This window comes from Geodermatophilus sp. SYSU D01105 (assembly GCF_054050095.1).
In genome coordinates this window covers 56763-112267 of record NZ_JBJGYR010000004.1, presented here as the reverse complement: position 1 = coordinate 112267, position 55505 = coordinate 56763, and the positions used below count along the sequence as shown (strand labels likewise).

Genomic DNA, 55505 nt, shown 5'->3' with positions numbered 1-55505 from the left:
GCCGCCGGACGACGCGACCGGCATCGTGCTCGCCTGGCTGAACTCGCCGGGGAACCCGCACGGGCGGGTGCTCCCCGACGAGCGGCTGCGCGCCTGGGTGGAGTGGGGCCGGGCGCACGGCATCCCGGTGGTCGCCGACGAGTGCTACGTCACGCTGGGCTGGGACGTCACGCCGCGGTCGATCCTGCACCCCGAGGTCGCCGGGCCCGACCACACCGGCCTGCTGGCCGTGCACTCGCTGTCCAAGCAGTCCACGGCGGCGGGGTACCGGGCCGGGCTCCTGTCGGGCGACCCGGCGCTGGTGCGCACGGTGTGGGAGGTCCGCCGCCACCTCGGGCTGCTCGTGCCCACCCCCGTCCAGGCCGCCATGACCGCCGGGCTGGCCGACGACGCGCACGTCGACGAGCAGCGGGAGCGCTACCGCGCCCGTCGCGAGCAGCTGGCCGCAGCGGTCCGCGAGGCCGGTGCCCGCATCGACCACTCCGAGGCCGGGCTCTACCTCTGGGTCAGCCGGGACGAGGACTGCTGGACGACGATCGACTGGCTGGCCGGGCTGGGGATCGTCGCCGCCCCGGGCGTCTTCTACGGCCCGGCGGGGGCGCGGCACGTGCGGATGGCGCTGACCGCCACCGACGACCGGATCGCCGCCGCGGTGGAGCGCCTGGCGGGCTGAGCGCCGGGGGCGCCCGGTGGCGGGAGCCTCAGCCGCAGGTCAGGTCGTCGACGCCCAGCGCGCCCGCGAGCTCGACGGCCATGCCCTCGTGCTTCTGGTACGCCTCGGGGAAGCCGCTGCGCTGGACCAGCTGCGCCGCGTCGGTCAGTCGGCGGGTCTCCCACCCGGGCACCTGTACCAGGCCGTCGTAGAACTTGCCGGCCGCGTAGACCGGGTCCTGCACCTGCGCCGGTGTGCCCCAGCCCTGCGACGGGCGCTGCTGGAACAGGCCGAGGGAGTCGCGGTCGCCGTAGTCGAGGTTGCGCAGGGCCGACTCCTGCATGGCCGTGGCCAGGGCGATGACCACGGCCCGCTGGGGCAGGCCGCGGTCGTACCCGACCTGCGCGATCGTCCGGGCGTTGGCGACCTGCTCGCCGGTGAGCGTGAGGCCGGTCGCGGGCAGCCGGCACTCGGCGGTCGCCATGGGGGCGTCCTCGTCGCCGGCGGTCGCCGACAGGGCGACGAGCACGATCACGGCGAGCAGCGCCGCGAGCCAGGCCCAGGAGGCCGCCGTCCGGCCGCGTCCGCCACGGGCCGGGGCGCGCCCCGCCGACGCCGGACGCCGTTCCCGGGAGGGCCGCCGTCCCGACGAGGGGCGCCGGGTCGGCCGCCGGGCCGCGGCCGGGCGGCGGGCCGCCGGCGACCGCTGCACCGTCCCGCTCCGCCCGCTGGTCATCTGGTCGACTGTAGGTGCCGATCCTGGACACGCGGTGGTGTCGCGGCGAGGTGTCCGTCGCTAGCGTGTCGGCGCGCCGACGCCCCGTGAGGAGACCCGATGAGTGACGCCCTGCTGCCCGGCACCACCGCCACGCGCGTGCCGACCCCGCGGCTGACCCAGAACGTGCTGCACCCCGACGGCGTGGACCTGGCCGGCCCGGGCGAGACGGTGCTGTTCGTGCACGGCAACGTGAGCTCGTCGCTGTTCTGGCAGCAGCCGCTGCTCGCGCTGGCCGAGACGGGCCGCGTCAAGCCGATCGCGGTCGACCTGCGGGGCTACGGCGACACCGACCCGCTCCCGATCGACGCCCGCCGCGGGGTGCGCGACTGGGCCGACGACCTCGCTGCGCTGGTCGAGACGCTGGGGCTCGACCGGGTGCACCTGGTCGGCTGGAGCATGGGGGCCGGCGTCGTCCTGCAGTACCTGCTGGACGCCCCCGAGCGGGTCGCCTCGGTGGCGCTGGTCGCGCCGGTCTCCCCGTACGGGTTCGGCGGCACGGCGGGCCCGGAGGGACGGCGGCTGTCCGAGGACGGGGCGGGCGCCGGCGCCGGGGCGGCCAACCCGGCGTTCGTCGCCGCCCTCGCCGCCGGGGACACCACGGCCGACGAGCCGACCAGCCCGCGGTCGATCCTGCGCGGGTTCTACGTCGCGCCGGGGTCCCTGCCGCTGGACCCCCAGCTCGAGGACGTCTTCGTCACGGCCATGAACAGCACCCGCACCGGTGAGGACCACTACCCGGGCGACGCCGCCACCAGCCCGACCTGGCCCGGGGTGGCGCCGGGCTCGCGCGGCGTGCTGAACACGATGGCGCCGACGGTGTTCGACCTCTCGGGGATCGTGGACCTGCCCGACAAGCCCCCGGTGCTGTGGATCCGCGGGGACGCCGACGCGATCGTCTCCGACGCCTCGCTGTTCGACCTGGCGCAGCTCGGCGCCCTGGGCGCGGTGCCGGGCTGGCCGGGCGAGGAGGTCTGCCCGCCGCAGCCGATGGTCACCCAGACCCGCGCCGTCCTCGACCGCTACGCGGCCGACGGCGGCGCCTACCGCGAGGTGGTGTTCCCCGGCGTGGGCCACTCGCCGCACGTCGAGCGCCCGCAGGAGTTCGTGGTGGCGCTGCTGGAGCACCTGAGCTCCCCGGCGGCCGCGCCGTCCAACACGCCGGAGACCCCCGGCCCCGGCGACATCGGCTGAGCGCGGCCGGTCTGCCGGTGGCGGGGTCCGCTCAGTTCTTGTGGAGCTCGGCGTTGAGGGCGCCCCAGTCGCCGTCCCGGGGGAGCGCCTCCAGCGCGCCGGAGACCGAGTTGCGGCGGAACAGCAACCCGTCGCGCCCGGAGAGCTCCGCGGCCTTCACCACGGAACCGTCGGGCAGGGTCACCCGCGAGCCGGCGGTCACGTAGCAACCGGCCTCGATGACGCACCTGTCGCCGAGGGAGATCCCGATGCCGGCGTTGGCACCGAGCAGGCACCCCGACCCGATCGAGATGACCTGCTTCCCGCCGCCGGAGAGGGTGCCCATGATCGAGGCGCCGCCGCCGATGTCGCTGTCGGCCCCGACGACGACGCCGGCGCTGATCCGGCCCTCGACCATCGACGGGCCGAGCGTCCCGGCGTTGAAGTTGACGAAGCCCTCGTGCATGACCGTCGTCCCCTCGGCGAGGTGGGCGCCCAGCCGCACCCGGTCGCCGTCGGCGATCCGCACGCCGGAGGGGATGACGTAGTCGACCATCCGCGGGAACTTGTCGACGCCGTACACGGTCACCTGGCCGTGGGCCGCGCGCAGCCGGTGCGCGTTGAACGAGGCCGCCTCGACCGGGCCGGCACTGGTCCACGCGACGTTGGTGAGCAGCCCGAAGACGCCGGTCATGTCGGCGCCGTGCGGGCGGATCAGCCGGTGCGACAGCAGGTGCAGGCGCAGCCAGACGTCGTGGGTGTCGACCGGCGGGGCGGACAGGTCCGGGATCACGGTGCGGACGGCGATCACCTCCACCCCGCGGGCCTCGTCGCTGCGCACCAGGCCGCCGTAGTCGGGGCCCAGCTCGCCGGAGAGCTCCAGCGCGCCCAGGCGGGTGGTACCGGCGACCGAGCCCTCGGGGGCGCCCAGGCGGGGCTCGGGGTACCACGTGTCGAGCACCGTGCCGGAGGGGGTCACGGTGGCCAGGCCGGCAGCGACGGCGGAGAGCGGGGCGGCGTTCGTCACGGGGACGACGCTACCCAGCACGCAGCCGCACCCGGTCGGCGGCGGGGACGCACCTGGGGGTGAACGGTGCGGAACCATCCGGCTACGTGGCGCGCTGCGGCGGCCCGCCCACCACGCCGCCCGTAGGCTCGGTGGCCGTGAGTGACCTGCCCGCGCTCGACCTGTCCGCCGACGTCCTCTCCCTCACCCGCGCGCTCGTGGACACGCCGTCGGTGTCGGGGGACGAGGCGGCGCTGGCCGACGCGGTCGAGGCCGCGCTGCGCGCGCTCGGCGGCCTGGAGGTCGAGCGGGTCGGGGACGCCGTCCTGGCCCGGACCAGCCTGGACCGGCCCAGCCGGGTGGTCCTCGCCGGCCACCTGGACACCGTGCCGATCGCCGACAACCTCCCCAGCCGGGTCGAGGACGGGCGGCTGTACGGCTGCGGCACCAGCGACATGAAGGCCGGCGACGCGGTCATGCTGCGGCTGGCCGGCCGGTTCGGCGTCCCCGGCGCCGCGCCGGCGCACGACCTCACCTTCGTCTTCTACGACAACGAGGAGGTCGAGGCGGTCAAGAACGGCCTCGGCCGGGTCGCCCGGGAGCGCCGGGGCTGGCTCTACGGCGACCTCGCGATCCTGCTCGAGCCGACCGACGGCGAGATCGAGGCCGGCTGCCAGGGCACGCTGCGGGCGGTGCTCGAGGTGCCGGGCCGGCGGGCGCACAGCGCGCGGAGCTGGCTGGGTGTCAACGCGATCCACGGCGCCGCGGGCATCCTCGCCACCCTCGCCGACTACCGGCCCCGCGAGGTCGAGATCGACGGCTGCACCTACCGGGAGGGGCTCAACGCCGTCCGGGTCGAGGGCGGTGTGGCGGGCAACGTCATCCCCGACGCCTGCGCGGTGACGGTGAACTTCCGCTACGCCCCCGACCGCGACGAGGACGCCGCCGAGGCGCACGTCCGCGAGGTCTTCGCCGACGCGGTCGCGGCCGGGGCCACCCTCACCGTCGTCGACAACGCCGGCGGTGCGCTGCCGGGCCTGTCCGAGCCCGCCGCGGCGGCCTTCGTCGCGGCCGTCGGCCGGCCGGCGCGGGCCAAGCTCGGCTGGACCGACGTCGCCCGGTTCGCCGCCTTCGGCATCCCCGCCGTCAACTACGGCCCGGGGGACCCGCAGCTGGCCCACACCCGCGAGGAACACGTCGTCGTCGACCGCCTGCAGCCGGCCGAGGACGCGCTGGTCGCCTACCTCTCGACTCCCTGAGGAGCTCCCACCATGACCGTCGAGTCCAACGGGGGACGCCGTCCCCGCCCGACCCGCCACCGCGGGCCGATCATGCTGCGGGGCGGGGAGCCCGACCCGCGGACCCAGGGGACGACGACCGACCAGCGGCTGCTGGACCGGCGTGGCCCGACCGACTGGGTGCACACCGACCCGTGGCGGGTGCTGCGGATCCAGAGCGAGTTCGTCGAGGGCTTCGGCCTGTTGTCGGAGCTGCCGCGCGCGGTGAGCGTCTTCGGCAGCGCCCGCACGCCGCGCGACTCGCCGCACTACGCCGCCGGGGTCGAGATCGGGGCCGCGCTGGCCCGGGCCGGCTACGCGGTGATCACCGGCGGCGGCCCCGGCGCGATGGAGGCGGCCAACCGGGGGGCGTCGGAGTCCGGCGGGCTGTCGGTGGGGCTGGGCATCGAGCTGCCGTTCGAGCAGGAGCTCAACGAGTGGGTCGACGTCGGCATCGCGTTCCGCTACTTCTTCGTCCGCAAGACGATGTTCGTGAAGTACGCGCAGGCCTTCGTCATCCTGCCCGGCGGGTTCGGCACCCTCGACGAGCTGTTCGAGGCGCTCACCCTCGTGCAGACGCGCAAGGTGACCCGCTTCCCCGTGGTCCTCTACGGCAGCGAGTACTGGTCGGGCCTGGTCGGCTGGATCCGCGACACGATGGTCCCGGCCGCGACCATCAAGGAGACCGACCTGGACCTGTTCACGGTCACCGACGACGTCGACGAGGTCGTGCGGGTCATCCAGGAGGCCGAGGCGGCCCGCCGGGCCGGCGAGGAGCTCGGCGGCATGCGCGCCGCACCGGTCGACAACGCCCCCAGCGACGCCTGAGGTCACCGCCCCGTGGTCTCCGCCGCCGTCTTCGTCCTCACCGTCCTGGTGGTCGGTGCGCTGGTGTTCCTCGCCGGCGCGCTGCTGCTCGGCCGGGGTGAGACGCAGCCACCCGCAGACCTCGACCGCTCACCGGTCGAGCTGCCCGACGACCGGCCGGTGACCGCGGAGGACGTGCGCGGACTGCGGATCTCGGTGACCGCGCGCGGCTACCGGATGACCGAGGTGGACTGGCTGCTCGAACAGCTCGCGCAGACCCTCGAGGAGCGCGACGCGGAGCTGGCCGCGCTGCGGTCCCGGCTGGAGTCGGTCTCCGCGCAGGGGGACGACGCGCCACCGCCCTCCACTGCAGCGAACGGAGCGCACGCCGATGCCTGAGCTGACCGAGACCGTCGACGTCGACGCCCCGCCCGAGCGGGTGTGGGCCGCGCTCACGGACTGGACCCGGCAGGGCGAGTGGATGCTGCTCACCGACGTCGCCACCGTGGACGGCGAGGCCACCGGGGTCGGCGGCCGGCTCGTGGCGCGGACCGGCATCCCCTGGCGGCGCGGCCGGCACCTGGGCGTGGTGGACACCATGGTGATCACCGAGTGGGACCCGCCCCGGCGCGCCGTGGTGCAGCACACCGGGCGGATCGTCCGCGGGCCGGGCATCTTCGAGGTGGCCCCGCGCGGGCAGCACGCCACCCTCACCTGGACCGAGCGGCTGTGGCTCCCGTTCGGCCTGCTGGGGCGGCTCGGCTGGCCGCTGGTGCGGCCGTTCGCGGTCGTCGGCGTGCGCCGGTCGCTGCGCCGGTTCGCCGCCTTCGCTGCCCACCACCCGGGATGACCGGGGCGGCGATCCGCGGCGAGCTGGCCGCGGCGGCCGACCCGGGACGCGCCGAGGGGATGGCCCGCTACTTCCAGGCGCGGCCGGGCGGGTCGGCGAGGGGGACCGCTTCCTCGGCATCGCCGTCCCGGTGCAGCGGCGGGTCGCCCGCCGGCACGCGGCGACGACGTCCCTGGCCGACGTCGAGGCCCTGCTCCGCAGCCCGCTGCACGAGGAGCGGCTGACCGCGCTGTTCGTGCTGGTCGAGCGGTTCGGCCGGGCCGACGCCGCCGGGCGCCGGGAGGTCGTCGACCTCTACCTGCGGTGCCGGGCGCACGTGGACAACTGGGACCTGGTCGACGCCTCGGCGCCGTACCTGCTGGGCGAGGTCGAGCCCGCCGTCCTGGACGAGCTGGCGGCGTCGGCGTCGGTGTGGGACCGCCGGATCGCCGTGATGGCCACGTTCGCCGCCGTCCGTGCCGGGCGGTTCGGGCCGACGCTGCACCTGGCCGACCGGTTGCTGGACGATCCGCACGACCTGGTGCACAAGGCCGTCGGGTGGATGCTGCGCGAGGTCGGCAACCGCGACCGGGCGGTGGCCGAGCAGTTCCTGGCACCGCGCTACCGCCGCATGCCGCGCACCATGCTGCGCTACGCGATCGAGCGGTACCCGCCCGACCGGCGCCGCGCCTACCTCGCCGGAGACGTCTGAGCGCCCGGCTTGACCCCGCCCCAGGGGCCGGCCGCAGGCTGCCGGTGTGGACGAGCACCTGCTGCGGGCCGGGGAGTTCCTCTCCCGCACCCGCCTGTCGCCCAAGGCCCTGCGGTTGTACGGCGCGCAGGGCCTGCTCGCGCCGGACCGGACCGACGCCCGGACCGGCTACCGCTGGTACGCCCCGGCACAGGTGGAGCGGGCCCGGCTGATCGGGCTGCTGCGGCAGGCCGGCATGCCGCTGGCGCACGTGCGGGCGGTGCTCGACCTGCCCCCGGCCGACCGCCTCGCCGCCGTCGACCGCTGGTGGGACGGCGTCGAGGCCGACCTCGCCCGGCGGCGGGAGCTCGTGACCCACCTGCACCGCCGGCTGGCCGGCGGGCCCGACACCCTGGAGGACACCGTGCACGACGTCGCGCTGCGCACCACCGACGAGCTCACCCTGCTGAGCACCCGGCGGACCACCACCGTCGACGGGCTCGACGCCGTCATCACCACCGCCCGGGAGGCGATCGAGGCGCACCTCGACGCCTCGGGAGCCGCCCGTGCCGGCGCGTTGCGGGTCGTCTACCACGGCATGGTCACCGAGGACAGCGACGGCCCGGTCGAGGTCGCCGTCCCTTTCACCGGAGTGGTCGAGCCGGTGGCCGACCTGCGCGTGCGCCGGCAGCCCGCCGGCCGGGAAGCGGTCACCGTGCTCGCGCGCGGCGAGGCGGAGTTCCCGCGCCTCCTCGACGCCTACGACGCCGTGGCCCGCTGGTGCGACGCCGCCGGCCTGCGCCGGGCGGGCAGCCCCGCCGAGGTCCACCTGACCGGCCGGGACGTCGACCCGGGGGAGCCGCACCTCGAGGTGGCCTGGCCGGTCGCCTGACCCGGCGTGGTCATCCCCGCTGCGAGCGGGCGAACTCCAGGGCCTCCCGTGCCAGCGGCAGGTCGGTGGCCGGCTCCCCGTCGGGGAGGGCGACCCACTCGCGGTAGGGCCGGCCGCGGCCGGTGCCGAACGGGCCGCCCCGGCCGTCGGCCAGCAGCCCGGACACCCGCGCCTCCGGCAGCTTGAGCACCACCGCGTCCCGGACGACCATCGCGAACGCCGCCCCGTCGACCTTCAGCGCTGCGGAGCCGAAGCGGCGCGGGCCGGCGGTGTCGGGCGGGGTCACGTCGGGCTCGCCGGCGAGGGCGTCGACGAGGGCGGCGAAGCGGTCGGCGGTCTGCACGCCCTCATGCTGGCGCGGGAGCCGCTCCCGCGGGGCGCCCGGCCGCGCGGGCGGCGGCACGCCTGACGTACCAGCGCCGCCACAGCACCGCGGCGACGGCGAGGGTCACGACCGTGCCGCCGTCGTTCATGAGCTGCGCACCCTCCGCGCCGTGCAGCACCCCGGCCGGCGGGTACGCGTAGAGCCACCTCGCCAGGACGTCGTGGGCGGCGGTGCCGGCAGCCAGCGCGCCCGCGCGGACCCCCACCCCCCGCGGGTGCGGCGCGGGGTCGACGGCGAGCACGGACGCGGTCGCCAGGTAGCCGCTGACCAGCAGGTGCAGCGACACCGCCGCCGCCAGTCCGGGCCGGTGCGCGGCGGCGGTGTGCAGGCCGGTGCCGTACAGCACCCACAGCCCCGCGGCGTGCAGGGGGACGGCGACCAGCGGGTCGGTCGCCCAGCGCGGCACCGGCGTGCGCAGTGCCCGCGTCAGCCGCCGGGCCCCGGTCACCGGCAGCGCCCGCAGGGCCAGGGTGACCGGCGCGGCCAGCACCAGGAGCAGCGGGGCGAGCATCCCGAGCAGCAGGTGCCCGGCCATGTGGGTGCGCAGGTCGCCGTGGGCACCGGCCAGTGCCGCGCCGACGACGGCCGCGGCTCCGCCGAGCAGCCAGGACGCCGTCCGGGCCAGCGGCCACGGCGACCGGCACCGCCAGCCGGCCGCCACGTACACCGCGCCGGCGGCCAGCGCGACGGCGAGCGCGGTCACCGGGCCGGCCGGCGACGGGCGCGCAGCAGCAGGACCGCCCCGGCGAGCAGCAGGAGCACCGCCCCGGCGTTCCACGCGAGGTCGTAGCCGGTGAGGTCCACGCCGTAGCGGACCTGGTGCAGCCGCAGCAGCTTGTGGTCGACCACGCCGTCCCACAGCTGGAAGCCACCGGCGCCGAGCAGGACCAGCGCCCACCAGCGCCCCCGGTCGAACGCGCCGCGGCGGCGCAGGTCGGCGGTCAGCGCGAGCCCCGCGACCACCGCCGAGAGGGTCAGCGCGTGCAGGACCCCGTCGGAGACCAGCCCGACCGCACCGCCGGCCCGGTCGTAGAGGTGGTGCCAGTGCAGCAGCTGGTGGAAGACGATCTCGTCGACCGCACCCATCAGGCCGGCGCCGACCAGCAGCCCCGAGGCCGTCAGCCGCCGGCCGGGCACGGGGGGTGCACCGGTCACCGTCGACCCGTGCCCGCTCGCCGGGTGCGGAAACCCGCGCTCAGGCGCGCTCGGTGGCCAGCCGGGCGCCGAAGCCCAGCAGGGCGACGCCGGTCAGCGCGTCCAGCCCGCGGCGGACCGGCCGGCGGGCGAGCAGCGCCCGGGCGCGGTCCAGCCCCGCCACGAGCAGCAGCAGCCAGGCCAGCCCCAGGACGGCGTGGGTGAGCGCGTAGGCCGCCAGCACCGGCACCGGGGTGCCCGGGCCGAGGAACTGCGGCAGCACCGCGAGGTAGAAGGCCAGCACCTTCGGGTTGGTGATGTTGGAGAGGAAGCCCTGCCGCCAGCCGGCCAGCGCCTGACCGGGGAGCCGCTCGCCGGCGGGCAGCTCCGGGTAGCGGCCACGGACGGCGGAGCGCAGTGCCTGCACGCCGAGCCACGCGAGGTAGGCGATGCCGAGCCAGCGGATGGTCTGGAACAGCGGTTCGACCCGCACGACCAGCGCGCCCAGACCGGTCGCGGCGGCGGCGCCCTGCACGACGTTGGACGCGGTGACGCCTCCGGCCGCCCACGCGCCGCGCCGCCGTCCACCTGCGAGGGTGTTCTTGACGACCACGGCGAAGTCCGCGCCCGGCACGAGGACGAGCACGGTCGCGAACACGACGAACGTCCCGTACTGCGACACGCACCCACCGTAGGACGTCAGGGGGGTCGGGCAGGATGTCCGCCGTGAGGTCGTGCAGCGTGGCACGCGGACAGCGATGAGCCGACGGGGCTGGGCGCTGTTCCTCGCCATGTCGGTCATCTGGGGGATCCCGTACCTGCTCATCAAGGTGGCGGTCGAGGAGGTGTCGCCGGTCGTCGTCGTCGCCGTCCGCTGCGTCCTCGGCGCCGCCCTGCTGCTGCCGTGGACGGTCGCCCGGGGCCAGCTGCGCCCCGCGCTGCGGCACTGGAGGGCGCTGCTCCTGTTCACGGTCCTGGAGATGACCGGGCCCTGGCTGCTGCTGTCCTACGCCGAGCAGACGCTGTCCAGCTCGCTCACCGGGCTGCTGGTGGCCGGCGTGCCGTTCGTCGCGGCCCTGGCCGGGCGCCTGTCGGGCGAGGAGGAGCGGCTCGGCCGGGTGCGCCTGGCCGGCATGGGGCTGGGCGTCGTGGGCATCGCCGTCCTGCTGGGGCTCGACGTCGAGGGGATCGCCCTGCTGCCGGTGCTGGCCGTGGCCCTGGTCGTCGTCGGTTACGCCACCGCGCCCCTCATCGTGAGCCGGGCGCTGCCCGACGTCCCCGGTGTCGCGGCGAGCGCGATCGCGCTGACCGTGACCGCGGTCGTCTACCTGCCCTTCGCCGTGCCGCAGCTGGACGAGGTGGCGCGCGCGCCGGGGCGGGCGCTGGGGGCACTGGTCACCCTCGGCGTGCTGTGCACCGCCGTCGCGCTGGCGCTGTTCTTCGCGCTGATCCGGGAGGTCGGCCCGCAGCGGGCGCTGGTCATCACCTTCCTCAACCCGGCGGTGGCGGTGCTGCTCGGCGTCCTGCTGCTCGACGAGCCGTTCACCCTCGGCCTGGCGGCCGGCCTGCCGCTGGTGGTCGCCGGCTGCGTGCTGGCCACCCGGCGCTCCCCGGTACGCCGGCAGCGATCCGAGCTCCCCGACGTCGACGCCGCCGTCCCCTGACCCGCGCGGGGGTCAGCCCAGCCGGCGCAGCTGCGGCCAGATCTGCGACCACGGCACCCGTCGGTCGGTGGCGAGGCGGATGGGCACGCCCTGCTCGTCGTTGTCCAGCCCGACGCCGTTGTCGACCCGCCCGGCCGGCTCCACCCGGCCGAACCAGCGCGCGAGCTCGTCCTCCGGGAACCCGACGGCGACCACCGAGGTCACCGTCTCCGGCGGCGGCCCCCAGTCCCAGTAGGCGTTGTGTCCGCTGTGGGCGGGGCCGAGCCGTGGCGCGTAGCGGTCCACCGCGCCGGCCTCGCCGTAGTTGCGGGTGAGGACGGCGACCTGCTCGCCGGCCGGGAGCCGGTCGCGGGCCCGCTGCACCGCCGCGGCGAACGCCGGCCAGCCGACGGTCTCCCCGGCGTCGTAGTTGACGTCCACCACGGGGGTGTCGGCCAGCCGGTCGACCGGGACCACCGGCAGCATCAGCACGCCGTCGACGAGCAGGCTCAGCGCCAGCGCGGCGCCCACGGCGGCGGCGCGCAGCCGGCCGGTGCCGGCGCGCACCCACGCCACCACCGGGCCCGCGCCGGCGGCCAGCAGCAACGGGTAGAGCCCGGCCAGGTAGTAGGGCTTGCCGCCGGTCGCCACGAACACCACCGCGAGGACGACGTAGGCGACGGCGAAGGCCCGCCACGGCCGCAGCGCCGGGTCCCGGACCAGCCGCACCCAGCCGGCGACCCACACCGGCACGAGCAGCGGGCTGACCAGGACCAGCTGGAAGGGCAGGAACAGGTACCAGGGCTCGCTGGTCCCCGAGCTGCCGGCGGCGATCGCCTCGGCCAGCTCCAGCTGGGGCCAGCCGTTGACCGCCTGCCAGGCCAGGTTCGGCGACCAGACGGCCAGCGCCAGCGCGCCACCCAGCCAGGGCCAGGGGGACCGCAGGGCCGACCGCGGTCCCACGACCAGCACGCCGACCAGCACCGCGGCCAGCAGGAAGGCCGGCTGCACCTTGTTGAGCAGCGCCAGGCCGGCGACCGCCCCGGTGACCAGCCAGACCCGCCCGCCGTCGCGCAGTGCCCGCACCAGCAGCCAGGACAGCCCCGTCCAGGCCAGCAGGTCCAGCGTCGACGTCGAGAGCATGTGCCCCACGACCAGCAGGAAGGCCGACACCGCCATGGCCGCCGCGGCGAGCAGCTGCGCCGCTCGGCCGCCGCCGAACTCCCGGGCGAGCAGACCGGTGAGGACGACGACGCCCCCGGCCGCCAGCGCCGCCGGCACCCGGAGGGCGACCAACGAGCCGGGGGCGAGCGCGTCCACCGCCGCGGCCAGCAGCGGGGTCAGCGGCGGCTGGTCGACGTACCCGAACGCCGCCTCCCGGCCGGCCCGCAGGAAGTACAGCTCGTCGCGGTGGGGGCCGTACCGGCCGGCGACGGCGACCAGGAGCAGCACCACGGCAGCGGCCAGCGCGGCCAGCGGACGCAGGGCCGCGCGGGGGCGCGCCGCGACCGGGGCCGGGGAGGTCGCGGTCGCCGTCACGCCGACGACCGTAGGGCTGTCGGTGCGCCGGGCTAGCGTTCCGCGCCGTGGACCGGATCCGGTGTGCATGGGCCGACAGCACCCCCGAGTACGTCACCTACCACGACGAGGAGTGGGGCACCCCGCTGCACGGGGACGACGCGCTGTTCGAGCGGCTCTGCCTCGAGGCGTTCCAGTCGGGCCTGTCCTGGATCACCATCCTGCGCAAGCGCCCGGCGTTCCGGGCGGCCTTCGCCGGGTTCGCCATCGACGCTGTGGCCGAGTTCACCGACGAGGACGAGGCGCGGCTGATGGCCGACGCGGGCATCGTGCGCAACCGGGCCAAGGTCCGGGCGGCGATCGCCAACGCGCGGGCCGCGCAACGGGTGCCCGAGGGGCTCTCCGAGCTGCTCTGGTCGTTCGCCCCCACCGCGCCGCGGCCCCGGCCGGCCACGCTCGCCGACGTCCCGGCGACGAGCCCGGAGTCGGCGGCGATGGCCAAGGAGCTCAAGCGCCGCGGCTTCGTCTTCGTGGGTCCGACGACGGCCTACGCCCTCATGCAGGCCACCGGGATGGTCGACGACCACGTGGCCGACTGCTTCCGGGCCGGCGTGGCGTAGCTCCTCTTCGGCGGGCCCCGTCCCGGGTCCCGCGCCGAGCCCACGAGGGGTGGGGAGTGCGACGTCCTTCACCTGAAGGGGGCTCGTGTTGGACCTGAGCGCCGGATACGGGATCATGGGGAGCGGAGCTCACGGCATCGACGAGACGCCACACCGCAGCTAGCCGAGGTTGCGGGTGGCCGATGAAGGAGGCACGCATGGCGGCCATGAAGCCGCGCACGGGTGAAGGTCCCCTGGAGGTCACCAAGGAGGGGCGCGGCCTGGTCATGCGCGTACCGCTCGAAGGCGGCGGCCGCCTGGTCGTCGAGCTGTCGCCCGACGAGGCCGCGGCTCTCTCCGAGGCACTGAAGGGCGCGACCAGCTGAACACCGCAGCGCAGCTGCCCCCGGGCAGCCCCGCGCAGGGCGACGCGGCCCCGGTCGCCGGCAGCACGCCGGCGGCCGGGGCCGCGCCGTTGCCGCGGGTCGAGGTCCTGGCATCCCTCCCTGTGCTGGGGGAGGACGACGTCCTGGCCGTGCCGGTCGGGACCGGCGGCGCGCTGCCCGGCTGGCTCTCCGTGCCCGGCGCGCCGGTCGACACCGAGCTGCTCGCCGGCGCCCTCCGCGACACCGGCACCACCGGCCGGCCGGGGACGCACACCGTCCTTCCGGTGCCCGGCCGGCGCCCGCGCAGCGTGGTCGCGGTCGGGGTCGGGGACGCGACGCTGCCCGACCTGCGCAGCTACGTGGGGGCCGCCGTCCGCCGGGCGCAGGCCCTCGCCGAGCACGGCGCCACCCGCCTGGTGCTGCCGGTCGACGACGCCGCCGCGCCCGCCGGCGCGGAGGAGGTGCGCGCCGCCGTCGAGGCCGCGCTGCTGGCCGGCTACCGGTTCCGCGAGACCTCCACACCGCACCCGCTGCGGCTGGCGACGGTCACCGTCGTGGCCGCCGACGCGGGGGACCCCGCCGTGGCCGCGGCCGCCCGCGCGGGCGAGATCGGCGGCCGGGCGGTCGCCTGGGCCCGCGACTTGATCAACACGCCCAGCAACACCAAGAACCCCGCCTGGCTGGCCGAGCAGGCGCTCACCCGGCTGGCCGGGCTGCGGCACGTCACCGTCACCGTGCTCGGCCCCGAGGAGCTCCGCGCCGGCGGCTTCGGCGGCGTCCTCGCCGTCGGCGGCGGCTCGGCGACCCCGCCGCGACTGGTCGTGGCGAGCTACCGCCCGCCGGCCGCGGGGTCCGCCCACCCCGTCCTGGTCGGCAAGGGCATCACCTTCGACACCGGTGGCCTGTCGATCAAGCCCAACGCGGGCATGCGGGAGATGAAGACCGACATGGCCGGCGGCGCCGCCATGCTGGCCGTGCTCGACGCCGCCGCGCGGCTGGAGCTCCCGGTCGCCGTGACCGCCGTCGTCCCGGCCGCGGAGAACGCCGTGTCGGGGTCCTCCTACCGGCCGGCCGACGTCGTCCGGCACGTCGGCGGGCGGACGACGGAGGTGCTGAACACCGACGCCGAGGGCCGCATGGTGCTCGCCGACGGGCTGGCCCACGCCCGGCTGCACCTGGGCGCCACCGTGCTGGTCGACGTCGCCACGCTGACCGGGGCGATGAAGGTCGCGCTGGGGACCCGCACCGCGGGCCTCTACGCCACCACCGACGGGCTGGCCGACGCGCTGCGCACCGCGGCGGGCCACGCCGGTGAGCCGGTGTGGCGGATGCCCCTGGCCGAGGAGTACGCCGACCTGCTGGAGAGCACCGTCGCCGACGCCAACAACGCGCCGGGCAACCCGGGCGGCACGACCGCGGCGCTGTTCCTGCGGCCGTTCGCCGGCGACCTGCCCTGGGCCCACCTCGACGTCGCCGGCCCCGCGCGCGCCGGCTCGGACGATGCGGAGATCGTCAAGGGCGGCACCGGCTTCGGTGCCCGCACGCTGCTGCGCTGGCTGGAGGCGGGCGCGCCGGTCGACGCCCCGATGACCGCCGACTGATGACGGCCGGCGAGCAGAGCGGCGTCGTCTTCCCGGCCGGGCCGGACGGGCGGCGCAGCACCGCGGCCCTGGGGCGGGCCGTCGTCGCCGACGCGCTGCGCCCGGTCGACCCGACCGGCGCGGCGGCGGCCGAGCGGGAGACCAACTGGCGGGCCGGGTACCTGACCCACTTCCGCCGGCTGGTCGAGGCGGGGCTGACCTCGCGCGAGGCCGCGCTGGCCATCGCCGACGGCGGCCTCACCTCGCTGCACGCCCGCATGCGGGTGGCCGGGCCCGGCGGCGCCGAGACGGGCCTGGACACGCTCGCCACCGCGCCGGCCGGACGCGCCCTGGCCACGGCCGAGGTGCGCGGCACCGCGGAGCCGGAGGAGGAGCTGTCCCTGCCCTTCCACGGCCGGCGGCTGCGTGGCGACGCCCTGCTGCGGCAGCTGGACACCTGGGTCGAGGCGGGCGTGGTCGAGCCCTCGTGTGCCGAGGCGGTGCGCACGGTGGTGGCCAACCCGGGGTGGCTCGCGCTGCCGGACACCACCGTCGTCGTGCTCGGTGCCGGCGCCGAGATGGGGCCGCTGACCGCGTTGCTCCGCTGGGGTGCGCGCGTGGCCGGTGTCGACCTGCCGCGCGCGCCGCTGTGGGAACGGGTGCTCGACACCGCCCGGCGCGGTGCGGGCACCCTGCTGCTCCCGGCCGCCGCGGAGGGTGCACCGGTCGCCGCCGGGGCCGGCGCGGACCTCATCACGGAGGTGCCGGCCGTCGCCGAGTGGGTCGCCGGGCTGCCCGGCCGGCCGGTGCTGGGCGACTACGTCTACGCCGACGGCGCCACCAACGTGCGGGTCTCGGTCGCCGTCGACGCGCTCACCGCTCGGCTGGCGGCGGGCCGCCCCGACCTGGCGCTGGCCTTCCTGGCGACGCCGACCGACGTGTTCGCCGTCCCCGCGGAGGCGGTCGAGCAGTCGGTGCGCGCCTACGCGGGCCGGTCGCGGACGGCGAAGCTGCTGGGCCGCCCGCTGCGCACCCTCTCGGCCGGCCGGCTGCTGCAGCGGGCCTACGTGCCGGGCACCGCGCCCGGGATCGCCGACAGCCTCGTCGCCCAGCAGGGCCCCAACTACGCGCTGGCCAAGCGGCTGCAGCGGTGGCGGGCGACGGTCGCGCGCGCCGCGGGGGCGACGGTGTCGATGAACGTGGCGCCGCCGACGCGCACCCGCTCGGTGGTCAAGAACCGGGCACTGGCGGCGGCCTACGCCGGGGCGCACCGGTTCGGCGTCGAGGTGTTCGAGCCCGCGACGTCCAACGTGCTCATGGCCGCGCTGCTCGTGCACGACCTGCACACCGGGGGCGGCCCGGCGCGGGAGCACCCGTGGCAGGACGAGGCCGCGGCCGCCGCCCACGGCGGCCTGTGGCGGACCGCCTACTCGCCGCGCAGCGCCCTCGGCCTGGCCGCGCTGCTCGGCTACGGCGCCGCCCGCAGCTGACGCCCGACCGCGGACGTTCGAGAGCGGGCGCCCGGCAGCCCGCCGAGAACTGTCGTACCTCGAACGTGAGTTCGACCCATGACGGCGACGGCTCTGCGGCAGTCTCCCCTGGAGGGGCTGCTGGTCGCCTGGTTCGGCGACCGGCCCCTCCTGGGGCAGCGGCTGCCCGTGTCGGCGCTGACGAGGTCGCAGAAGGCCGCCGAACTGCAGCGGGTGCAGCGGGCCAGGGCGATGTGCGCCGCGTACGAGGCCGAGCTGGTCATGGGGCTGGCCGACGACACCCCCGACACCCTGGACCCACCGCCGGGGCACCCCGGCGCGAGGAGGGGCTCGTGGGCCCCGGACGCCGAGCTGCCCGGGGTGTCGGAGTTCTTCACCCCCGAACTCGCGGTGGTGCTCAGCTGCGGCCGGGGGACCGCTTCGCACCTGGCGACCCGCGCGTGGACCTACCGGGAGCACCTGCCCGCCACCCGGGCGGCGCTGGCCGAGGGCGCCCTGGACGAACCCCGCGCCAAGGTCCTCGCCGACGTGCTGGGCCACACCTCGCCGGAGGTCGCCCGGTCGATCGAGGCACTGTTGCTCCCCGTCGCCTCCGAGCTGTCGCTGGGACGGCTGAGGACACGCGCGCTGGCCCTGCTCCTGGAGCGTGATGCCGACGCGGTCGACCAGCGGCGCGAGAGCGCTCAGCGGCAGGCGGACGTGCGCAGCCACCCCTCGCACCTGGAGGGCATGTCCACCCTCGCCGCCGAGCTGCCCACGCCGGTGTCGGCGGAGTGCTTCGACGTCGTCGACCAGCTGGCCGGGATGCTCAAGGCCGACGGCGACCGGCGGGCCATCGGCGAACTGCGCGCGGCCGTGCTGGCGGACCTGATCCGGCGGCCGTGGGACACCGGCCGGCCGGGGGTCACCGCCCATCTCCGCGTCACCGTCCCGCTGCCCTCGCTCGCCGGGGAGTCCAGCCGGCCCGGTGAGGTGAACGGACAGCCGATCACCGCCGCCCACGTCCGCGAGCTGCTCGTGCAGGTCGGCGCCCTGGGGTTGCGGGCTCCCGAGTGCGGGTCGCTGAGCCTGGCGATCAGTGACTCCGACGGGCGACTGCTCGCCACGGCCACCACGGCGCAGCTGAAAGGGCTGGCGCGCCGCAGGTGCCCCGAGCACCACGACCCCGACTGCGGTTGCCCCGTCCTGGGCCCGCCGCCGCCCACCGACGCCTACGAACCGACCGACCTCCAGCGCGTGTTCGTCGACACCCGCGACCGCGCCTGCCGATTCCCCAACTGCGGCCAGCGCGCCGGCTGGGCCGACCTCGACCACGTCGTCCCGCACTCCTGCGGCGGGGAGACCAGGTGCGCCAACCTCTGCTGCCTGTGCCGCAGTCACCACCGGCTCAAGACCCTCGCCCCCGGCTGGTCCTTCGTCATGACCGAGGACGGCGTCCTGCAGGTCACCACACCGTCCGGGGTCACCCGGACGACGCGACCACCCGGGATGCGAGAGCCGGTGCCCGGACCACCGGCAGCGGGCGAGTCACCGACCCAGCCGCCACCGCAGGACGACCATCCACCACCGTTCTGACCCGAGCCCGGGGATCCGCCGGCACGTCCGCACGTTCGACGTGCCGCGCACGGGGCGGCGGCTCTCAGGAGGCCGACCTCGTGGCTCCGAGTCGGGCGAGCAGTTCCTCCTTGATCGCCGGGCGCGAACCGAAGACGAGCAGGAACACCGCCTCCCGCGCCGTGCGCTCGGCTGTGCTGCCTCGGAGCACGGTGCGGCTGCCCGTGGCCACCGCGAGCACGCCCGCCGCACGGTGGGCGAGCGCCGCCGCCGCGGCCCGCGCGGCAGGGAGTTGCTCGGGGCCGGCCGCGTCGAGGTGCGCGCGGGTCGTGGCCAACTCGTCGTCCAGCGGGGAAGGCCCGACCAGGCGCGCGCAGCGGAGGGCCAGCCCGAGTGCCAGCGAGCCGTTGAGGCGCAACCCCGCCGCGTCCCGGGCCAGCAGGACCGCCAGTGGGGCCGTGTCCACCGTGCGGTCGGCCGGCACCCGGTGCCCGGTCAGCGCCACCTGCACGGTGCAGCTCGCCTGCACCGCCGCCATGCGGTACGGCATCGTCGCCAGGGTGGCGCTGGGATGGGCGTCGACCAGGACGAACGCCACGTCCTCGCCGTCCCGCGCGGCCACGAGGAGCAGGTCCACCAGGCCCCAGCCGCTCACCCACGGCACGGCACCGTCCAGCACCAGCTCGCCGCGGTCCCTCCGCAGCGTGACCGCGGGCGGTCCCGGCCGCAGGGCCGCCTGCAGCGCGATCCCGGCCCGGCGCCGCCCGGTGCACAGGTCGGGGAGGAACTCCTCCCGCAGCGTCGGCGCCCCCGCCGCCGCGAGGCGGCCGACCACACCCAGGTGCTGAAGCCACACGAAGGTGGTCGCCAGGTCCCCGGCCGCGAGCTCCTCGACGACGGCGGCGACCGTGTCGAGGTCGGCGGCCAGGCCGCCTGTCTCCGCGGGGCCGGTCAGCCCGTACAGCCCCGCGTCGGCCAGCGCGTCGAGGTGGGCGCGGGGAACGGCCTCGGCGGCCTCGACCGCGGCGGCTGCGGGTGCGAGCAGGTCCGCCGCCAGGTCGCGGGCACGGGCAACGACGTCGGCCACCTCGCCATCCTGCGGCCGAGGGGCCCCACCCGGCGCGCTCACGCCGGACCGACCAGGCCCGCGACGATCTCGGCCGACAGCGCCACCAGCGGCAGGCCGCCACCCGGGTGCGAGGACCCTCCGACGAGGAACAGGCCGGGCACCGGCCCGGCGTTGCCGGGACGCAGGAACGCCGCGCGCGTTCCGTTGCTCGACGTCCCGTAGATGGACCCGCCGACGCTGCGGGTGTCGCGCTCGAGGTCGGCCGGCGTCCGGACGGCGCACCAGCGCACCCGGTCGCGGACGTCCAGCCCGCGGCGGGCCAGCACCTCCAGCACGCGCGTGGCGTAGCGGTCGGCGAGGCCAGGCGCGTCCCAGTCGACGCCGGCGGCGGGGTCGTGGCGCGGTGCGTTCACCAGGACGAACCACGACTCGCTGTCGTCGTCCGGGCGGGTGGCGGGGTCGTCGGGCGCGCTGACGTAGACGGTCGGGTCGGCGACCGGCCGCGGCGTCCCGCGGCACGAGCCGACGCCGAAGACCGCGTCGAACTCGGCGTCGTAGTCCTCGGGGAACAGGACGGTGTGGTGGGCCAGCCCGGGCGTGCGCCCGCGCAGCGCCAGCAGCAGCACGAAGCCCGACAGCGAGGGGGTGCCGCGGGCGAGTCCGCGGCGGACCCGGCGGGTCGCGGGGGAGGGCGGCAGGAGGTCGGCGTACAGCCCGGCGGCGTCGGCACCGGAGACCACGACGTCGGCCGGGACCACCTCCCCACCGGTGAGGCGCACCCCGGCCGCGCGGCCGCCCTCCACCAGCACCCGCTCGACCGCGCACCCCGTGCGGACGACGGCCCCCCGCTCGACCGCCCGCGCCGCGACCGCCTCGGCCAGCCGGCGCAGTCCGCCCCGCACGTACCAGGAGCCGAACGCCTGCTCCACGTACGGGACGGTGGCCAGCACCGCGGGTGCCCGCCGCGGGTCGGAGCCGGAGTAGGTGGCGTACCGGTCGAGGAGGGTGCGCAGCCGCGGGTCCCGCAGGTACGTCGTCCCGAGGCCGCGCAGCGTCCGCCACGGCGCGACGGTGCCGACGTGGGAGGCGCTGCGGGCCAGGCGCGCGAGGGTGGCCGCACCGGCCAGCGGCGAGCGCAGGAACGGCTGCTCGGTGACCCGCCACATCGCCTCGGCCCGTGCCAGCAGCGCGGACCACTGGGCAGCGGCGCCCGGGCCGAGGGCGGCGGCGAGGGCGTCCGGCACGTCGCCGAGCCGGCCGGGTACCCGCAGCGTCGTCCCGTCGGCGAAGCGGTAGGCGACGGCGGGATCGAGGCGCACCAGGTCGACGGCGTCCTCGAGCGGCCCGCCGGTGGCGGCGAACAGGTCGCGGTACACCGAGGGGAGCGTCACCAGGCTCGGGCCGGTGTCGAAGCCGTGCCCGTCGCGGGCGTACCAGCCGAGCTTGCCGCCGACCTCCGGCGCCTGCTCGTGCACGGTCACCGCGTGGCCGAGGGCGGCGAGCCGGGCCGCCGCGGCCAGCGACCCCATGCCGGCGCCGACCACCGCCACCCGCGCCACGCCGCCACGGTAGCCCGACCGCGCAGCGGCGCCGTCCGGCTCCGGGCAACCCCCCGTTCCCCCGGACGGGTGGTGATCGTTTGGCGGGGCGGCGGGCGGGGGTAGGCGCTCGGTCCGGCCAGCGACCGCCGGACGCGGATGGGGCAGACAGGAGGCGCCGGTGCCGACCTCGCCGACGAGGAGGCTGGCGGTCGCCGCGGGGCTCGCGGCCGCCACGCTGCTGAGCGGCTGCGCGAGCCTGGGGACCGACGACGTGACCACGGTGGCCCGGGCGTTCGAGGACGCCTCCGGGGACCCGGAACAGCGGTGCGAGCTGCTGGCGCCCGCGACGCGAGCCGCACTGGAGTCCGAGGAGTCCGCGCCCTGCGCGGACGCACTCGACCAGATCCCGCTGCAGGGCCGCACCGTGGAGGCGGTCGAGGTCTGGAGCAGGAACGCGCAGGTCCGGCTCAGCGGCGACACCGTCTTCCTCACCGAGACCGACGCCGGGTGGCGGGTCACCGCCGCGGCCTGCCGGCCCCGGGGCGAGGCCCCCTACGACTGCGAGGTGGAGGGGCCGTGAACGGCGTCCGAGGGGTCTTCGTCGGCTTCCTGGTCGTGATCGCGCTCGGGATCGTGTACGTGACCGCGCTGGGGCTGATGGGCCGATGAGCGCGCCCGACCGCTACGGCTTCCTGCGAGCCAACGCGCTGAGCCTGGCCTTCGGCGCGCTGTTCCTGGTCACCCTCGTCGGCCAGGCGGTCTCCGGAACGGCCGACTTCAACGCCCAGCAGGTCGCCAACGGGCTGCCGACCGTCTCGTTCCTCGACTACGTCACCTCGTCGTCCTTCGGCGTCGACGTCATGGAGAACTGGCAGTCGGAGTACCTGCAGTTCTTCCTCTACGTCTTCGCCACCGTCTGGCTGGTCCAGCGGGGGTCGTCGGAGTCGAAGGAGCCCGGACAGGAGGGCGTCGAGTCCGACCGGGAGCAGCTGCTCGGCGAGCACGCCGGTGCGGACTCCCCGGCGTGGGCACGGACCGGCGGCTGGCGGACGACGCTGTTCTCCCGCTCCCTGGGCGTCCTGATGGGCGTGCTCTTCCTGCTCACCTGGGGCGCCTCGTCGGTCGCCGGGTGGGCGGCCTTCAACTCCGAGCAGCTCGCCGAGAAGCAGGACCCGGTCAGCTGGGTCGGCTACCTCGGCGAGGCCGACTTCTGGAACCGGTCGTTCCAGAACTGGCAGTCGGAGATGCTCGCGGTCGGGTCCATGGCGATCTTCGCCGTCTACCTCCGCCAGCGGGGCTCGCCGGAGTCCAAGCCGGTGGGCGCCGCGCACGCCGACACCGGTCAGACCGGCTGAACCGGCCGGCCCCTGCAGGGACCTGCCGCGAGCGTGCGAGTGGCGTGGGGCAGGGGGTCCTTCACCAGGCGGGCACGGCGAGGGCCAGGACGGCGAGGTCGTCGGCCTCGTACCGGGAGTCGCGCAGCTGCTCCTCGACCGCCCGTGCGACGGCCGCGACGGTGGCCTCGGCGTCCCGCGGACCGGTGGCCAGCACCCGCGCCAGCCCCTCCTCGCCGAACTGCGCGCCGGTGTCGTCGCGCGCCTCGGTGACCCCGTCGGTGTAGAGCACCAGCGTCGAGCCCGGGGGGAGGGCGACGTCGACCACGGGCAGGTCGAGCTCGGCCACCACGCCCAGCGGACGCCCGCCGACGCCGACCTCCCGCGTGCCGGCGGCGGTGGCCAGCTGCGGCAGCGGGTGGCCGGCCACGGCCACGGCGGCCCGGACGCCGTCGGCGGCGGGGGAGAGGACCAGGCAGCAGGCGGTGACGAACCGCAGCGGGCCGTCGGCCTGCTCGTGCAGGAGTGCGGCGTTCACCGCGCGGAGCACCTCCGCGGGGTCCCCGGAGTCACCGGCGGCCCGCGCGGTGTGCCGGGTCAGGGCGGTGACGGCGGCGGCCTCGGCCCCGGTGCCGCACACGTCGGCGATGAGCACCATCCAGCGGCCGTCGGGCAGCGGCATGACGTCGTAGGTGTCCCCGCCGACCAGGGCGCAGTCGCTGCCGGGGCGGTAGCGGGCGGCCAGCTCCACCCCGGGGATGGCCGGCAGGTGCGAGGGCAGCAGGCTGCGCTGCAGCGTGTCGGCCAGCTCCCGGACCTCGGACTCCGCCCGCAGCCGGCCCAGGAACTGCCCGATCTGACGGCCGGCGTGCGCGAGCACCTCCAGCAGCTCGGCCGGCACCGGGCGCTGCTCGCGGGAGAACAGCTCGCAGACGGCGAGCACGTCGTTCCCGCGCAGGACGGGGAAGGCGACCCCGGTCCGGAGCCCGTCGGCGCGCGCGGCCGAGAGCCGGGTGAGGCGGGGCTCGGCCCAGAGGTCCTCGATGACGACCGGCGCCCGGCGGGACCAGGCCAGCCCGGGCAGCGGCTCACCGCGGCCGATCCGGTGGGCGTGGGAGGCCTCGTGCAGCGCCGGCGCCTCCGACCCCGGCGTGTTCCACGTGCCGACGTGCTGCAGCCGACGGCTGGCGGTGTCGGGCTCCCACAGCGTCGCGGTGTCCCAGTCCAGCTCGGCGCACAGGGTCGGCAGCAGGTCCCGGAAGGCCACGTCGGCGTCGGGCGCCTCGGTGAGGGCGGCGGTGACCCGCAGGGTCGCGGCGAGGTAGCGGCTGACCAGCAGCTGGCGTTCGAGCAGGATCGTGGTGCTGGCGTCGCGCAGCACGGCCACCACGCCAGCCTGTTCCCGCCCGGCGCCCGGCGGCGGGGGCAGCATCGCCAGGGTCACGTCGATCGCGACCTCGTGGCCGCTGGCGTGCAGCGCCGGCAGCTGGGTGGTGCGCCCGGCCAGCTCGCCCTCCCCGGTGGCGAGGAACCGGGCGAAGTCGGCGCCGTGCCCGCCGCGGAAGCGCTCGGGCATGAGCACCTCGAGCGGCTGCCCCAGGACGGCGTCGGGCTCGTGGCCCAGGAGCGCGGTGACGGCCGGGTTCACGTAGGCGATCCGCCCCGACGCGTCGGCGACGACGACCGTGTCGGGCAGCGCGGTGAGCAGGGACGGCGCAGCGACGACGGAGTCCAGCTGGAGCGCCATGCTCTTCTCTCTCCGGGGGTAGCGGTCACCCCCAGAGTCCCACACGTCGCGTCAGTGACCGGCCACTGAGCGTCGACATGTGGTCATGTCGACACCGCGCTCAGAACGCGTACCGGATGCGCAGCCACGGCGCGTGCGCCGCGACCAGCTCCTGCAGCCGGGTCACCCCGGCCCGCTTGACGTCGTTGCGGTAGCGCACGTTCCACTGGCCGTTCTGGCTGCGCTTGGGCTGCTGCAGGTCCGGCCGCCAGAGCAGGTCCTCGGCCTTCGGGTGCCAGCCGAGGTTGACCTCGTGCAGGTCGCGGTTGTGGGTCAGCATGATCACCTCGGCCGCGGCCTGGGCCTTGGTGGCGGGGGAGAGCTCGTCGTCCAGCCGGGTCAGCAGCTGCGCCCAGTCGGCCTCCCAGCCCTCGCGCAGCACGACCGGCGAGAGGTTGAGGTGCACCTCGTACCCGGCCTCGACGAAGTCGTCGACCGCGGCGACCCGCTCGGCGATGCGGCTGGTCCGCACGTCGAGCACCCGCGCGTCGGCGTCGGGCATCAGGGAGAAGCGGACGCGGGTGCGGCCCCGCGGGTCGAGGTCGAGCAGTTGCCGGTTGACGTACTTGGTGGCGAACGAGGCCTTGGCCGTCGGGAGCTCACGGAAGGTGGCGACCAGGTCGGCCACGTTGTCGCTGACGAGCGCGTCCACCGAGCAGTCGCTGTTCTCGCCGATGTCGTAGACCCAGCTGTCCGGGTCGCACTGGTCGGGCTCGGTCTTGGGGCCCTGGCGGGCGACGTGCCGGCGCAGGTAGCCGGTGACCTGCTCGATGTTGGTGAAGACGGTGATGGGGTTGGCATAGCCCTTCTGCCGCGGCACGTAGCAGTAGGCGCAGGCCATCGCGCAGCCGTTGGCCGTCGACGGGGCGATCCAGTTCGCCGAGCGGCCGTTGGGGCGGGCGGTGAGCGACTTCTTGACGCCGAGCACCAGCGTCTCGGTCTTCACCCGGACCCAGCGGTCGACGTTGCCCTCGTTGCCGTGCAGCTCGGGGATCTTCCAGTGCGAGGGGACCTCCACCACCGCGGCGCCGGGGAAGCGGGCCAGCACCTGCTGACCTCGCGGCGAGGCGAGCGCGGCGGGCTCGGCGTACACCTCGCGGACCGACAGCAGCCGGCCGAGGTCGTCGCCCGCGGACGGGGAGGCGGTGGAGGGGGTCGGGTGGACGGGGGACGGCGAGGCGGCGGCTCCCACACGGGGTGCAGCGGCCCGCGGGGACCCCCTGTTCCGCGTCCCGCTGCGCGACGCGCCACACCCGTCAGCGCAGGTCGAGCCCCCGGTCGGTGAGGAAGGGCAGCGGGTCGGTCGGGACGCCGTCGACCAGCACCTCGAAGTGCAGGTGGCAGCCGGTCGAGTCGCCCTTGGTGCCGACGCGGGCGACCTGCTGGCCGGCCACCACCGGCTGCCCGACGACGACGAGCAGGTCGTCGTCCTCCATGTGGGCGTACCGGGTGACCACGCCGTCGCCGTGGTCGACGACGACGAGGTTGCCGTAGCCCGACGACGGCCCGGCCCGGACGACGACCCCGGCGGACACCGCGACGATCGGGGCGTCGCACCCCGGCGCGAGGTCCAGCCCGGCGTGCAGCCGGACGCCGCCGCCGGTCGGGTTGTCGCGCTGGCCGAAGCCGCTGGTGAGCGGGCCGTCCGACGGCGTCGTCCAGTCGCCGGTCACGGTGCGCAGCAACGGGCTGGCGCCGGTGCAGGACACCGATCCGGTCCCCGGCGCCAGGCCGGTGACGGTGGCGCCGGAGAGGGCGGCGGTGACCTCGAGGGCGTCGTCCCACCAGCGGGCGTAGTGGTAGGGGTCGGCGTTGCGCTGCGTGCGGTGCGCGGCGATGGTCGGCGGCAGCGTCTGCCAGCCCTCGACCTCCAGCAGCGCCGCGAAGAAGTTGGTGGCCGAGGTGGTCGGGTCCATCCGGTCCTCGTAGCTGCCCCACGCCCCGTTGGCCCGCTGCTGGAACAGCCCGCGGCTGTCCGGGCCCACGGCGTCCCCGTGGTCGACGACGGTCAGCGAGGACTCGCCCATCGCGGTCATCACCCCGATGACCTGGCCGCGGGCGTCGACCCCGAGCGCCTCGCCGGCCTCCATGATCAGCGCCGCGTTGACCAGTTGCTCGCCGGACCAGCCGGCGACCGGCCCGTCGGGCACCCCCGCGACGCTCACCGCGGCGCCGGCGGGCGAACACGCGCCGGCCTGCGGGTCCTCCTCCGTGACCAGGGCCGCGGTCACGAGGCCCCCCGCGACGAGCACCGGGGCGAGCGCGGCGACGACGGCGACCCGCCTCACGCGGTCGGCTCCGGCAGCGTCCCCGGCTCGTCCTCCGGCAGCGGGGTGGGGGTGTCCGCGGGCGGGGTCAGGGCCCCGGACGGGTCGGCGGGGTCGACCGGCGTGATCCGCTCCACCAGCCACGGGCTGTCGCCGCCCTCGCGCGCGAGGAGGACGGCGTACTCACCGGCATCGGTCGGGACCAGCACGGTGGCGAGGTAGGCGCTGACCGAGGGCGTGGGACGGGCGGGTCCGGTGACGGCGGACGCGGGGACGGCCTGCGGGTCGGTGCCCTCGTAGGCCGCCGCGGCCGTGGGACTCAGCAGGGGCGCGAGCTCGGCCCACCACTGCCCGGGGTCCAGCGCAGGCCGCGCGAAGGCGGTGAGCGCGGCGGTGGCGGCCTCGAGGGCCGCCTGGTGCGAGGCGTCGTCCTCGGTGGGCGGGGGCGGCGGGGCGGGCAGGGCGGCGTGCGCGTCGCCGGGGTCGGGGGACGGCGCGGCCGGGGAGGTGGCCACCGGCTGCACCGGGTCGGCCGCCGCGGCGCACCCGCCCAGCACGAGCGAGGCGACCAGGGCAGCCGCAGCCGCGAGGCGCCGTCCCGAGCCGGACATGCCGTGGCCTCCCGTCCGCGCCCGGCGGGACCCCCGCCACGCCGGTGCTGCCGTCGAGTACAACGCGGCCGCCTCAGGGTGCGGCACCCCCAATCTCGGGCATTGCCGCACCTCGGGGACGGGACCGACCGTGGACATCGACACGGAGGCGGGGTGGCAGCGCCCTGCCGTGGACCGAGGACGCGAGGACGGAACCGATGGGTGCGCACACCTCCCCGCTGGCCCTGGCCGTGGTCGACCCCGGTCAGGGCGTGGCCCCGCCGGGCGCCGAGGGGATCGTCACGATCGTCCAGTGGGTGGCGTGGACGGTGCTCGCCGTCTGCGTCCTCGGGGTGCTGCTCGTCGGTGCCCGCATGGCGCTGGCCCACCGCCGGGGTGAGGGCGCGGAGCACGCGGTGAGCCTGGCCTACGTCCTGGGTGGTGCGGTCCTGGTCGGGTCGGCCTCCGGGCTGATCGCGGCCCTGGTCTGAGCGGCCGGCGCGGCGGGGGATCGGACGTGGACGTCGAGGAGCGGGGTGGATCGCGGTGACCACCCCCACGCCCACGCCCACGCCTGCGCCCACGCTGCCGGCCGTTCCCACCACCGCCGCCCCGGCGCTGACCGACCCCGCTCCGCCACCGCCACCGCCACCGCCACCGCCACCGCCACCGCCACCGGACGTGCCGGAGACGGCTGCCCCACCGGCGCCCCCGTCCACCCCCGACCCCGAGCCTGTCCCACCCGCGGACCCCGGACCGGGCAGCGAGGCACCCGCGCCGGGGACCGGGACCCCCGCACCGGGCACGGAGACCCCCGCGCCCGGGACCGGGACCCCCGCACCGGGCACGGAGACCCCCGCGCCGGGGACCGGGACCCCCGCGCCGGGGACCGGGACGCCAGCACCGGGCACGGAGACGCCCGCGCCGGGGACCGGGACCCCCGCACCCGGCAGCGAGACACCGGCACCGGGGACCGGGACCCCCGCACCGGGGACCGGGACCCCCGCGCCGGGCACGGAGACCCCCGCGCCGGGGACCGGGACCCCGGCACCGGGGACCGGGACCCCCGCGCCGGGGACCGGGACCCCGGCACCGGGGACCGGGACCCCCGCACCGGGCAGCGAGACACCGGCACCGGGCGGGGAGGCCCCCGCCCCGGGTGGGGAGGACCTGCCGCCGGAGGAGCAGCCCCCCGCGCCGCCGGCCGAGCCGCCGCAGGAGCAGGTCGCCGTCGAGGACGACCGGATCCCGGCCGCCTTCGTGGACGACTCCGTCGTCCCGGTGCTGTCCGGAGCCGAGCAGCAGGCGGTGGAGGTCGACCGGATCCCGCTCGACCTCGTCTCCGACGGCCGGGACCTCGGCGGGCTGAGCAGCTTCGGGCCGGGCGACTCGATCAGCGGTACTGCGGACGTCAGCGGCGTCGACCCGACCGCCGGGGACCTGGGCGAGGCCTTCCTCGACCCGGCCATCCCCGCCGCGGGGATCGGCGTGCTGGACGAGAGTGGAGGAGGAGACGTCTTGGGTGACCTGGCGCGGGAGATCGTCGAGGCGGCCGGCGACGCGCTGGCCGCCGTGGCGCGACTGTGGGCCGACCCGCCGTCCCCCGGCATCGGTTCGATCGGCCCCGGCGGCGCGGCGACGCCGTCGGAGGCGGCCTCGCTGCTGGCCGGCTCGCTGGCCTGGTACTCGGCGGCGGTCGCGGTCGTGGCCGTGCTCGTCGCGGCGGTGCGCATGGTGTGGCAGCGGCGCAGCCAGCCGGTGGCCGACCTGCTGCGGGGGCTGCTGACCCTCGTCCTCGTCGGAGGGGCGAGCCTCACCGGGGTCACCCTGCTGGTCACGGCGGCGGACGCCTTCTCCGTCTGGGTGCTGCAACGGGCCACCGGGGACGTCGAGGGCGGGCTGACCGAGCTGCTGGCGCTCCAGCAGACCGACGGCATGAACGACGTCCTGGTCATCCTGCTGGGCACCGCGGCACTGCTCGGCGCCCTCGTCCAGATGGTGCTGCTGGTGGCCCGCGGGGTCGTCCTGGTCGTCCTCGCCGGCGTGCTGCCGCTGTCGGCGTCGGCGACGAACACCGACACCGGCCGCGCGGTCTTCGTCCGCACGATGACCTGGACGGTCGCCTTCGTCCTGTACCAGCCGGCCGCCGCCCTGGTCTACGCGGCCGGCCTGACGCTGGCGCCCACCCCGGACGACGCCCCGCTGGTCGCCGCCCTGACGGGCACGACCTTCCTCGTCCTCGCGATCGCCGCCCTGCCGGCCCTGCTGCGGGTGCTGCGGCCGGTGGTGCGGACGGCGACCGACGGCGGGAACCGGGTGCGGGCGGCCGCCACGGCCGGCCTGCCCTCCGGTGCCCGCGCGGTGGTGCCGGTGACGGTCTCCCCGGCCGGAGGAGCCGGCGCCGGATCGGTGCGGGTGCCCTCGTCCCGCGGCGGCGGACCCCGGGCCGGGGCCGCTCCGCTGGAGCGCGGCCGGCACTCCGCCGCCCGGCTGGGCCGGGTGACCGCCGGCGTCGACCGCGCGCCGGGCGCCGAGCCGGTCCCGGTGGCCGGCTCCGTGTCCGGGCCGTTCCGCGCCACCGGCACCGCCGCCGAGGCCCGCCCCGTGCCCACGCCCCGACCCGACGCGGAGGACCCGCTCCCGTGACCCTCGCACCCCCCTCCACCGCCGCGCCCCGCACGTACGGCAACTGGCGCCGTCCGGCCAGCCCCGGGCTGGGCAGCCTCGGCGTCCTCGGCACCGGGCTGCTGCTGGCCGGGCTCCTCGGGGTGATCGCCACCCTGGTCCTCGCCGGCCTGGTCGAGGCGCTGGTCGCCGGCGCCGTCCTCGGCCTGCTGATGGCCCTCCTCGTGGTCCGCGACCGGCACCACCGGTCGGGGGTCCAGCGGCTGGCCGGCCGCGTCGGCTGGGCACGGGCGCGCCGCGGCGGGGCGCACCTGTACCGCTCCGGGCCGCTGGGCCGGACGCCGGAGGGCACCTTCGCGCTCCCCGGGCTGGCCGCGGCCTCCCGGCTCTCGGAGTGGGAGGACTCCTACGGCCGCCCCTTCGCGCTGGTCACCGTCCCGGCCACGCGGCACGCCACCGTCGTCCTGGTCACCGAGCCCGACGGTGCCTCGCTGGTCGACGAGGAGCAGGTGGACACCTGGGTGGCCCACTGGGGCGCGTGGCTGAGCGCGCTGGGCAACGAGCCCGGCCTGGTCGCGGCGTCGGTGACGATCGAGACCGCGCCGGACTCCGGCACCCGGCTGCGGCACGAGGTCGGCACCCACCTCGACCCGCGGGCGCCCGAGGTGGCGCTGGCGATGCTGCGCGAGGTCGTGGACACCTACCCCGCCGGGTCGGCCACGGTCACCGCGTACGTCTCCCTGACCTTCACCACGGCCGGCCGGGCCGGCGGGCGGCGGAAGGGCGACGAGGACGTCGCCCGGGACATCGGCACCCGCCTGCCGGGCCTGACCACCGGCCTGGACGCCACCGGCGCCGGCGCGGTCCGCCCGGCCACCGCCCAGGAGCTGTGCGAGGCGATCCGGGTGGCCTACGACCCGTCGGTGGCGGCCGCGCTCGACGAGGCCCGCGCCACCGGCGGCACCCCCGAGCTGCGCTGGTCCGACGTCGGCCCGGCCGCCGCGCAGGCCGGCTGGGGCTGGTACCGCCACGACGGGGCGCTGTCGGTGACCTGGTCGATGACCGAGGCGCCGCGCGGCGAGGTCTTCTCCTCGGTGCTCGCCGACCTGGTGGCGCCGCACCCCGACGTCGACCGCAAGCGGGTCACCCTGCTCTACCGCCCGCTGGACGCCGGGCGCGCCGCCCGCATCGTCGAGCAGGACCGGCGCACCGCCGACTTCCGGGCCTCGTCGTCGGCCCGGCCCACCGCGCGCGTGCTCCTCGAGCAGCGGGCCGCGGCACTCACCGCCGAGGAGGAGGCCCGCGGCGCCGGCCTGGTCGACTTCGCGATGCTCGTGACCGCCACCGTCGCCGACGCCGACCTGGCCGACGACCCGCGGGCGGCGCTCGACGTCGCCCGGGCCGCGATCGACAACCTGTCGGCGACCGCCCGCACCCAGCTGCGCCCGGTCTACGGCTCGCAGGACTCCGCGTTCGCCGCCGCCCTGCCGCTGGGCATCGTCCCCTCGGCGCACCTCACCGTGCCGCGCGAGTTCCGGGAGGCGCTGTGAAGCACCGTCCGCCCTCCCGGCCGGCGGCGGCACCGGCCGCCGCACCCCGCGGCTGGCCCGGGCGCGGGCGGGGTGCCTCGACCTACGTGCAGGCCCCCGACGAGTGGCGGGCGACCACCGTCCAGGCCTGCGGGCTCTGGCCGTTCGCCGCCGGCGCGGGGACGCCGATGACCGGGGTGCCGCTGGGCCGCAACCTGCTCTCCGGCGCGACCCTGTGCTGCGACCCGATCAGCTGGTTCCAGCGGGCCAACCTGATCAGCAACCCGTCGGCGTTCGTGCTGGGCAAGCCGGGCCTGGGCAAGTCCACCGTGGTGCGCCGGATGGCCCTGGGCCTGGCCGGCTACGGCGTCCTGCCGATGGTCCTGGGCGACCTCAAGCCCGACTACGTCGACCTGGTGGAGGCCATCGGCGGCCAGGTGATCCGGCTGGGCCGCGGTCGCGGGCACCTCAACGTCCTGGACCCGGGCGAGGCGGTGGCGGCCGCGGCCCGGCTGACCGGCGACGCCCGCGAGCAGGTCCTGGCCGACGCGCACGGACGCCGGCACGCGATCGTCTCGGCACTGATCACGGTCATGCGGGGCGCGCCACCCACCGACCGCGAGGAGACCGTCCTCGACCGGGCGCTGCGCGTCCTCGACGACACCCACGACACCGCCCGGCTGGGCGCCCCGACGCTGCACTCCCTCCTGGGGGTGCTGCGCGCCGCCCCCGAGGACGTCCGCGCCGCCGCCCTGGACCGGGGGGACCGCAGCCGCTACGACGACGTCACGGAGGACCTCGAGGCCACCCTCGTCGGGCTCACCGGCGGCGGGCGGCTGGGCCGCATCTTCGCCGAGCCGACCACGACGCCGATGCGCCGTGACCGCCCCGTCGTGTTCGACGTGTCGAGCATCGACGACGCCCAGACCGACCTGCAGGCGGCCGTCCTGCTGGCCTGCTGGTCGGCCGGTTTCGGGGCGATCAGCGTGGCCCACGCCCTGGCCGACGCCGGGCTCGAGCCGCGCCGGCACCACTTCGTCGTCCTGGACGAGCTGTGGCGGGCGCTGCGTGCCGGCCGCGGCATGGTCGACCGGGTCGACGCCCTCACCCGGCTCAACCGCCAGCGCGGCGTCGGCATGGCGATGGTCAGCCACACCATGAGCGACCTGCTGGCCCTCCCGAGCGAGGAGGACCGGATGAAGGCCCGCGGCTTCGTCGAGCGGTCGGGCATGGTCATCTGCGGCGGCCTGCCCTCGGCGGAGATGCCGATGCTCACCTCCGCCGTCCCGCTCACCCGGGCCGAGCAGGAGCTGCTCGTCGGCTGGCAGGACCCGCCGGCCTGGAACCCGGGCACGGGTGCCGAGGCCGAGCCGCCCGGCCGCGGCCGCTTCCTGGTCAAGGTGGGCGGCCGGCCGGGCATCCCGGTGCACGTGACGCTGACCGGCGTGGAGCGGCAGCTCAACGACACCAACAAGCTGTGGCACGAGCTGTCCCGCTCCGCCGACGACCTGGCGTCGCCCTCGGCGGCGGAGGGCCCCGTCCGGGGCTGACGGGGGCCCGCCCGTCCACCGAGTCCTGCGAACTCGTGGCGATCGACCGCTGATCGCCACGAGTTCGCAGGACTCGGCGCGTGCGGACCGTGAATCCGCGCCCCGCGCCGAGCCTGGCGGGGGGACCGCTCAGCAGCCCTCGGACGGCGAGGGGAGCCCGCCCGGGGAGGGCCACAGCCGCGCCGGCACCGACCCGACGAGCGACGAGGTGGGCACCGCGCCGAAGGCGCGGGAGTCGATCGCGCCGTCCCGGTTGTCGCTGAGCAGGAACAGCGTGTCCGGGGGCACGGTGACCGGCCCGAACCACACGCCGTCGAGCAGCGCGGGGTCGATCGCGGGCTCGCAGACCGGGGCACCGTCGACCACCAGGACGCCGTCCTCGATGGCGACCTCGTCCCCGCCCACCCCGGCGACCCGCTTCACCAGCAGCCCGTCCTGCAGGGGGTGCTCGACGGCCACGACGTCCCCGCGGTGGACCGGGCCGTCGCCGTGCTGCACGACCAGCAGGTCCCCGGGGTCGATCGTGGGCTGCATGCTGTCGGAGTGGACCCGCATCACCTGGAGCGGGAGCAGGCCGGCCAGGCTCGCCACGAGCAGCAGCGCGAGGCCCGCGGCTCCCCAGCCCGCGGCGGTGCGCAGCCGGGCCCACACCCCACCGCCGCGGCTCCCGGTGCGGGGGTCACCGGGAGCCGCGGCGGGTGATCGGGGGGCGCTCCCCGCCGCGTGCCGGGGGGAGTCCGGGTCGCCGCCGTGGTCACCGGTGCGGGGGTCACCGGTGACCGCGGCGGCTGATCGGGGGGTGTCGCTCACCCGAGGACGCCGGTGAACCAGAGCACCCAGGCCAGCGCGCCGAGGGCCAGCAGGGCGTTGGTCGCGCGGCCCCGCCAGGAGGTCGGCAGGAGTGCGGTGAGCGCCGTCATGGCCAGCAACTCGACCGCGACCGTCGCCGTCCCGAGCCCCTCGGGCCCGTGCCCGGCCGCCGCCACGGGAGCGCCGGCCATCGCGACCGGCCCCTCCGTGGCGACCGGCATGCCGTCGGCGAAGCGCACCCCGGTGATCGGGTCGACCGCGACGGTCTCCCGGCCGGGGACGTCGTGCGCGTGGGCCCCGCCCGCGGCGTCGTGCACCGCGAAGGCGTCGAGCAGGTTCGTCGTGTGCGCGACCAGGTACAGGCCCAGCAGGCCGACCGTGCCCAGCAGCCCGAAGGCCACCAGCTCCCGCCGGGGGCCGGTCCCGGCCCAGGCGGTGAGCAGCAGCCAGGCGGCCAGCCCGACCTGGGCGAGTGCGGTGAGCAGGAAGAACCCGACGGCGAGGTCCCCGGACTCGAGGTGGTCCACCGCGGCGGCCACGTGCAGGACGCCGGCGGCTGCCAGCGCTGCCGCGGCGACCAGCTGCCACCGGGGGACCCGCCGCCGCGCGGGGGCGGGAGGGAGCGGAGCCGGAGCGGTGTCGGTGGTGGTCATCGCGCCCAGCTCCGGGTGGAGGTGGGCGTGCGGGTGGGCGCCGTCCCGAGGAGCAGCACGGTGTGGCGGTGCGGGCTGGGCGTGTCCATCGAGCAGGCTCCTCGTCACCGGGATCGGTGGGAGGACCCTCTCGTCTGGACCGCCGCTGTCACAGCCGCCTCCAGGGGATGCGGAGCTCCCGCATTTGGGGGGTCGGCCGGGTCAGGCGCGGGACTGCGTCACTCGGGGTGGGTCAGTGGGACCACCGCGGTGAGCAGGGCACCCCCACCCTGCCGTTCCTCGAGGGTGACCGTGCCGCCCAGGTCGACCACGCGGTCGCGCAGCAGGGGCAGGCCCAGGTGCCCCTCCTCGCGACGGTCGGTGCCCTCCGCCGGGAAGCCCACGCCGTCGTCGGCGATCTCCAGCCGCACCGCCTGTGCGCCCCGCAGCTCGGTCTCCTCGAGGGTGATCCAGGCGTGCCGGGCCTGGGCGTGCTTGGCGACGTTGGCCAGCGCCTCCTTGGCCGTGCGGTACAGCACGGCCGCGGCGTCCGGGGTCATCTCCGGCAGGGGAGCAGCGTCCATGAGGACCTCGACCCCCTCGGCGCGCAGCGGCTCGGCGACGTCGGAGATCGCGGCGCCGAGCCCCGGCCCGCTGAGGTCGGGCGGGTAGATGTCGACCATCAGCCGGCGCAGCGACTGGACGGCGTGGCGGACGGCACCGACCAGCCGGTCCACCGTCGGCTGCCGCTCCTCGGGCAGGCTGCCGCGCAGCGCCGAGAGGGCGTAGCTGACCCCCGCGAGGTCCTGCACCGGCCCGTCGTGGACGTCGGCGGCGATCGCCCGGCGCTCGCGCTCGGAGGCCTCCACGTTGCGCTGCATGAGCGCGGCGCGCTCGGCCTCCTGGCGGCGCACCCGACGGGCCAGGGACGTGGCGATGGGGATCTGCACCACCTGCAGCAGGACCAGGGCCCCGATCGCCATGGGGATGATCTCCCCGCGCAGGAGCGCCGCCTGCCGGTCGATGCCCTCGTAGGAGAAGTAGGCCTCGAACGCCAGCTGCTGACCCGGGATGTCGAGGGGCGCGTACACCTCGAGCATGGCGGCCTCGCCGTCGGCAGCCGTCTCGGGGGCCTCGTCGACGTTGGAGACCGTGTCCCCGCCGATCGCGGCGAGCAGCTCGTCGGAGGGCTCGATGACCCGGCCCTGCAGGCCCGGCTCGCTGGCGTAGAGGACCTCCCCGGTCGCTCGCCACACGATCACGCGCGTGACCGAGCCGTCGCTCATCCGGTTCTTCACGTCCCGGTCGAGCTCGTCCCACCGGCCGTCCACCCCGGCCAGCGCGTCGGTCAGCACCGGCGCCACGAGGAACTGGCCGATCCGCTCGGCGGCGCGTTCGGCCTCGGCCAGCGCGTTGGCGCGCGCGATCCGCTCGCTGAGCCAGATGGTGCCCGCGGACACCGCGAGCAGGACCAGCAACGCGGTCGCGCAGAACGCGGCCAGCTCCCGTCGCGGACCCCCACTGCGCGCCGGCATGCGGCGGCGCGAGCTCGGACGGGTGGTGGCGCTGCCGGTGGAGGAGGGTGGCGCCTCAGCGGTCATTCAGGGAGCCGAGCAGACCCAGCTGCTGCGCCTTCACGACCGCCTCCAGCTGGGAGCGGACGCCGAGCTTGGCGTGCAGCGACTTCACGTAGCCGCGACAGGTCTCGAGGGTGATGCCCAGCACCCGGGCGATCGCCTTGACCTGCATCCCGCGGCCCAGGCAGTCGAGCACCTCCTGCTCGCGGCGGGTCAGCTGCGGCGGGACGGTGCGGTCCGGGGAGGCCTGCGGCGCACACGTGGCGCCCCCGGAGAAGGTGGACGGGGCGACCAGCATCTGGCCGGCCTGCACCCGGGACAGGACGTCGATCATCTCGGCCAGCGAGCCGTCCTTGGGGATGAACGCCGACGCGCCGGCCTGCGCGGCCCGGACGACCCAGTCGGGGTCCCGGTGGGCGGTCACCACGGCCACGACGGCCTGCGGCGCGACCTCGCGGATGCGGCGGGTGGCGGCCAGCCCGTCCTGGCGTGGCATCTCGATGTCCATCACCACGATGTCGGGCTGCAGGTCCTGCGCCATGGCGACGGCCTGGGCAGCCGAGTTCGCCGTCCCGATCGCGTCCATGCCCGCGGCGGCCAGCGCCCCGGACAACAGTTCGGCGAAGGTCCGGTGGTCGTCGACGACCAGGACCCGGGTCTGGTCGAGCCGTGTCTGCCGGTCCAGCTGGGCGAGCGCCATGGAAACCCCCGTGAGTGGTGAGCGCACCCACCACCACGCGTGGGGGAGCGCCGTCATGGGACCTGAGTCGTATGCCGTTTGGCCAGGGTCCAGGTCCCCACTGAGGACTTAGGTCCCGGCTCTCGTCCGGGGAGGACGAGCGAGTCGGTACACAGTGTGACCGAGACGACACCGTTTCGTCCGGGGTGTCACCTGCGGGTTCACCCGTTCGAGGCACCCGCCGACGCCGCGGCGTCGCTCCAGGCGGTGCCCCCGGCGGCGACCGCGCGCACGTGACCCGGGAGCGCGCCGGGGTCGTCGTCCTTCAGCAGGTAGCCCACGACACCGATCTCCTGGGCCTCCTTGACCAGGGCCGGGGTGATCGACCCGGTGAGCACGACGACCCGTGCCTGGGGGTGCACGGCGAGCAGCTCCCGGGCCGCCTGGAGCCCGGTCACCCGTGGCATCGCCAGGTCGAGCAGGACGACGTCGGGCTGGGTGCGCCGGGCGGCGTCGAGCACCTGCTCGCCGTCCTCGCACTGCGCGACCACGGTGACGTCGCCGGTGGCGGAGAGCAGGTCGGTGAGGGAGTCGCGGACGAACGCGTGGTCGTCGGCGAGCAGGACCTTGATCACGAGCCACCTCCTCCTGGTCGCCGGGTGTCGAGCGGTGGGCACCGTACCCAGCAGCGGTGCCGTGAGTCGACGCGGCTGCTGTGCCGGTGCCGGCCCAGTCTCGCAACGGACAGGGGCACCGGCGACATCCGAACGACGGGGATGCCCGACCCCCAATCACGGGGGCATGCGGAACCGGGCGGTGACGCAGTGTGAGGAGGGGCCGCCTCAACCCACCGGTGTGTCCCCGCCGGGCTCGAGGTCCGCGGGGTCGAGCCGGCCGGCGACCAGGTCGGCTGCCAGCTCGTCCACCGGCCGGCCGGCCGTGAAGGCCGTCGCTCGCAGCAGGTCCAGCGCCGCGGGGGTGTCGGTGTCCAGCGCCATGCTCAGCCGGCCGATCGCCTCCCACACCGTGGCCCGGCTCCGCGCCGCCGGACCGTGCAGCCAGGCCGGCCCGCCCCGCGGTGACCACGACGACCACACGGCGGCCTCTCCGAGGGCGGAGGTCACCAGGGCGCCGACCGCCATGGCCTCGAAGACGTCGAGGTCGGGGACGGATGCCTCGTCGGTGAAGAGCAGGTCCAGGGCCCCCTTTCCGGCCAGGGTCTCCCCGAGCGGGAGGGCCACGACCGCGCGGTAGGGCGTCTGCTCGACCAGCAGGGCGGCGAAGGTCGGCCACCGGCGGTGCAGGTCGGAGGAGGCCGCGAAGACCGGTTCGCGGTGGAGCTGGGCGGTCTCGCAGGGTCCGCTGCCGGCGGTGAACTGCAACCGCTCGGCGAGGGCCGCGTCCTCCGAGCTGGCGCCCAGCGGGATCCGCCGTCCGGCGTCGTCGAGGACGCTCAGGCCGGCACCGTCGACACCCAGGATCCGGGCCGAGGCCCGGGACAGCCGCACGGGGAGCAGCTCCGGGACGGCGAGCCCGCCGTCGGAGACGTCGTCCACCGCGGCGTGGAAGCGCTCGGCGATCGACACGGGCCGATGATGCGCCATCCCCGGCCCGTGCACCCCCGGAAGCGGATCGGTCCGATCCGATTTCCCCCGGCCGCGTGGCGGGCGGTCACTCGCGGTCGCGGTCGGCGGCGCGCAGCGGCAGGACGGCGGGGCCGTGCGGACCGGCCACGACCTGCGCCCGGGCCCCGTAGTGGCTGGCCAGCGCCTCGGCGGTGAGGACCTCGGCCGGCGGGCCCTCGGCCACCACCCGGCCGCGGGAGAGCAGGGCCAGCCGGTCGGCGTACTGCCCGGCGAGGCTGAGGTCGTGCAGGGTGCTGAGCACGGTCAGGCCGTCCTGGCGGCGGAGCCGGTCCACCAGGTCGAGCACCTGCTGGGCGTGGCCGAGGTCCAGCGCCGCGGTCGGCTCGTCGAGGAGCAGCACGCGCGGCTGCTGGGCGAGGGCGCGGGCCAGCACCGCGCGCTGCTGCTCCCCGCCGGAGAGCGTGGACAGCGGGCGGCCGGCCAGGTCGGTCAGCTCCAGCCGCGCCATCACGTCGGCCACCACCCGGCGGTCCCCGGCCCGGGGCGCGGCCAGCAGCGACCGGTGCGGGGTGCGCCCGAGGGTCACGTAGTCGGCGGTGGTCACGCCCTCGGGGACCACGGGGCGCTGCGGCGCGTAGGCGAGGTGGCGGGCGCGTTCCCGGCGGGGCATCCCGGTGGTCGGGACGCCGTCGACCCGGACCTGCCCCTCGTGCGGGTGGGCGCCCAGGACCGAGCGCAGCAGCGTGGACTTGCCCGCGCCGTTCGGGCCGATGACCGCCGTCCAGCCGCCGGGCTCGACGCCGAGCCGCACGTCGTCGAGGACCCGCGTGCGGCCGAAGGCGGCCGACAGCCCCACCACCTCGACCCGGGCACCGCCGGTCACCGCCGCCGCGCCCCTGCCCACAGCAGACCGGCGAAGAACGGGGCGCCGACGAAGGCGGTCACCACCCCGATCGGCAGCTCGGCCGGGGCGAGGACGACCCGCGCCACCAGGTCGGCCACCACCAGGAACGCGCCGCCGACGAGCAGCGCGGCCGGCAGGACGCGGGCGTTGGACCCACCCACCAGCCGCCGCGCGATGTGCGGGACGACCAGCCCCACGAAGCCGATGAGCCCGCTGACGGCCACGGCGGAGGCGGTGGCCAGCGACGCGGCGACCACGACCAGCAGCCGCATCCGTCCGGGGTGCACGCCGAGGGAGCGGGCCTCGTCGTCCCCGACGGCGAGCACGTCCAGCGCGCGCCCGCACAGCAGCAGGACCCCGCACGCGAGGCCGAGGTAGGGCAGCACGAGCACGACGTCGGACCACTGCGCGCGGCCGAGCTGGCCCAGCAGCCAGCCGTACACCTCGCGCAGGTCGTCGGTGTTCTGCTGCTGGACGAGCGTCTGCGCGGCGGCCAGGAAGGAGGCGACGGCGACCCCGGCCAGCAGCAGGCTCGGGCTGTGCGACCCGCCGGCGGCGGTGCCGAGGAGCAGCGCCGCACCCACGCCGGCCAGGGCCCCGACGAAGGCGGCCAGCGGGACGACGCCCACCGGCCCGAGCGACGTCCCCGGCGCGTAGGCGATCACCAGCGTGGCCCCCAGCCCCGCACCGGCGGCCGCGCCCAGCAGGTAGGGGTCGGCCAGCGGGTTGCGGAACACCGCCTGGTAGGCGGCACCGGAGACCGCCAGCCCGGAGCCGACCAGGGCGGCGAGCACGACCCGCGGCAGCCGCAGCTGCAGCAGCACCGCCGCCCCGGTCCCGTCGAGCCCGCCCGGGACGTCGACGCCCAGGGGTGCCAGCGCGCGGTCGGCCAGGGTGGCGACGACCGCACCGGGGGGCAGGGGGAGCGCGCCGACCCACACCCCGGCCAGCAGCGCCAGCACGAGCGCGGCCGCCGACGCCGACAGCACCCCCGCCGTCCGGCGCCGGGGCCGGACGGCGGGCGCTGCGGGAGCGCCGGTGTCCGCGGGAGCCGTCATCGCCCGCCCGCTCAGCCCCGCAGGACGGCGGCGACGGACTCGGCGAAGTCGGCCACGCGCGGCCCCCAGCGGGAGGCCACGGAGTCGTCGGCGGCCAGGACCCGGCCCTCGCGGACGGCGGGCACCGTGTCGAACGCCGGCCGTTCGGCCAGCGTCGCGGCGGTCTGCGCGCAGCAGACCGTGTCGGCGAGGACGACGAGGTCCGGCGCCTGGCCGACGACGTACTCGGCGGACAGCTGCGGGTAGCCGCCGGAGGTGTCGGCCGCGCCGTCGGCGATGTTCTCCAGGCCGAACAGGGTGTAGACGCTGCCGATGAAGGTCTCGCTGGTCGCGGAGTACCCGCTGGGGTCCAGCTCGTGGTAGACGCGCAGGCCCGCCGTCCCGGCCGGGACGGAGTCGACGGCGGTCGCGATCCGGTCCTGCACGTCGGCGACCACGTCGGCGGCCTCCTCGGCGTGGCCGGTCGCCGCGCCCAGCGTCTCCACCTGCGCGTAGCTCTCCTCGAGCGTGTCGACCGCGCCCAGGAGCAGGGTCGGCACCTGCAGTGCGTCGAGCGCGTCGACGATGCCGTTCATGTCGTCGCTGAGGACGACGAGGTCCGGCGCGTACGCGGCGATCGCCTCAGCGTTCGGGGTGAACGCCGACAGGTCGGTGACGGGTGCCCCGGCCGGGAAGTCCGACGTGCTGTCGACGGCCTCCACCTGCTCGCCGGCGCCGATGGCGAACAGCATCTCGGTGGCCGAGGCCGACAGCGAGACGATGGCCTCCGGCCGCTCCTCGAGGGTGAGCTCGCCGTCGTCGCCGGGAACGGTGACCGGGAACGCCCCACCGGAGGCCGAGGACGAGGCGGAGGCCCCGGCGGACGAGTCGTCGCCGGCGCAGGCCGGGAGGGTCAGGAGGAGCGGGAGGAGCAGCGCGGCGGGGGAGCGCCGCAGGGCGGTGCGGGACACGGAGGCCTCTCGTCAGCGGCAGGCACCGCCCACGGGCACCCGACGCCCGGTGCGCGACCCCTGCCGCGAGGGTCGGTACACGACGCGGGGCAGGCGATCTGGCTCAGGTCGGGGAGACCATCACAGTTGCGGGACAGCGCCGGGTTCTCACCGGACTTCGCTGCGCGGGCGTCGCCGGCGAGCCGCCGGCGGGGGAACGGTACCAGCGCCGGCGGTCAGCCCCGGTCGCCGAGGACGGCGGAGTAGACCCCGACGGTCTGCTGCGCGATGGCCGGCCAGCCGAACTCGGCCAGCACCCGCTCGCGGCCGGCGGCGCCCATGCGGGCGGCGCGGTCGGGGTCGGCCAGCAGCTCAGCGATGCGCGCTGCCAGGCCGGCCTCGAAGGACGCCGGATCGTCGGGGTCGTAGGGGACCAGCAGGCCGGTGCGGCCGTCGTCGACCACCTCGGGGATGCCGCCGACGGCGCTGGCGACGACGGCGGTGCCGCAGGCGGCCGCCTCGAGGTTCACGATGCCGAGCGGCTCGTACACCGACGGGACGACGAACACCGTCGCGCCGGTGATCAGCGGCACCAGCTGCTCGCGGGGCAGCATCGCCTCGATCCAGACGACGCCGCCGCGCCGGCCCTGCAGCTCGGCCACCGCGTCGGCCACCTGCTGGCGCTCGGCCGGGGTGTCGGCGGCCCCCGCGCACAGCACCAGGCCCGCCTCGGCGGGCAGCTGCTCGGCCGCCCGCAGCAGGTGCATGACGCCCTTCTGTCGGGTGATCCGGCCGACGAAGAGGGCGTAGGGCTGGTCCGGGTCCACGCCCAGGGAGCGGACGACGTCGGGGTCGCGCACCGGCCGGTAGGCCTCGGCGTCCACCCCGTTGCCGACCACGTGCACGCGGGCCGGGTCCAGCTCGGGGTAGACGGCGAGGATGTCGGCCTTCATGCCGCCGCTGACCGCGATCACCCCGTCGGCGGCGAGGTAGGCGGTGCGCTCCACCCAGGAGGAGAGCCGGTAGCCGCCGCCGAGCTGGTCGGCCTTCCACGGCCGGCGCGGCTCGAGGGAGTGGGCGGTCACCACGTGCGGCGTGCCGTGCACCAGACCGGCGAAGAGCCCCGCGGCGTTGGCGTACCAGGTGTGGCTGTGCACCAGGTCGGCGTCGGCGAGGGCCCCGGCGATCTCGACGTCCACGCCGAGGGCCTGCAGCGCCCCGTTGGCCGACCGCAGGCCCTCCGGGACGGCGTGGCCGGTCGCGTCCGGCCGCGGGCCGCCGAAGCAGTGGACGTCGATGTGCGGGCCGGCCGGCAGCGAGCGGAGCGCCGCGGCGAGGTGCTCGACGTGCACCCCCGCACCCCCGTACACGTCCGGCGGCCACTCCCTCGTCACCATGCCGATGCGCACGCGCCTCACCCTAGGGGGCGGAGCCGTGCGACGCGGGGCGGCGAACCCCCCGCTCAACGGCTACGTTGCGTCACATGCGCGGCGGTCCTCGGGTTCTCGGCATCGTCCTGGCAGGCGGTGAGGGCAAGCGGCTTGCGCCTCTGACGCAGGACAGGGCCAAGCCGGCGGTGCCCTTCGGCGGCAACTACCGGCTCATCGACTTCGTGCTCTCCAACCTGGTGAACGCCGAGATCCGGCAGATCGCCGTCCTCACGCAGTACAAGAGCCACAGCCTCGACCGGCACATCACCACCACGTGGCGGCTGTCGCAGATGCTGGGGAACTTCATCACCCCCGTGCCGGCGCAGCAGCGGCTCGGCCCGCGCTGGTACACCGGCAGCGCCGACGCGATCTTCCAGAGTCTCAACCTCATCTACGACGCCCGGCCCGACATCGTCGTCGTCTTCGGCGCCGACCACGTCTACCGCATGGACCCCGCGCAGATGATCGACCAGCACGTGCAGACCGGGGCCGGTGTCACCATCGCCGGGTTGCGGGTGCCGCGCACCGAGGCCACCGGCTTCGGCGTCATCGACGCCGACGCCGACGGCAAGGTCCGCGGCTTCCTGGAGAAGCCGGCCGACCCGCCCGGCCTGCCGGACTCGCCGGACGAGAGCTTCGCGTCGATGGGGAACTACGTGTTCACCACCGACGCGCTGCTGGAGGCGCTGCGGGCCGACGCCGAGGACGAGGACTCCGCGCACGACATGGGCGGCTCGATCATGCCGATGCTCGCGGAGGCCGGGGACGCGTGGGTCTACGACTTCTCGACGAACATCGTCCCGGGCGCGACCGAGCGCGACCACGGCTACTGGCGGGACGTCGGGACGATCGACTCCTACTTCGACGCCCACATGGACCTCGTCTCGGTCACCCCGATCTTCAACCTGTACAACGACCGCTGGCCGATCCTCACCCTGCCCCCGCAGCAGCCCCCGGCGAAGTTCGTGCTCGGTGGGCGCGCGGAGGAGTCCATGGTGAGCGCCGGCGCGATCATCGGCGGCGGCTCGGTGCACAGCTCGGTGGTCTCCCCCGGGGTGCGCGTGGAGCGCGGTGCGCGGGTGGAGGACAGCGTGCTCATGGACGGTGTCCACATCGGCGAGGGCGCCTACGTCCGCCGGGCCATCCTCGACAAGAACGTCGTCATCCCGGACTGGGCGCGGATCGGCGTCGACCTGGCATCCGACCGCGAGCGCTACCACGTCAGCGCCGGCGGGGTGACGGTCCTGGGCAAGGGAGCCCGGGCCCACGTCTGAGGGAGGGCCCTCGTGCCCCCCGACCCTCGCTCCGCTCGGGCCGGGCCCCTGCACGAGGGCCGTTCCAGCACCTCACCGCCCCCCGACCCTCGCTCCGCTCGGGCCGGGCCCCTGCACGAGGGCCGTTCCAGCACCTCACCGCCCCCCGACCCTCGCTCCGCTCGGGCCGGGCCCCTGAGAGCGGACCTGCCTCCTCCCCACGCTCCGCGAGCTCAGCGCGGGGCCCTGGAGCCAGGCCGCTCCAGCGAGTCGCCGCTGATCGTCACGCTGCTGCTGGGGGCGGAGGCACAGGCGCGGTTCGACCGGCTGCGGACGGCGCACTTCCCGGCCGAGCGCAACCACCTGGCCGCGCACGTCACGCTGTTCCACGCGCTCCCCGGGGAGCGCGTGGACGCCGTCGCCGCCGACCTGGCCGCCGCGGCCGCCCGGCCCCCGTTCGAGGTCGCGGTCACCGGCCTGCGGCTGCTGGGCCGCGGTGTGGCCTACACGCTGGAGTCGGCGGAGCTGGCCGAGCTGCGCGGCCGCCTCGCCGCGGCGTGGGAGCCCTGGCTGACCCCGCAGGACCGCCAGCGGCACGCGCCGCACGTCACCGTGCAGAACAAGGTGGAGCCGGCGGTCGCCCGGGCGCTGCGGGACCGGCTGGCCGCGCACTTCGCCCCCGGGCAGGTGCCCGCCCGGGGCCTGGGGCTGTGGCGCTACCTGGGCGGGCCGTGGGAACCGGTGGCGGAGTTCCCCCTCGGCTGACCGCGCTCCCGGTCAGCGACGCCGGGTGGCCACGAGCAGGCCCGCCCCGATGGGGAGGACGGCGGAGGTGAGGTCGTCGTGCTCGCGGATGGCCCGGGACAGCTCGCGCCAGGTGACCGTCTGCTCGTCGCGCGCGGTGCGGTCGGCGATGCGGCCACCCTCGAGCAGCCCGTGGCAGGCGACCGTGCCGCCCACCCGCACCAGGTCCAGCACGGCGGCCAGGTGCGGGGCGTACTCGGTCGGCGCCCCCGCGCAGACCACCATGTCGTAGGCGCCCGGGGAGAGCCGGGGGAGCACCTCGGCCGGGGTGCCGAAGATCATCCGGGTGCGGCCGGGCGGGTGGCCGGCCTCGGCGAACGCCCGGCGCGCGGCCCGCAGCTGCTCGGGCTCGCCGTCCAGGGCGGTGAGCAGGCCGTCGGGGCGCATGCCCTCGAGCAGCCACAGCCCGACGACGCCGGCGCCGCTGCCGATGTTGACCACCGCGCGGGCTCCGCCGCTCGCGGCCAGGACGGCCAGCGTGGCGCCGACGGCCGGCTCCACCGGCGGCAGGCCGCCGAGCCGGACCGCGCGGGACCGGGCCGCCGCCAGCGCGGGGGTCTCGGTCGCGAAGCGGTCGGCGTACGCGGCGCCGTCCCTCCCCGGCCTCGGTCCCTCGGTGCTCACTGCTCGACTCCGGACTCGTTCCGCTGCTCGGGCCGGTGCCGCGCCGACTGCCGGCTCCGCTCGCCGGCGCCCGCTGCGCTGCCCGCTCCCCGCCGCCGGCCGCGTGGCTGCGATGCTCGCCGGCCCGCCGTCCCCGCGACGCTCATCACCGGGCGAGGGTAGTGGCCTGCCGCCCCGCGGCCGCCCGCGACCGGCGAGCTGTGAGCTCCCTGTGAACGGGAACACCACCCGACCGCCGGCCCGTTGGACCGGTCGTGCCCCGCAAGCGAGCCGGAACCGATCGACCCACCGACGTCGGGGGGTCGGGATCGGCGTCGGTCTGCGATCCTGGGACCGTGAGCGACGCCGTCCCCGCCTCGTCGGCACCGGGCCCGGACGCGCCCGCCGCCGGTGCCGAGGCCTGGGTGGCGCCGACGTGGGAGCAGGTCGTGCGCGAGCACTCCGCCCGGGTCTACCGGCTGGCCTACCGGCTGTCGGGCAACCCGCAGGACGCCGAGGACCTCACCCAGGAGACGTTCGTGCGGGTGTTCCGCTCGCTGGCGGACTTCTCACCGGGCACCTTCGAGGGCTGGCTGCACCGGATCACCACCAACCTGTTCCTGGACATGGTGCGGCGCCGGCAGCGGATCCGGTTCGACGCGCTGCCGGAGGACACCGAGCGGCTGCCCGGCACCGCGCCCAGCCCCGAGCAGGTCTACGCCGACACCCACCTGGACCCGCAGGTGCAGGCGGCGCTGGACGCGCTGTCGCCGGAGTTCCGGGTGGCGGTCGTGCTGTGTGACATCGAGGGACTGACCTACGAGGAGATCGCGGCGACCCTGGGCATCAAGCTGGGCACCGTGCGCAGCCGCATCCACCGCGGCCGCGTCCAGCTGCGCGAGGCCCTCGCCCACCTGGCTCCGCGCCGGCCGGGGGTCCCCGCCAGCGGTGTCGTCGAGGGGAGCGCGGGGTGAACATCCCGGAGAGCCACCTGGCCCAGGAGGCCATCACCGCCCTGGTGGACGGCGAGCTCGGCGGCGGCCCGGCCGCCCGCGCGGCCCGCCACCTGGCCGGCTGCGCGCAGTGCCGGATGGCGGTCCAGGCCCAGCGGGAGGCCAAGGAGGCGCTGCACGACTCCTCCGACGTCGCCGTCCCCGGTGACCTGCTCTCCCGCCTGCGGGCGATCCCGTTCACGGCCGACGTCCCGGGTGGGGGCATGGGCGCGCTCAGCGCCGGCCCGGACCAGCTGACGATCCGCGGCACCACCGGGTCCTGGGCCGTGCCGCTGGACCCGCCGGCCCGCTCCGAGCGTCCCGGCCAGGCGCGCTGGCTGCGGCGGGGCGTCGCCGGTGCCCTGGCCGGCCTCGGTCTCGGGGTGACCGCGCTGGCGTTCACCCTGCCCACCGGCGGCGCCGCCGAGGACGCCTCGCCGCCGGCGTCGGTGGCCGGTCCCTCGCCGGAGGAGCGCACCGAGATCGTGCCGCCGGTGGTCCGGGCCATCACCGTCGGCCGGGCGTCCGCCGGCACCCCGGGTGGAACGCCCTGAACAGCCGCACCGAACCACCGTCCGGGGAGGACCCGCTGCCCGAGAACCCGCAGACCCCGGACGAGTCGCGGCCCCCGGCCGGCGCCTCCGCGGAGGAGGGCGCTCCCGTGCCGGACGAGGCCTTCGCGCGGCCACGGGAGGGCGTCGGTCCCTTCGACCCGCCGCCGGCCCGCACCGCCCCGGCCGTCGTCCCGACCCCGGCTCCCCACCCCGCGCAGCAGGCCGCGTTCGGTCGCCCGGCCGCGGTCTCCGGGAGCTTCGCCGGCGACCGGCCCACCCCGCCACCGCCCCCGGCGCTGCCGCCGCCGCCCGAGGCGGTGCTGCGCGCCTTCGCCCCGCCCGGCCCCGGCCGGCGCGGGCTGCAGGAGCCGCCCGGCGGCCGCCCCGGTCGCCGGCGCACGTCCCCGGGCCCGTGGTGGAAGGCCGATGCCCGCTCCGACCCCTGGCGGGACCCGCACGCGCCGGCCGCTCTGACCGGGCCGGCGGTCTTCGAGGAGGAGGCCGAGCAGGCCGGCCCGCTCGTCGTCGACCCTCGCGGCCGCCGGAAGCTGCGGTTGCGGGACCTCTCCGTCCGGCTCTCGGTGCTCGTGGTGCTCGCCGTGCTGCTGGTCGGCGCCGTCGGCGGCGCCGCCGGCTACCTGCTGACCCGCACCGCCGACGAGACGCCGCTGCTGGCGCCGGGCACCCAGCTCAACGAGACCGACGAGGGCATCGCCCGCGAGCCCGGCTCGGTCTCCGACATCGCCGAGCGGGTGACCCCCACGGTGGTGTCGGTCGAGGTGCGCCTCGGGGAGGCCGGCGCCACCGGCTCGGGCGTGGTCATCGACGGCGAGAACGGCTACATCGTGACCAACAACCACGTCATCTCCGGCGCCGACGGCGTCGAGGGCGCCGAGATCCGCGCGGTGTTCTCCGACGGCAGCGGCTCCGCGGCCCGCATCGTCGGCCGCGACCCGGCCAGCGACATCGCCGTCCTCAAGGTCGAGAAGCCGGGGCTGGTCACCGCCGCGCTGGGCAGCTCGGACTCCGTGGTGGTCGGGGACCCGGTGGTGGCGATCGGGTCGCCGCTGGGCCTGGCCAGCACGGTGACCAGCGGGATCGTCAGCGCCCTCGACCGCCCGGTCCGGCTGTCGGGGGAGGGCAGCGACACCAACGCGGTGATCAGCGCCGTCCAGACCGACGCGCCGATCAACCCCGGCAACTCCGGCGGCGCGCTGGTCAACGGCGCCGGTGAGGTCATCGGGATCAACACCGCCATCGCCTCGCTCGGCGGCGGCAGCGTCGGGCTGGGCTTCGCCATCCCGATCGACACCGCCCGCGACATCGCCGAGCAGCTCATCAGCACGGGTGAGGCGGTGCACGCCTCGCTCGGCGTGAACGCCCGCTCGGTCACCGACGGCACCCGCGACGGCGCCCTCGTCGTCAACGTGGAACCGGGCAGCGGCGCGGCGAACGCCGGCATCCGCGAGCAGGACGTCATCATCGCCGTCGAGGACCGGCCGGTCGGCAGCTCCGAGGAGCTGGTCGTCGCCATCGACGCCCACGAGCCGGGGCAGACCGTCACCGTCGAGCTGGTCCGGGGTGGCTCGTCGACGACGGTCGAGGCGACCCTCGACACCGCCTGAGGGGGATCCCCCCGGATCGGGGCGCTGACCCGGGGGGCGCTGCGGCCTACGCTGGGAGGCCGCGGCGGTCCGGGTCCGCGGGGAAGGGGAGCAGCGCGTGTTCGACTCGATCGGCTGGGGCGAGATCGTCGTCCTCGCGCTGGCCGCGCTGTTCATCTTCGGGCCGGAGCGGCTGCCCCACCTGGCCAAGGACGCCGCCAGCGGGCTGAAGAAGGTCCGCGAGGCGATCACCGGCGTCCGCGCCCAGGTCGACGAGTCGCTGGGCGACGACCTCGCCAAGCTGCGGGACCTCGACCTGCGCCAGTACCACCCCAAGACCTTCATCCGGAACCAGCTGCTCGCCGACGACGACGGGCCCACCACCCGCCGGGGCAGCGCCACCGGCTCGGCCGGGCTGGCCGCGACCGGGGGAGCGGTGACCGCCCGCAACGCCGTCCGCACCCGGGACGCGGCGACCCCGCCACCGTTCGACCCCGACGCGACCTGAGCTGCCGCCGCGACCGGTTGCCGTCCCCTGACCGGACTGCCGGCGTTCCTCGCGCACCGCGGGTGCTGCAGGACCGGCACAGGGCGAGGAACGCCCGCACTGCCGCCAGGATCGGGTCGCTGCCACGGCGGTGGACCACCGCAGGAGCACGCGCCAGAGGCCGGTCCCCGGGTGGGGGACCGGCCTCTGTCGGATCAGGTCAGCGGCGGACCGGCGTGAGACCGAGCGACATGCCGGACAGCCCGCGCTGGCGGGTGGCCAGCCCGTCGGCGATGGCGGCGAGCGCCCGCGCCGCGGCGGACCCCGGGTCGGCGAGCACGACCGGGGCACCGGCGTCGCCGGCCTCGCGGACCCGGGTGTCGAGCGGGATCTGGCCGAGGAGCGGGACGCGGGCGCCCAGCGTGCGGGTCAGCGCGTCGGACACCGTCTCCCCGCCGCCGGAGCCGAAGACCTCCATGCGGGAGCCGTCGGGCAGGTCCAGCCAGGACATGTTCTCGATGACGCCGACCACCTGCTGGTGGGTCTGGGTCGCGATCGCGCCGGCCCGCTCGGCCACCTCGGCGGCGGCCAGCTGCGGGGTCGTCACGACGAGGATCTCGGCGTTGGGCAGGAGCTGGGCGATGGAGATCGCGACGTCACCGGTGCCGGGCGGCAGGTCCAGCAGCAGGACGTCGAGGTCGCCCCACCACACGTCGGCGAGGAACTGCTGCAGGGCGCGGTGCAGCATCGGCCCGCGCCACACCACGGGGGTGTTGCCCGGGGTGAACATGCCGATCGAGATGACCTTCACGCCGTAGGCCTGCGGCGGCATGATCATGTTGTCGACCTGGGTCGGCTTGTCGTCGACCCCGAGCATCCGCGGCACCGAGTGGCCGTAGATGTCGGCGTCCACGACGCCCACCGACAGCCCGCGCTTGGCCAGGGCCGCGGCCAGGTTCACCGTGACGCTGGACTTGCCGACGCCGCCCTTGCCCGAGGCGACGGCGTACACGCGGGTCAGCGAGCCGGGCTGGGCGAACGGGATGACCGGGTCGGCGGCGTCGGTGCCGCGGACGGTGCGGCGCAGTTCGGCGCGCTGCTCGTCGCTCATCACGTCCAGGCCGACCCGCACCGAGGTGACGCCGGGGACGGCGGAGACCGCCTGGGTCACCCGGTTGGTGATGGTCTCGCGCATCGGGCAGCCGGAGACGGTCAGGTAGACCTCGACGTGGACGGTGCCGTCGGCGTCGATCCGCACGTCCTTGACCATGCCCAGGTCGGTCAGCGGGCGGTTGATCTCCGGGTCCTGGACGGTGGCCAGAGCGGCGTTGACGGCGTCGAGGGCCGGCGCGCCGGTCAGCTGGTCGGACATGGTGTTCGTCTGTCTCCTTCGACGGGGGGACCCGGGCCGGACCGCCGAGGACGGCGGCGACCTGCGCACACGGGTCTCCTGCCACTGTACGGCGGTCGCAGCGGCCGACCGGCGCTCGCCGGGGTGATCCGGTACGCACCCCCCGGGGGCGTCGGACCCGGTGGTTAGCCTCCGTCCGTGCCCACCGACCGCTCCGCCACCCTGCGCGACGCGGTCGGGCTGGGGTTGGCGGTCGGGCTGTACGGGGTGGCCTTCGGCGCCGCCGCCGACGCCGCGGGGCTGGACCTCTGGCAGGCGATGACCATGTCCCTGGTGATGTTCACCGGGGCCTCGCAGTTCGCGCTGGTCGGCGTCCTGGGGGCCGGTGGGGGCGCCGCCGCGGCCGTCGGCAGCGCGCTGCTGCTGGGGACCCGCAACACCGTCTACGGCGTCCGGCTGGTGCCGCTGCTGCGCCCACGCGGGGTGGTCCGGCGGGTCTCCGCGGCGCACTGGGTCATCGACGAGACGACGGCGCTGGCGATCGCCGCCCCGGACCGGGGGCTGGCCCGGCTGGCCTTCCTCGCCGGCGGCGCGACGATCTTCGTGGTCTGGAACCTCACGACGGTGGTGGGCTCCCTCGGCGCGGCCGCGCTCAGCGGTCCGGCGCTGGCCGCTCTCGACGCCGTCGTCCCCGCGGCGTTCCTGGCGCTGCTCTGGCCGCGGCTGCAGCACACCTTCCCCGAGGCGAGGGTGCAGCGCCGGGTGGCCGCCGGGGGTGCGGTGGTGGCGCTGGCCCTCACCCCCGTCGTCCCGGCGGGGGTGCAGGTGATCGCCGCGGTGGTGGCCGTCGCCCTGGCCGGCCGGCCGCGCCCGACGAGCGCCAGCGAGGGGAGCCCGTGACCGGGACCGCGCTGTGGGTGACCGTCCTGGCCGGCTCGCTGGGGTGCTACCTGCTCAAGCTCGCCGGGCTGTCGGTGCCCGCGGCCTGGGTGGAGCAGCCCTGGGTGGCGCGGGTGGTCGACTTCGTCCCCGCGGCCCTGCTGGCGGCGCTGGTCGCGGTCCAGACGCTGACCAGCGACGGCCGGATCGTGGTCGACGGGCGGCTGGCCGGGCTCGCGGTCGCCGCACTGGCGCTGGCCCTGCGCGCGCCGTTCATCGTCGTCCTCGTGCTCGCGGGGGCCGCCGGAGCGCTGGTCCACGTCCTCACCGGCTGACCCCGGGTCAGAACAGCCGCTGGCCGCGCTGCTCGAGGTCGAGCAGCAGCCGCTTGCGGTGCAGCCCGCCACCGAAGCCGACCAGGCTCCCGTCGGCGCCGACCACCCGGTGGCACGGGACGACGACAGGCAGCGGGTTGCGCCCGCAGGCCGCGCCCACCGCCTGGGCGAGCGTCCGGTCGCCGAGCCGCGTGGCGAGGGAGCCGTAGCTGCGGGTCTCGCCGTAGGGGATCTCCGCCATGAGCCGCCAGACGGCCAGCTGGAGGTCGTTGCCGGACGGCCGCAGCGCGAGGTCGAACGCGGTGCGGTCGCCGGAGAAGTACTCCTCGAGCTGCCGGACGACGTCGGTGAACCCGGCGTCGTCCCGGGCCCCGAGCACGGCGGGGTCGAGAGGCCGGCCGGGCAGGTCCATGAACAGCGCCACCAGTGCGCCGTCCTCGGCCACGGGCGTCAGCGGGCCGATCGGCGACCCGGTGACGGTGTGCGTGCGCGTCACGGCGTCATCGTGCCGCGGGGGGACGACAGGACGGCGGGTCGGTGGTGCTGGCCGCCGGTACTCGTCGATCATGCGGCGGTGACCGCGACCCGCAGCGAGCCTGCCGTCACCCCGCGCGCGCTGGAGTGGGCCGTGCTGTCCGGCCTGCTGGCCGGCGTCGTCGCGAAGGCCGCCGACGAGTCGGTGCTGCGCTGGGCCGCCGACCTCGGCACCTACCCGGCCGCGTGGGTGCTCGCGGTGGCGGTGATCGGCCGGGCGGCGCCGACGGTGGCCGCGGCCGCGGTCCGGCCAGCGGTCTTCTTCGCCGCGATGAGCGTGGCGTACTACGCGTGGGCGGCGCTGGTCCTCGGGTTCGGGTGGAGCCGGCTGCTGGTCGCCTGGCTGCTGCTCTCGGCGACGGCCGTCCCGGCCACGGCCGTGGGCGCGTGGTGGGCCACCCGCCGGGACGGGGTGCTGCCGGGCGCGGTCATGGCGCTCACCGCCGGCGTGGTCCTCGCGGGGGGAGAGGCGGCCGCGCTCCTCTGGACGCTCACCGGTGGCGCCGGACCGGGCGCCGGCACCCTGCACCCGGTCCAGGGTGTGGTGGACGTCGTCGGCGCCGTGCTCCTGGTCGCCGTCCTGCCGCGGTCGGGCCGCACTCGGCTGTGGGCCCTGGTCCTGCTCGCCCCGGCGACCTGGCTGGCCGGCCGGGGCCTGGACGTCCTGGGACAGCTGCTCGGCTGAGACGGGCCTCAGCCGGTCGCCTCGCGGGCCGCGGCCTCCCGCTTCTTCCGGGCCTTGCGCTCCCGCCGCTCGGCGTCCTCGGCGTTCTCCTCGGTCAGCCGGCTGAGCTCGCCGCGGATGAAGTCCCGGGTCGCGAGCTCACCGATGGCGACCCGCAGTGCGGCCAGCTCGCGGGCCAGGTACTCGGTGTCGGCGCGGGTGGTCGCCGCCCGCGCGCGGTCCTCCTCGGCCTGCACGCGGTCGCGGTCGGCCTGCCGGTTCTGGGCCAGCAGGATCAGCGGCGCGGCGTAGGCGGCCTGGGTGGAGAAGGCGAGGTTCAGCAGGATGAACGGGTAGGGGTCCCACTGCAGCCGGACGGCGAAGACGTTGAGCGCGATCCAGACGGTCACGATCACCGTCTGGACGGCGAGGAAGCGGCCGGTGCCCAGGAAGCGGGCGATGGCCTCGGCGAACCGGCCGACCGCGTCGGGGTCCAGCCGCAGGAACCCGCCGAAGCCGCGGGCGCCCCGCGGGACGTCGAGCCGCCGTCCCTCAGCCACGGCGGGCCCGCTCACGCCAGTCGTCGGGCAGCAGGTGGTCGAGGACGTCGTCCACGCTGACCGCGCCCACCAGCCGGCCCTGGGGGTCGACGACCGGTGCCGCGACCAGGTTGTAGGTCGCGAAGTAGCGGGTCACCTCGGCCAGCGGCGCCTCCGGCCGGAGCGGCTCCATGTCGTCGAGGACCCCGCTGACCAGGGTGGACGGCGGCTCGCGGAGCAGCCGCTGGATGTGTGCCAGGCCCAGGTACCGGCCGGTCGGGGTGGCCGACGGCGGACGGCAGACGTAGACCTGGCTGGCCAGCGCGGGGGAGAGCTCGGGCTCGCGGACCCGGGCCAGCGCCTCGGCGATCGTGGCGTCGGGGGTCAGGATCACCGGCTCGCTGGTCATGATGCCGCCGGCGGTGTCCTCGGAGTACTGCAGCAACTGGCGCACCGGCTCGGCCTCGTCGGGCTCCATCAGCTCCAGCAGCCGGTTGCGGTCGACGTTGGACAGCTCGGCCAGCAGGTCGGCGGCGTCGTCGGGGTCCATCACCTCGAGCACGTCGGCCGCTCGGCTCTCCTCGAGGGTGCCCAGGATGGTGATCTGGTCGGCCTCGGGCAGCTCCCCGAGCACGTCGGCCAGCCGCTCGTCGTCCAGCGCCTCGGCGACCTCGTGCCGCCGCTTGATCGGCAGGTCCTGCAGCGCGTGGGCGAGGTCGGCGGCGTTGAGCTCGCGGTAGGTCGCGATGAGGGTCTCGGCGCCCTGCCCGGTCTCGGGCAGGGCCAGGCCGGTGACCTCGTCCCAGTTGAGCTGGTGCAGCTGCCCCCGGCGGCCGAGCCGGCCCGGCTCCTGCACGGCGAGCTTGGAGAGCACCCAGTCAGCGGTGCGGGTCTGCTCCATGCCGGCGTCGACGACGTGCGCGGGCCGGCCGGACTCGGCGATCTGCACCCGCCGGTCGAGCAGCTCGCCGAGGACGAGGGTCTCCCCGCGGCGCTGCTCGAAGCGCTTGAGGTTCAGCGTCCCCGAGCCGAGCACCACCGAGCCCGGGTCCAGGGCGGTGACCCGGCCCATCGGCACGAAGATCCGGCGGCGGGCCACGACCTCGACGACCAGGCCGAGGACCCGCGGCGGTGCGGTGCCGACGCGCAGCGCCACGACGACGTCCCGGACCTTGCCGACGCGGTCGCCGTTGGGGTCGAAGACGGGCATCCCCGCGAGCCGGGACACGTAGGCCCTGGTCACCGTGGTCATGGCACCTCCTCGCCGGCGCTCGTCCGCCCCGAGCCGGGCATGCTGGATCGGCCGGTGACCTCGCGGCTCGGTCACCGACCGCTGAGGCTACCGTCGGGGGCGTGTCGTCCCCCGGAGCCGAGCTCGAGTACGAGGTCGTCGACGTCTTCGCCCCCCGCGCCTTCGCCGGCAACCCGCTGGCCGTGGTGTTCGACGCGGACGGGTTGAGCACCGAGCAGTGCCAGGCGCTGGCCAACGAGTTCCACCTCTCGGAGACCTCGTTCCTGTGCGCGCCCAGCGAGGGCTCCGGTGCCGACTACCGGGTGCGGATCTTCACCCCGTACGCCGAGCTGCCCTTCGCGGGCCACCCGAGCGTCGGTGCGGCGCACACGCTGGTGCGCGCCGGGCGGCTGGCCGAGGGCACGCTGCGCCAGGAGTGCGGCGCCGGGGTCCTGGACGTGGTGGTCGAGGCGGACGGCGCGACGCTCTCCGGCGGCCGACCCACGCTGGAGGACGGCCCGGCACCCGGGGTGCTCGCCGAGGCGGTGGGGCTGTCGGCCGCCGACGCGGTGGGGGTGCCGGCGCACGTCGCCGGGTGCGGCCTGCCGTTCACCTACCTCGCGGTGCGCCGCGAGGTCGTCGACGACGCCGCGCCCGTCCCCGCGCTGCTCGGCGAGCTCGGGGTCGGCGAGGGGGTCTCGGTGCTGTCGTGGGACGCCGCGACCTCCACCGCGTACGCGCGGGTGTTCGCCAACGACCTGGCGTGGGGGGAGGACCCGGCGACCGGCTCGGCGGCCCTGGGCGCCGGGGTCTGGCTGGTCGCGACCGGGCTGCTGGCCCCCGAGGGGACGTCGTCCTACGTCGTCCGGCAGGGGGAGGCGATGGGCCGGCCGTCGGTGCTGGCCTGCACCGTCACCGCCTCGGGCGGCCGCGCGGTCGGGGCGACCGTCCAGGGCGCGGTGGCGCCGGTCGCGCGCGGCCGGATCCGGGTGCCTTGAGGGAGGACCCCCTTCCCTCTCCCGCCCGGCAGGAGGTCCGGACAACCCCGGGCGGGGCCTCCGGCGCCTGGGCGGTCCACCGGCCGGGCGGCCGGGACGTCGGCATCATGGCCGTCGCGGTCGTCGGCATCTCCCTCTCCGCGCCGCTGACCACGCTGCTGGCCGCGCCGATGCTCGCGCTGGCGTTCTGGCGCAACGTGGGCGGCGCCGCGGCGCTGTTCCCGGTCCTGCTCCTGCGCGAGCGCGCGCAGCTCTCCGGGCTGCGGCCGCGCGACCTCGGCAGCTCCGTCGTCGCCGGGCTGTTCCTCGCCGCGCACTTCGCCGCCTGGCTGCCGAGCCTGTCCATGACGACCGTGGCCGCCTCCACGGCGCTGGTCACCACCACCCCCA

59 protein-coding genes (2 of these 59 cut by a window edge) are annotated in these 55505 nt (G+C 76.5%); 31 read left to right on the top strand and 28 right to left on the bottom strand.

Annotated elements, in window-relative coordinates:
- On the top strand, positions 1-673 hold the 3' portion of the coding sequence (gene dapC, locus ACI79I_RS04970; protein WP_456991317.1) for a succinyldiaminopimelate transaminase. 449 nt of this gene lie to the left of the window's left edge; 673 of the gene's 1122 nt are visible here — the last part of the coding sequence; the start codon falls outside the window, past its left edge; it ends in the stop codon at positions 671-673.
- A 28-nt stretch (positions 674-701) separates the two neighbouring features.
- On the opposite strand, the gene ACI79I_RS04965 is transcribed toward dapC, so the two are convergent.
- A complete protein-coding gene (locus tag ACI79I_RS04965; protein WP_456991167.1) occupies positions 702-1388 on the bottom strand; it encodes a hypothetical protein in 687 nt (228 codons plus the stop codon).
- Positions 1389-1487: 99 nt separating this feature from the next.
- Between ACI79I_RS04965 and ACI79I_RS04960 the strand changes: the two genes are divergently transcribed.
- Positions 1488-2621: an alpha/beta fold hydrolase gene (locus ACI79I_RS04960; protein WP_456991166.1), complete on the top strand. Its 1134-nt coding sequence runs from the start codon at positions 1488-1490 to the stop codon at positions 2619-2621.
- A gap of 31 nt (positions 2622-2652) precedes the next feature.
- On the opposite strand, the gene dapD is transcribed toward ACI79I_RS04960, so the two are convergent.
- Positions 2653-3627, bottom strand: coding sequence for a 2,3,4,5-tetrahydropyridine-2,6-dicarboxylate N-succinyltransferase (gene dapD / locus ACI79I_RS04955; RefSeq protein ID WP_456991165.1), 975 nt, complete (start codon positions 3625-3627; stop codon positions 2653-2655).
- Between the two features lie 137 nt (positions 3628-3764).
- Here dapD and dapE point away from each other — a divergent pair, with 137 nt between their 5' ends.
- Genes dapE through ACI79I_RS04925 form a run of 6 tightly spaced genes read left to right on the top strand, consistent with a single transcriptional unit; the run spans position 3765 to position 8102 of the window.
- Positions 3765-4865 carry a succinyl-diaminopimelate desuccinylase gene (dapE, locus tag ACI79I_RS04950; protein WP_456991164.1) on the top strand — a complete coding sequence of 367 codons (1101 nt, stop codon included), beginning with the start codon at positions 3765-3767 and terminating at the stop codon, positions 4863-4865.
- 12 nt (positions 4866-4877) lie between these two features.
- Complete coding sequence (locus tag ACI79I_RS04945; RefSeq protein WP_456991163.1) at positions 4878-5711, top strand: LOG family protein; 834 nt, start codon at positions 4878-4880, stop codon at positions 5709-5711.
- A 12-nt stretch (positions 5712-5723) separates the two neighbouring features.
- Complete coding sequence (locus tag ACI79I_RS04940; RefSeq protein ID WP_456991162.1) at positions 5724-6089, top strand: DivIVA domain-containing protein; 366 nt, start codon at positions 5724-5726, stop codon at positions 6087-6089.
- Positions 6082-6540, top strand: a complete 459-nt coding sequence (locus ACI79I_RS04935; protein ID WP_456991161.1) for an SRPBCC family protein — start codon at positions 6082-6084, stop codon at positions 6538-6540. The genes ACI79I_RS04940 and ACI79I_RS04935 overlap by 8 nt, the downstream gene beginning before the upstream one ends.
- Positions 6521-7231, top strand: a complete 711-nt coding sequence (locus tag ACI79I_RS04930) for a DNA alkylation repair protein (protein ID WP_456991316.1) — start codon at positions 6521-6523, stop codon at positions 7229-7231. The genes ACI79I_RS04935 and ACI79I_RS04930 overlap by 20 nt, the downstream gene beginning before the upstream one ends.
- Positions 7232-7277: 46 nt before the next feature.
- The gene (locus tag ACI79I_RS04925; RefSeq protein WP_456991160.1) at positions 7278-8102 is read left to right on the top strand and encodes a MerR family transcriptional regulator; all 825 of its coding nucleotides are present in this window, start codon (positions 7278-7280) and stop codon (positions 8100-8102) included.
- 10 nt (positions 8103-8112) lie between these two features.
- Here the strand turns inward: ACI79I_RS04925 and ACI79I_RS04920 are convergent, their stop codons facing one another.
- From ACI79I_RS04920 to ACI79I_RS04905, 4 genes are read right to left on the bottom strand one after another with little or no spacing between them, the layout of a single operon-like run.
- Positions 8113-8445, bottom strand: coding sequence for a hypothetical protein (locus tag ACI79I_RS04920; protein WP_456991158.1), 333 nt, complete (start codon positions 8443-8445; stop codon positions 8113-8115).
- Positions 8446-8449: 4 nt separating this feature from the next.
- Complete coding sequence (locus ACI79I_RS04915) at positions 8450-9190, bottom strand: cytochrome c oxidase assembly protein (RefSeq protein WP_456991157.1); 741 nt, start codon at positions 9188-9190, stop codon at positions 8450-8452.
- Positions 9187-9642, bottom strand: coding sequence for a DUF2243 domain-containing protein (locus tag ACI79I_RS04910; RefSeq protein WP_456991156.1), 456 nt, complete (start codon positions 9640-9642; stop codon positions 9187-9189). Before ACI79I_RS04910 ends, ACI79I_RS04915 begins: the two co-directional genes overlap by 4 nt.
- Positions 9643-9682: 40 nt before the next feature.
- Positions 9683-10303, bottom strand: coding sequence for a LysE family translocator (locus ACI79I_RS04905; protein WP_456991155.1), 621 nt, complete (start codon positions 10301-10303; stop codon positions 9683-9685).
- A gap of 76 nt (positions 10304-10379) precedes the next feature.
- Here ACI79I_RS04905 and ACI79I_RS04900 point away from each other — a divergent pair, with 76 nt between their 5' ends.
- Entirely contained in the window at positions 10380-11285 is a 906-nt protein-coding gene (locus ACI79I_RS04900; protein WP_456991154.1) for a DMT family transporter, read from the top strand.
- Positions 11286-11297: 12 nt separating this feature from the next.
- Here the strand turns inward: ACI79I_RS04900 and ACI79I_RS04895 are convergent, their stop codons facing one another.
- The gene (locus ACI79I_RS04895; protein ID WP_456991153.1) at positions 11298-12803 is read right to left on the bottom strand and encodes a glycosyltransferase family 39 protein; all 1506 of its coding nucleotides are present in this window, start codon (positions 12801-12803) and stop codon (positions 11298-11300) included.
- Positions 12804-12850: 47 nt separating this feature from the next.
- Here ACI79I_RS04895 and ACI79I_RS04890 point away from each other — a divergent pair, with 47 nt between their 5' ends.
- From ACI79I_RS04890 to ACI79I_RS04870, 5 genes are all read left to right on the top strand, one after another.
- Complete coding sequence (locus ACI79I_RS04890) at positions 12851-13402, top strand: DNA-3-methyladenine glycosylase I (RefSeq protein ID WP_456991152.1); 552 nt, start codon at positions 12851-12853, stop codon at positions 13400-13402.
- Between the two features lie 197 nt (positions 13403-13599).
- On the top strand, positions 13600-13767 hold the full coding sequence (locus ACI79I_RS04885; RefSeq protein ID WP_012947303.1) for a DUF3117 domain-containing protein: 168 nt from the start codon (positions 13600-13602) through the stop codon (positions 13765-13767).
- 122 nt (positions 13768-13889) lie between these two features.
- Positions 13890-15368 (top strand): leucyl aminopeptidase family protein, encoded by a 1479-nt coding sequence (locus tag ACI79I_RS04880; RefSeq protein WP_456991151.1) that lies wholly within the window; start codon positions 13890-13892, stop codon positions 15366-15368.
- Entirely contained in the window at positions 15368-16837 is a 1470-nt protein-coding gene (locus tag ACI79I_RS04875) for a hypothetical protein (RefSeq protein WP_456991150.1), read from the top strand. Before ACI79I_RS04880 ends, ACI79I_RS04875 begins: the two co-directional genes overlap by 1 nt.
- 78 nt (positions 16838-16915) lie before the next feature.
- A complete protein-coding gene (locus ACI79I_RS04870; protein ID WP_456991149.1) occupies positions 16916-18412 on the top strand; it encodes a DUF222 domain-containing protein in 1497 nt (498 codons plus the stop codon).
- Between the two features lie 64 nt (positions 18413-18476).
- On the opposite strand, the gene ACI79I_RS04865 is transcribed toward ACI79I_RS04870, so the two are convergent.
- Both ACI79I_RS04865 and ACI79I_RS04860 read right to left on the bottom strand, forming a co-directional pair.
- Positions 18477-19478 carry an acyl-CoA dehydrogenase family protein gene (locus tag ACI79I_RS04865; RefSeq protein ID WP_456991148.1) on the bottom strand — a complete coding sequence of 334 codons (1002 nt, stop codon included), beginning with the start codon at positions 19476-19478 and terminating at the stop codon, positions 18477-18479.
- Positions 19479-19516: 38 nt separating this feature from the next.
- Positions 19517-21019 carry a phytoene desaturase family protein gene (locus ACI79I_RS04860; protein ID WP_456991147.1) on the bottom strand — a complete coding sequence of 501 codons (1503 nt, stop codon included), beginning with the start codon at positions 21017-21019 and terminating at the stop codon, positions 19517-19519.
- Positions 21020-21179: 160 nt separating this feature from the next.
- Between ACI79I_RS04860 and ACI79I_RS04855 the strand changes: the two genes are divergently transcribed.
- Both ACI79I_RS04855 and ACI79I_RS04850 read left to right on the top strand, forming a co-directional pair.
- Entirely contained in the window at positions 21180-21581 is a 402-nt protein-coding gene (locus ACI79I_RS04855; protein ID WP_456991146.1) for a hypothetical protein, read from the top strand.
- Between the two features lie 85 nt (positions 21582-21666).
- Positions 21667-22356, top strand: coding sequence for a DUF6766 family protein (locus ACI79I_RS04850; RefSeq protein ID WP_456991145.1), 690 nt, complete (start codon positions 21667-21669; stop codon positions 22354-22356).
- Between the two features lie 61 nt (positions 22357-22417).
- On the opposite strand, the gene ACI79I_RS04845 is transcribed toward ACI79I_RS04850, so the two are convergent.
- The 4 genes from ACI79I_RS04845 to ACI79I_RS04830 form a co-directional block, all read right to left on the bottom strand.
- Entirely contained in the window at positions 22418-24082 is a 1665-nt protein-coding gene (locus ACI79I_RS04845; protein ID WP_456991144.1) for a SpoIIE family protein phosphatase, read from the bottom strand.
- Positions 24083-24182: 100 nt separating this feature from the next.
- Positions 24183-25313 carry a spore photoproduct lyase family protein gene (locus ACI79I_RS04840; protein WP_456991143.1) on the bottom strand — a complete coding sequence of 377 codons (1131 nt, stop codon included), beginning with the start codon at positions 25311-25313 and terminating at the stop codon, positions 24183-24185.
- Between the two features lie 64 nt (positions 25314-25377).
- Entirely contained in the window at positions 25378-26409 is a 1032-nt protein-coding gene (locus ACI79I_RS04835; RefSeq protein WP_456991142.1) for a M23 family metallopeptidase, read from the bottom strand.
- Positions 26406-26999, bottom strand: a complete 594-nt coding sequence (locus ACI79I_RS04830) for a hypothetical protein (protein WP_456991141.1) — start codon at positions 26997-26999, stop codon at positions 26406-26408. Before ACI79I_RS04830 ends, ACI79I_RS04835 begins: the two co-directional genes overlap by 4 nt.
- 197 nt (positions 27000-27196) lie before the next feature.
- Between ACI79I_RS04830 and ACI79I_RS04825 the strand changes: the two genes are divergently transcribed.
- The 4 genes from ACI79I_RS04825 (at position 27197) to ACI79I_RS04810 (ending at position 32682) form a co-directional block, all read left to right on the top strand.
- A complete protein-coding gene (locus ACI79I_RS04825) occupies positions 27197-27469 on the top strand; it encodes a hypothetical protein (RefSeq protein WP_456944423.1) in 273 nt (90 codons plus the stop codon).
- Between the two features lie 769 nt (positions 27470-28238).
- The gene (locus tag ACI79I_RS04820) at positions 28239-29624 is read left to right on the top strand and encodes a hypothetical protein (RefSeq protein WP_456991140.1); all 1386 of its coding nucleotides are present in this window, start codon (positions 28239-28241) and stop codon (positions 29622-29624) included.
- Positions 29621-31153, top strand: coding sequence for an SCO6880 family protein (locus ACI79I_RS04815; RefSeq protein ID WP_456991139.1), 1533 nt, complete (start codon positions 29621-29623; stop codon positions 31151-31153). Before ACI79I_RS04820 ends, ACI79I_RS04815 begins: the two co-directional genes overlap by 4 nt.
- On the top strand, positions 31150-32682 hold the full coding sequence (locus ACI79I_RS04810; protein WP_456991138.1) for a hypothetical protein: 1533 nt from the start codon (positions 31150-31152) through the stop codon (positions 32680-32682). Before ACI79I_RS04815 ends, ACI79I_RS04810 begins: the two co-directional genes overlap by 4 nt.
- Positions 32683-32811: 129 nt before the next feature.
- Here the strand turns inward: ACI79I_RS04810 and lepB are convergent, their stop codons facing one another.
- The 10 genes from lepB to glgA form a co-directional block, all read right to left on the bottom strand.
- Positions 32812-33492 (bottom strand): signal peptidase I, encoded by a 681-nt coding sequence (gene lepB / locus ACI79I_RS04805; RefSeq protein WP_456991137.1) that lies wholly within the window; start codon positions 33490-33492, stop codon positions 32812-32814.
- Positions 33489-34145 carry a hypothetical protein gene (locus tag ACI79I_RS04800; RefSeq protein WP_456991136.1) on the bottom strand — a complete coding sequence of 219 codons (657 nt, stop codon included), beginning with the start codon at positions 34143-34145 and terminating at the stop codon, positions 33489-33491. Before ACI79I_RS04800 ends, lepB begins: the two co-directional genes overlap by 4 nt.
- Before the next feature lie 218 nt (positions 34146-34363).
- Positions 34364-35725, bottom strand: coding sequence for a sensor histidine kinase (locus ACI79I_RS04795; protein WP_456991135.1), 1362 nt, complete (start codon positions 35723-35725; stop codon positions 34364-34366).
- Entirely contained in the window at positions 35715-36401 is a 687-nt protein-coding gene (locus tag ACI79I_RS04790; RefSeq protein WP_456991134.1) for a response regulator transcription factor, read from the bottom strand. The genes ACI79I_RS04795 and ACI79I_RS04790 overlap by 11 nt, the downstream gene beginning before the upstream one ends.
- Before the next feature lie 200 nt (positions 36402-36601).
- On the bottom strand, positions 36602-37015 hold the full coding sequence (locus ACI79I_RS04785) for a response regulator (RefSeq protein WP_456991133.1): 414 nt from the start codon (positions 37013-37015) through the stop codon (positions 36602-36604).
- A 207-nt stretch (positions 37016-37222) separates the two neighbouring features.
- Entirely contained in the window at positions 37223-37966 is a 744-nt protein-coding gene (locus ACI79I_RS04780) for an ANTAR domain-containing protein (protein WP_456991132.1), read from the bottom strand.
- Positions 37967-38051: 85 nt separating this feature from the next.
- Complete coding sequence (locus ACI79I_RS04775) at positions 38052-38849, bottom strand: ABC transporter ATP-binding protein (RefSeq protein WP_456991131.1); 798 nt, start codon at positions 38847-38849, stop codon at positions 38052-38054.
- A complete protein-coding gene (locus ACI79I_RS04770) occupies positions 38846-39928 on the bottom strand; it encodes a FecCD family ABC transporter permease (RefSeq protein WP_456991130.1) in 1083 nt (360 codons plus the stop codon). Before ACI79I_RS04770 ends, ACI79I_RS04775 begins: the two co-directional genes overlap by 4 nt.
- Positions 39929-39939: 11 nt before the next feature.
- Positions 39940-40878 (bottom strand): ABC transporter substrate-binding protein, encoded by a 939-nt coding sequence (locus tag ACI79I_RS04765; protein WP_456991129.1) that lies wholly within the window; start codon positions 40876-40878, stop codon positions 39940-39942.
- A 215-nt stretch (positions 40879-41093) separates the two neighbouring features.
- Positions 41094-42266 carry a glycogen synthase gene (gene glgA / locus ACI79I_RS04760; protein WP_456991128.1) on the bottom strand — a complete coding sequence of 391 codons (1173 nt, stop codon included), beginning with the start codon at positions 42264-42266 and terminating at the stop codon, positions 41094-41096.
- 74 nt (positions 42267-42340) lie between these two features.
- Between glgA and glgC the strand changes: the two genes are divergently transcribed.
- A complete protein-coding gene (gene glgC, locus ACI79I_RS04755; protein ID WP_456991127.1) occupies positions 42341-43561 on the top strand; it encodes a glucose-1-phosphate adenylyltransferase in 1221 nt (406 codons plus the stop codon).
- 12 nt (positions 43562-43573) lie between these two features.
- The gene (locus tag ACI79I_RS04750) at positions 43574-44305 is read left to right on the top strand and encodes a 2'-5' RNA ligase family protein (RefSeq protein WP_456991126.1); all 732 of its coding nucleotides are present in this window, start codon (positions 43574-43576) and stop codon (positions 44303-44305) included.
- A gap of 12 nt (positions 44306-44317) precedes the next feature.
- Here ACI79I_RS04750 and ACI79I_RS04745 read toward each other — a convergent pair whose 3' ends face one another.
- Entirely contained in the window at positions 44318-44968 is a 651-nt protein-coding gene (locus tag ACI79I_RS04745) for an O-methyltransferase (RefSeq protein ID WP_456991125.1), read from the bottom strand.
- Between the two features lie 335 nt (positions 44969-45303).
- On the opposite strand from ACI79I_RS04745, the gene sigE reads away from it, so the two are divergent.
- From sigE to ACI79I_RS04725, 4 genes are all read left to right on the top strand, one after another.
- Positions 45304-45921, top strand: coding sequence for an RNA polymerase sigma factor SigE (gene sigE / locus ACI79I_RS04740; RefSeq protein WP_456991124.1), 618 nt, complete (start codon positions 45304-45306; stop codon positions 45919-45921).
- Positions 45918-46493, top strand: a complete 576-nt coding sequence (locus ACI79I_RS04735; RefSeq protein WP_456991123.1) for an anti-sigma factor family protein — start codon at positions 45918-45920, stop codon at positions 46491-46493. The genes sigE and ACI79I_RS04735 overlap by 4 nt, the downstream gene beginning before the upstream one ends.
- 107 nt (positions 46494-46600) lie before the next feature.
- Positions 46601-48118 carry a S1C family serine protease gene (locus tag ACI79I_RS04730; RefSeq protein WP_456991122.1) on the top strand — a complete coding sequence of 506 codons (1518 nt, stop codon included), beginning with the start codon at positions 46601-46603 and terminating at the stop codon, positions 48116-48118.
- A gap of 97 nt (positions 48119-48215) precedes the next feature.
- Complete coding sequence (locus ACI79I_RS04725) at positions 48216-48605, top strand: twin-arginine translocase TatA/TatE family subunit (protein ID WP_456991121.1); 390 nt, start codon at positions 48216-48218, stop codon at positions 48603-48605.
- A gap of 199 nt (positions 48606-48804) precedes the next feature.
- On the opposite strand, the gene ACI79I_RS04720 is transcribed toward ACI79I_RS04725, so the two are convergent.
- Entirely contained in the window at positions 48805-49956 is a 1152-nt protein-coding gene (locus tag ACI79I_RS04720) for an Mrp/NBP35 family ATP-binding protein (RefSeq protein WP_456991120.1), read from the bottom strand.
- A gap of 177 nt (positions 49957-50133) precedes the next feature.
- Here ACI79I_RS04720 and ACI79I_RS04715 point away from each other — a divergent pair, with 177 nt between their 5' ends.
- Both ACI79I_RS04715 and ACI79I_RS04710 read left to right on the top strand, forming a co-directional pair.
- Positions 50134-50835, top strand: a complete 702-nt coding sequence (locus ACI79I_RS04715; protein ID WP_456991119.1) for an AzlC family ABC transporter permease — start codon at positions 50134-50136, stop codon at positions 50833-50835.
- Entirely contained in the window at positions 50832-51149 is a 318-nt protein-coding gene (locus ACI79I_RS04710; protein ID WP_456991118.1) for an AzlD domain-containing protein, read from the top strand. The genes ACI79I_RS04715 and ACI79I_RS04710 overlap by 4 nt, the downstream gene beginning before the upstream one ends.
- Positions 51150-51156: 7 nt before the next feature.
- Here ACI79I_RS04710 and ACI79I_RS04705 read toward each other — a convergent pair whose 3' ends face one another.
- Positions 51157-51645: a methylated-DNA--[protein]-cysteine S-methyltransferase gene (locus tag ACI79I_RS04705; protein WP_456991117.1), complete on the bottom strand. Its 489-nt coding sequence runs from the start codon at positions 51643-51645 to the stop codon at positions 51157-51159.
- A gap of 78 nt (positions 51646-51723) precedes the next feature.
- On the opposite strand from ACI79I_RS04705, the gene ACI79I_RS04700 reads away from it, so the two are divergent.
- Complete coding sequence (locus tag ACI79I_RS04700) at positions 51724-52368, top strand: DUF6518 family protein (RefSeq protein WP_456991116.1); 645 nt, start codon at positions 51724-51726, stop codon at positions 52366-52368.
- Positions 52369-52376: 8 nt separating this feature from the next.
- On the opposite strand, the gene ACI79I_RS04695 is transcribed toward ACI79I_RS04700, so the two are convergent.
- Positions 52377-52922 carry a DUF1003 domain-containing protein gene (locus ACI79I_RS04695; RefSeq protein WP_456991115.1) on the bottom strand — a complete coding sequence of 182 codons (546 nt, stop codon included), beginning with the start codon at positions 52920-52922 and terminating at the stop codon, positions 52377-52379.
- A complete protein-coding gene (locus ACI79I_RS04690) occupies positions 52900-54138 on the bottom strand; it encodes a magnesium transporter MgtE N-terminal domain-containing protein (protein ID WP_456991114.1) in 1239 nt (412 codons plus the stop codon). Before ACI79I_RS04690 ends, ACI79I_RS04695 begins: the two co-directional genes overlap by 23 nt.
- 101 nt (positions 54139-54239) lie before the next feature.
- Between ACI79I_RS04690 and ACI79I_RS04685 the strand changes: the two genes are divergently transcribed.
- Positions 54240-55115 (top strand): PhzF family phenazine biosynthesis protein, encoded by an 876-nt coding sequence (locus ACI79I_RS04685; RefSeq protein ID WP_456991113.1) that lies wholly within the window; start codon positions 54240-54242, stop codon positions 55113-55115.
- A gap of 107 nt (positions 55116-55222) precedes the next feature.
- Positions 55223-55505 carry the start of a DMT family transporter gene (locus tag ACI79I_RS04680; protein WP_456991112.1) on the top strand. Its footprint extends 578 nt past the window's final position, so only the first 283 of its 861 coding nucleotides appear in the window; the start codon lies at positions 55223-55225; the stop codon falls past the right edge of the window.

What these genes read in the sequence shown, in the direction of transcription:
- ACI79I_RS04965 (WP_456991167.1), bottom strand. Translation starts at nt 1,388, where the DNA reads ATGACCAGCGGGCGGAGCGGGACGGTGCAGCGGTCGCCGGCGGCCCGC.
- ACI79I_RS04960 (WP_456991166.1), top strand. Translation starts at nt 1,488, where the DNA reads ATGAGTGACGCCCTGCTGCCCGGCACCACCGCCACGCGCGTGCCGACC.
- ACI79I_RS04945 (WP_456991163.1), top strand. Translation starts at nt 4,878, where the DNA reads ATGACCGTCGAGTCCAACGGGGGACGCCGTCCCCGCCCGACCCGCCAC.
- ACI79I_RS04935 (WP_456991161.1), top strand. Translation starts at nt 6,082, where the DNA reads ATGCCTGAGCTGACCGAGACCGTCGACGTCGACGCCCCGCCCGAGCGG.
- ACI79I_RS04900 (WP_456991154.1), top strand. Translation starts at nt 10,380, where the DNA reads ATGAGCCGACGGGGCTGGGCGCTGTTCCTCGCCATGTCGGTCATCTGG.
- ACI79I_RS04885 (WP_012947303.1), top strand. Translation starts at nt 13,600, where the DNA reads ATGGCGGCCATGAAGCCGCGCACGGGTGAAGGTCCCCTGGAGGTCACC.
- ACI79I_RS04875 (WP_456991150.1), top strand. Translation starts at nt 15,368, where the DNA reads ATGACGGCCGGCGAGCAGAGCGGCGTCGTCTTCCCGGCCGGGCCGGAC.
- ACI79I_RS04870 (WP_456991149.1), top strand. Translation starts at nt 16,916, where the DNA reads ATGACGGCGACGGCTCTGCGGCAGTCTCCCCTGGAGGGGCTGCTGGTC.
- ACI79I_RS04850 (WP_456991145.1), top strand. Translation starts at nt 21,667, where the DNA reads ATGAGCGCGCCCGACCGCTACGGCTTCCTGCGAGCCAACGCGCTGAGC.
- ACI79I_RS04845 (WP_456991144.1), bottom strand. Translation starts at nt 24,082, where the DNA reads ATGGCGCTCCAGCTGGACTCCGTCGTCGCTGCGCCGTCCCTGCTCACC.
- ACI79I_RS04830 (WP_456991141.1), bottom strand. Translation starts at nt 26,999, where the DNA reads ATGTCCGGCTCGGGACGGCGCCTCGCGGCTGCGGCTGCCCTGGTCGCC.
- ACI79I_RS04825 (WP_456944423.1), top strand. Translation starts at nt 27,197, where the DNA reads ATGGGTGCGCACACCTCCCCGCTGGCCCTGGCCGTGGTCGACCCCGGT.
- ACI79I_RS04800 (WP_456991136.1), bottom strand. Translation starts at nt 34,145, where the DNA reads ATGACCACCACCGACACCGCTCCGGCTCCGCTCCCTCCCGCCCCCGCG.
- ACI79I_RS04795 (WP_456991135.1), bottom strand. Translation starts at nt 35,725, where the DNA reads ATGACCGCTGAGGCGCCACCCTCCTCCACCGGCAGCGCCACCACCCGT.
- ACI79I_RS04790 (WP_456991134.1), bottom strand. Translation starts at nt 36,401, where the DNA reads ATGGCGCTCGCCCAGCTGGACCGGCAGACACGGCTCGACCAGACCCGG.
- ACI79I_RS04770 (WP_456991130.1), bottom strand. Translation starts at nt 39,928, where the DNA reads ATGACGGCTCCCGCGGACACCGGCGCTCCCGCAGCGCCCGCCGTCCGG.
- glgC (WP_456991127.1), top strand. Translation starts at nt 42,341, where the DNA reads ATGCGCGGCGGTCCTCGGGTTCTCGGCATCGTCCTGGCAGGCGGTGAG.
- ACI79I_RS04720 (WP_456991120.1), bottom strand. Translation starts at nt 49,956, where the DNA reads ATGTCCGACCAGCTGACCGGCGCGCCGGCCCTCGACGCCGTCAACGCC.
- ACI79I_RS04690 (WP_456991114.1), bottom strand. Translation starts at nt 54,138, where the DNA reads ATGACCACGGTGACCAGGGCCTACGTGTCCCGGCTCGCGGGGATGCCC.